This is a genomic window from Mycobacterium sp. NGS61, from assembly GCF_059812325.1.
Window position 1 is genome coordinate 1 of record NZ_JCALCL010000013.1, and the last position, 54177, is coordinate 54177.

Annotated in this window: 60 protein-coding genes and 1 pseudogene (1 of these 61 only partly in view); 39 read left to right on the forward strand and 22 right to left on the reverse strand. The window is 67.5% G+C overall.

The window, feature by feature from the left end; genetic code table 11:
• Positions 1-171: 171 nt before the first annotated feature.
• The 4 genes from AC5Y3Z_RS21860 (at position 172) to AC5Y3Z_RS21875 (ending at position 3534) form a co-directional block, all read left to right on the forward strand.
• Complete coding sequence (locus tag AC5Y3Z_RS21860; RefSeq protein ID WP_463826936.1) at positions 172-972, forward strand: thymidylate synthase; 801 nt, start codon at positions 172-174, stop codon at positions 970-972.
• The gene (locus AC5Y3Z_RS21865; protein WP_463826935.1) at positions 969-1448 is read left to right on the forward strand and encodes a dihydrofolate reductase; all 480 of its coding nucleotides are present in this window, start codon (positions 969-971) and stop codon (positions 1446-1448) included. Before AC5Y3Z_RS21860 ends, AC5Y3Z_RS21865 begins: the two co-directional genes overlap by 4 nt.
• A 66-nt stretch (positions 1449-1514) precedes the next feature.
• Positions 1515-2261 (forward strand): ATP synthase subunit B family protein, encoded by a 747-nt coding sequence (locus AC5Y3Z_RS21870; protein ID WP_473140078.1) that lies wholly within the window; start codon positions 1515-1517, stop codon positions 2259-2261.
• A gap of 61 nt (positions 2262-2322) precedes the next feature.
• Positions 2323-3534, forward strand: a complete 1212-nt coding sequence (locus AC5Y3Z_RS21875) for a winged helix-turn-helix domain-containing protein (protein WP_473140089.1) — start codon at positions 2323-2325, stop codon at positions 3532-3534.
• A 184-nt stretch (positions 3535-3718) separates the two neighbouring features.
• Here AC5Y3Z_RS21875 and AC5Y3Z_RS21880 read toward each other — a convergent pair whose 3' ends face one another.
• Entirely contained in the window at positions 3719-3895 is a 177-nt protein-coding gene (locus AC5Y3Z_RS21880) for a hypothetical protein (RefSeq protein ID WP_473140077.1), read from the reverse strand.
• Positions 3896-3966: 71 nt separating this feature from the next.
• On the opposite strand from AC5Y3Z_RS21880, the gene thyX reads away from it, so the two are divergent.
• The 3 genes from thyX to AC5Y3Z_RS21895 all read left to right on the forward strand — a co-directional run bounded on the left by thyX (position 3967) and on the right by AC5Y3Z_RS21895 (position 7580).
• Entirely contained in the window at positions 3967-4719 is a 753-nt protein-coding gene (gene thyX, locus AC5Y3Z_RS21885) for an FAD-dependent thymidylate synthase (RefSeq protein ID WP_473140076.1), read from the forward strand.
• A 274-nt stretch (positions 4720-4993) separates the two neighbouring features.
• Positions 4994-5896: a 4-hydroxy-tetrahydrodipicolinate synthase gene (gene dapA, locus AC5Y3Z_RS21890; RefSeq protein ID WP_473140075.1), complete on the forward strand. Its 903-nt coding sequence runs from the start codon at positions 4994-4996 to the stop codon at positions 5894-5896.
• A 7-nt stretch (positions 5897-5903) separates the two neighbouring features.
• Entirely contained in the window at positions 5904-7580 is a 1677-nt protein-coding gene (locus tag AC5Y3Z_RS21895; protein WP_473140074.1) for a ribonuclease J, read from the forward strand.
• A gap of 43 nt (positions 7581-7623) precedes the next feature.
• Here the strand turns inward: AC5Y3Z_RS21895 and AC5Y3Z_RS21900 are convergent, their stop codons facing one another.
• From AC5Y3Z_RS21900 to AC5Y3Z_RS21910, 3 genes are read right to left on the reverse strand one after another with little or no spacing between them, the layout of a single operon-like run.
• Positions 7624-8496: an SAM-dependent methyltransferase gene (locus AC5Y3Z_RS21900; RefSeq protein ID WP_473140073.1), complete on the reverse strand. Its 873-nt coding sequence runs from the start codon at positions 8494-8496 to the stop codon at positions 7624-7626.
• A 4-nt stretch (positions 8497-8500) separates the two neighbouring features.
• Positions 8501-9322, reverse strand: a complete 822-nt coding sequence (locus AC5Y3Z_RS21905) for a mycofactocin-coupled SDR family oxidoreductase (RefSeq protein WP_473140088.1) — start codon at positions 9320-9322, stop codon at positions 8501-8503.
• Positions 9319-9633 carry a putative quinol monooxygenase gene (locus tag AC5Y3Z_RS21910; RefSeq protein WP_463826928.1) on the reverse strand — a complete coding sequence of 105 codons (315 nt, stop codon included), beginning with the start codon at positions 9631-9633 and terminating at the stop codon, positions 9319-9321. Before AC5Y3Z_RS21910 ends, AC5Y3Z_RS21905 begins: the two co-directional genes overlap by 4 nt.
• A 178-nt stretch (positions 9634-9811) precedes the next feature.
• Between AC5Y3Z_RS21910 and AC5Y3Z_RS21915 the strand changes: the two genes are divergently transcribed.
• The gene (locus tag AC5Y3Z_RS21915) at positions 9812-12340 is read left to right on the forward strand and encodes an FtsK/SpoIIIE family DNA translocase (protein ID WP_473140072.1); all 2529 of its coding nucleotides are present in this window, start codon (positions 9812-9814) and stop codon (positions 12338-12340) included.
• A gap of 13 nt (positions 12341-12353) precedes the next feature.
• Here the strand turns inward: AC5Y3Z_RS21915 and AC5Y3Z_RS21920 are convergent, their stop codons facing one another.
• Positions 12354-12878 (reverse strand): amino-acid N-acetyltransferase, encoded by a 525-nt coding sequence (locus tag AC5Y3Z_RS21920; protein WP_463826926.1) that lies wholly within the window; start codon positions 12876-12878, stop codon positions 12354-12356.
• A 58-nt stretch (positions 12879-12936) separates the two neighbouring features.
• Here AC5Y3Z_RS21920 and pgsA point away from each other — a divergent pair, with 58 nt between their 5' ends.
• From pgsA to pspM, 4 genes are all read left to right on the forward strand, one after another.
• On the forward strand, positions 12937-13533 hold the full coding sequence (pgsA, locus tag AC5Y3Z_RS21925) for a CDP-diacylglycerol--glycerol-3-phosphate 3-phosphatidyltransferase (protein WP_463826925.1): 597 nt from the start codon (positions 12937-12939) through the stop codon (positions 13531-13533).
• A gap of 95 nt (positions 13534-13628) precedes the next feature.
• On the forward strand, positions 13629-13949 hold the full coding sequence (gene clgR, locus AC5Y3Z_RS21930; RefSeq protein WP_463827168.1) for a transcriptional regulator ClgR: 321 nt from the start codon (positions 13629-13631) through the stop codon (positions 13947-13949).
• Between the two features lie 111 nt (positions 13950-14060).
• Positions 14061-14882 (forward strand): phage shock protein PspA, encoded by an 822-nt coding sequence (gene pspA / locus AC5Y3Z_RS21935; protein ID WP_463826924.1) that lies wholly within the window; start codon positions 14061-14063, stop codon positions 14880-14882.
• A 12-nt stretch (positions 14883-14894) separates the two neighbouring features.
• Positions 14895-15719, forward strand: coding sequence for a phage shock envelope stress response protein PspM (gene pspM, locus AC5Y3Z_RS21940; protein ID WP_463826923.1), 825 nt, complete (start codon positions 14895-14897; stop codon positions 15717-15719).
• A 7-nt stretch (positions 15720-15726) separates the two neighbouring features.
• Here pspM and AC5Y3Z_RS21945 read toward each other — a convergent pair whose 3' ends face one another.
• Positions 15727-16173, reverse strand: a complete 447-nt coding sequence (locus tag AC5Y3Z_RS21945) for a limonene-1,2-epoxide hydrolase family protein (protein WP_463826922.1) — start codon at positions 16171-16173, stop codon at positions 15727-15729.
• Between the two features lie 43 nt (positions 16174-16216).
• Here AC5Y3Z_RS21945 and AC5Y3Z_RS21950 point away from each other — a divergent pair, with 43 nt between their 5' ends.
• Positions 16217-17377, forward strand: coding sequence for a glycosyltransferase (locus AC5Y3Z_RS21950; protein WP_463826921.1), 1161 nt, complete (start codon positions 16217-16219; stop codon positions 17375-17377).
• Between the two features lie 21 nt (positions 17378-17398).
• Positions 17399-17593 (forward strand): DUF3046 domain-containing protein, encoded by a 195-nt coding sequence (locus tag AC5Y3Z_RS21955; protein ID WP_473140071.1) that lies wholly within the window; start codon positions 17399-17401, stop codon positions 17591-17593.
• 139 nt (positions 17594-17732) lie between these two features.
• Here the strand turns inward: AC5Y3Z_RS21955 and AC5Y3Z_RS21960 are convergent, their stop codons facing one another.
• Positions 17733-18377: a (2Fe-2S)-binding protein gene (locus tag AC5Y3Z_RS21960; protein ID WP_473140070.1), complete on the reverse strand. Its 645-nt coding sequence runs from the start codon at positions 18375-18377 to the stop codon at positions 17733-17735.
• 179 nt (positions 18378-18556) lie between these two features.
• Here AC5Y3Z_RS21960 and recA point away from each other — a divergent pair, with 179 nt between their 5' ends.
• The 4 genes from recA to AC5Y3Z_RS21980 are packed head-to-tail and all read left to right on the forward strand — an operon-like array spanning position 18557 to position 22270.
• Positions 18557-19597 carry a recombinase RecA gene (gene recA, locus AC5Y3Z_RS21965; RefSeq protein ID WP_463826918.1) on the forward strand — a complete coding sequence of 347 codons (1041 nt, stop codon included), beginning with the start codon at positions 18557-18559 and terminating at the stop codon, positions 19595-19597.
• Positions 19563-20081, forward strand: a complete 519-nt coding sequence (gene recX / locus AC5Y3Z_RS21970) for a recombination regulator RecX (protein WP_473140069.1) — start codon at positions 19563-19565, stop codon at positions 20079-20081. Before recA ends, recX begins: the two co-directional genes overlap by 35 nt.
• A gap of 54 nt (positions 20082-20135) precedes the next feature.
• On the forward strand, positions 20136-21659 hold the full coding sequence (miaB, locus tag AC5Y3Z_RS21975; protein ID WP_473140068.1) for a tRNA (N6-isopentenyl adenosine(37)-C2)-methylthiotransferase MiaB: 1524 nt from the start codon (positions 20136-20138) through the stop codon (positions 21657-21659).
• An 11-nt stretch (positions 21660-21670) separates the two neighbouring features.
• The gene (locus AC5Y3Z_RS21980) at positions 21671-22270 is read left to right on the forward strand and encodes an Rv2732c family membrane protein (protein ID WP_463826915.1); all 600 of its coding nucleotides are present in this window, start codon (positions 21671-21673) and stop codon (positions 22268-22270) included.
• On the opposite strand, the gene AC5Y3Z_RS21985 is transcribed toward AC5Y3Z_RS21980, so the two are convergent.
• Positions 22267-23643: a DUF349 domain-containing protein gene (locus AC5Y3Z_RS21985; RefSeq protein ID WP_473140087.1), complete on the reverse strand. Its 1377-nt coding sequence runs from the start codon at positions 23641-23643 to the stop codon at positions 22267-22269. The genes AC5Y3Z_RS21980 and AC5Y3Z_RS21985 overlap by 4 nt on opposite strands.
• 505 nt (positions 23644-24148) lie before the next feature.
• Here AC5Y3Z_RS21985 and AC5Y3Z_RS21990 point away from each other — a divergent pair.
• The 7 genes from AC5Y3Z_RS21990 to AC5Y3Z_RS22020 all read left to right on the forward strand — a co-directional run bounded on the left by AC5Y3Z_RS21990 (position 24149) and on the right by AC5Y3Z_RS22020 (position 33010).
• Positions 24149-25114, forward strand: a complete 966-nt coding sequence (locus AC5Y3Z_RS21990; RefSeq protein ID WP_463826914.1) for a DMT family transporter — start codon at positions 24149-24151, stop codon at positions 25112-25114.
• A gap of 37 nt (positions 25115-25151) precedes the next feature.
• Positions 25152-25835: a class III extradiol ring-cleavage dioxygenase family protein gene (locus AC5Y3Z_RS21995; RefSeq protein ID WP_473140067.1), complete on the forward strand. Its 684-nt coding sequence runs from the start codon at positions 25152-25154 to the stop codon at positions 25833-25835.
• Positions 25832-26752 carry a tRNA (adenosine(37)-N6)-dimethylallyltransferase MiaA gene (gene miaA / locus AC5Y3Z_RS22000; protein WP_473140066.1) on the forward strand — a complete coding sequence of 307 codons (921 nt, stop codon included), beginning with the start codon at positions 25832-25834 and terminating at the stop codon, positions 26750-26752. Before AC5Y3Z_RS21995 ends, miaA begins: the two co-directional genes overlap by 4 nt.
• A gap of 4 nt (positions 26753-26756) precedes the next feature.
• Positions 26757-27626, forward strand: a complete 870-nt coding sequence (gene dapF, locus AC5Y3Z_RS22005; RefSeq protein ID WP_473140065.1) for a diaminopimelate epimerase — start codon at positions 26757-26759, stop codon at positions 27624-27626.
• A 47-nt stretch (positions 27627-27673) separates the two neighbouring features.
• Positions 27674-29098: a GTPase HflX gene (hflX, locus tag AC5Y3Z_RS22010; protein WP_463826910.1), complete on the forward strand. Its 1425-nt coding sequence runs from the start codon at positions 27674-27676 to the stop codon at positions 29096-29098.
• An 84-nt stretch (positions 29099-29182) separates the two neighbouring features.
• Positions 29183-30343: an acyl-CoA dehydrogenase family protein gene (locus AC5Y3Z_RS22015; protein WP_463826909.1), complete on the forward strand. Its 1161-nt coding sequence runs from the start codon at positions 29183-29185 to the stop codon at positions 30341-30343.
• 333 nt (positions 30344-30676) lie between these two features.
• A complete protein-coding gene (locus AC5Y3Z_RS22020) occupies positions 30677-33010 on the forward strand; it encodes an LGFP repeat-containing protein (RefSeq protein WP_473140064.1) in 2334 nt (777 codons plus the stop codon).
• A gap of 9 nt (positions 33011-33019) precedes the next feature.
• Here the strand turns inward: AC5Y3Z_RS22020 and lexA are convergent, their stop codons facing one another.
• Entirely contained in the window at positions 33020-33736 is a 717-nt protein-coding gene (gene lexA / locus AC5Y3Z_RS22025; protein WP_463826907.1) for a transcriptional repressor LexA, read from the reverse strand.
• A 293-nt stretch (positions 33737-34029) separates the two neighbouring features.
• On the opposite strand from lexA, the gene AC5Y3Z_RS22030 reads away from it, so the two are divergent.
• The 3 genes from AC5Y3Z_RS22030 to AC5Y3Z_RS22040 all read left to right on the forward strand — a co-directional run bounded on the left by AC5Y3Z_RS22030 (position 34030) and on the right by AC5Y3Z_RS22040 (position 35612).
• Positions 34030-34536: a LysM peptidoglycan-binding domain-containing protein gene (locus tag AC5Y3Z_RS22030; RefSeq protein WP_463826906.1), complete on the forward strand. Its 507-nt coding sequence runs from the start codon at positions 34030-34032 to the stop codon at positions 34534-34536.
• A gap of 118 nt (positions 34537-34654) precedes the next feature.
• The gene (nrdR, locus tag AC5Y3Z_RS22035) at positions 34655-35116 is read left to right on the forward strand and encodes a transcriptional regulator NrdR (RefSeq protein WP_463826905.1); all 462 of its coding nucleotides are present in this window, start codon (positions 34655-34657) and stop codon (positions 35114-35116) included.
• Positions 35117-35126: 10 nt separating this feature from the next.
• The gene (locus AC5Y3Z_RS22040; RefSeq protein WP_473140063.1) at positions 35127-35612 is read left to right on the forward strand and encodes a peroxynitrite isomerase; all 486 of its coding nucleotides are present in this window, start codon (positions 35127-35129) and stop codon (positions 35610-35612) included.
• A gap of 27 nt (positions 35613-35639) precedes the next feature.
• Here the strand turns inward: AC5Y3Z_RS22040 and AC5Y3Z_RS22045 are convergent, their stop codons facing one another.
• Complete coding sequence (locus AC5Y3Z_RS22045) at positions 35640-36665, reverse strand: alpha/beta fold hydrolase (protein WP_463826903.1); 1026 nt, start codon at positions 36663-36665, stop codon at positions 35640-35642.
• Positions 36666-36704: 39 nt separating this feature from the next.
• The gene (locus AC5Y3Z_RS22050) at positions 36705-37682 is read right to left on the reverse strand and encodes a proteasome assembly chaperone family protein (RefSeq protein WP_463826902.1); all 978 of its coding nucleotides are present in this window, start codon (positions 37680-37682) and stop codon (positions 36705-36707) included.
• A gap of 147 nt (positions 37683-37829) precedes the next feature.
• Here AC5Y3Z_RS22050 and AC5Y3Z_RS22055 point away from each other — a divergent pair, with 147 nt between their 5' ends.
• A complete protein-coding gene (locus tag AC5Y3Z_RS22055; RefSeq protein ID WP_473140062.1) occupies positions 37830-38549 on the forward strand; it encodes a trypsin-like serine peptidase in 720 nt (239 codons plus the stop codon).
• A gap of 3 nt (positions 38550-38552) precedes the next feature.
• Here the strand turns inward: AC5Y3Z_RS22055 and sthA are convergent, their stop codons facing one another.
• Positions 38553-39959, reverse strand: coding sequence for a Si-specific NAD(P)(+) transhydrogenase (sthA, locus tag AC5Y3Z_RS22060; protein ID WP_463827166.1), 1407 nt, complete (start codon positions 39957-39959; stop codon positions 38553-38555).
• A 113-nt stretch (positions 39960-40072) separates the two neighbouring features.
• Between sthA and AC5Y3Z_RS22065 the strand changes: the two genes are divergently transcribed.
• Positions 40073-41122, forward strand: a complete 1050-nt coding sequence (locus AC5Y3Z_RS22065) for a DUF4192 domain-containing protein (protein WP_473140061.1) — start codon at positions 40073-40075, stop codon at positions 41120-41122.
• Positions 41123-41141: 19 nt separating this feature from the next.
• On the opposite strand, the gene AC5Y3Z_RS22070 is transcribed toward AC5Y3Z_RS22065, so the two are convergent.
• From AC5Y3Z_RS22070 to AC5Y3Z_RS22080, 3 genes and pseudogenes are all read right to left on the reverse strand, one after another.
• The gene (locus AC5Y3Z_RS22070; protein WP_463826899.1) at positions 41142-41834 is read right to left on the reverse strand and encodes an iron-dependent transcriptional repressor DtxR; all 693 of its coding nucleotides are present in this window, start codon (positions 41832-41834) and stop codon (positions 41142-41144) included.
• Between the two features lie 145 nt (positions 41835-41979).
• Positions 41980-42942, reverse strand: a pseudogene (locus AC5Y3Z_RS22075) (sigma-70 family RNA polymerase sigma factor); the annotation flags it as partial.
• 145 nt (positions 42943-43087) lie between these two features.
• Positions 43088-43501, reverse strand: coding sequence for a DUF3099 domain-containing protein (locus tag AC5Y3Z_RS22080; RefSeq protein ID WP_463826898.1), 414 nt, complete (start codon positions 43499-43501; stop codon positions 43088-43090).
• Positions 43502-43577: 76 nt separating this feature from the next.
• Here AC5Y3Z_RS22080 and AC5Y3Z_RS22085 point away from each other — a divergent pair, with 76 nt between their 5' ends.
• Positions 43578-43817 (forward strand): DUF3039 domain-containing protein, encoded by a 240-nt coding sequence (locus AC5Y3Z_RS22085; protein ID WP_463826897.1) that lies wholly within the window; start codon positions 43578-43580, stop codon positions 43815-43817.
• Here the strand turns inward: AC5Y3Z_RS22085 and AC5Y3Z_RS22090 are convergent.
• Entirely contained in the window at positions 43804-44781 is a 978-nt protein-coding gene (locus tag AC5Y3Z_RS22090) for a YihY/virulence factor BrkB family protein (RefSeq protein ID WP_473140060.1), read from the reverse strand. The genes AC5Y3Z_RS22085 and AC5Y3Z_RS22090 overlap by 14 nt on opposite strands.
• Positions 44782-44847: 66 nt before the next feature.
• Positions 44848-45033 (reverse strand): DUF7455 domain-containing protein, encoded by a 186-nt coding sequence (locus tag AC5Y3Z_RS22095; protein WP_055578419.1) that lies wholly within the window; start codon positions 45031-45033, stop codon positions 44848-44850.
• A 126-nt stretch (positions 45034-45159) separates the two neighbouring features.
• On the opposite strand from AC5Y3Z_RS22095, the gene AC5Y3Z_RS22100 reads away from it, so the two are divergent.
• The gene (locus AC5Y3Z_RS22100; RefSeq protein WP_473140059.1) at positions 45160-45543 is read left to right on the forward strand and encodes a DUF952 domain-containing protein; all 384 of its coding nucleotides are present in this window, start codon (positions 45160-45162) and stop codon (positions 45541-45543) included.
• A gap of 122 nt (positions 45544-45665) precedes the next feature.
• The gene (locus AC5Y3Z_RS22105; protein WP_473140058.1) at positions 45666-45905 is read left to right on the forward strand and encodes a hypothetical protein; all 240 of its coding nucleotides are present in this window, start codon (positions 45666-45668) and stop codon (positions 45903-45905) included.
• Between the two features lie 237 nt (positions 45906-46142).
• Here the strand turns inward: AC5Y3Z_RS22105 and AC5Y3Z_RS22110 are convergent, their stop codons facing one another.
• Both AC5Y3Z_RS22110 and ppgK read right to left on the reverse strand, forming a co-directional pair.
• Entirely contained in the window at positions 46143-47633 is a 1491-nt protein-coding gene (locus AC5Y3Z_RS22110; protein WP_463826893.1) for an RNA polymerase sigma factor, read from the reverse strand.
• A 177-nt stretch (positions 47634-47810) separates the two neighbouring features.
• Positions 47811-48599, reverse strand: coding sequence for a polyphosphate--glucose phosphotransferase (gene ppgK, locus AC5Y3Z_RS22115; protein WP_463826892.1), 789 nt, complete (start codon positions 48597-48599; stop codon positions 47811-47813).
• Between the two features lie 147 nt (positions 48600-48746).
• Here ppgK and AC5Y3Z_RS22120 point away from each other — a divergent pair, with 147 nt between their 5' ends.
• The gene (locus tag AC5Y3Z_RS22120) at positions 48747-49604 is read left to right on the forward strand and encodes an inositol monophosphatase family protein (protein WP_473140086.1); all 858 of its coding nucleotides are present in this window, start codon (positions 48747-48749) and stop codon (positions 49602-49604) included.
• Positions 49605-49608: 4 nt separating this feature from the next.
• Here AC5Y3Z_RS22120 and cei read toward each other — a convergent pair whose 3' ends face one another.
• Positions 49609-50271: an envelope integrity protein Cei gene (gene cei / locus AC5Y3Z_RS22125; RefSeq protein ID WP_463826890.1), complete on the reverse strand. Its 663-nt coding sequence runs from the start codon at positions 50269-50271 to the stop codon at positions 49609-49611.
• Positions 50272-50465: 194 nt separating this feature from the next.
• Here cei and AC5Y3Z_RS22130 point away from each other — a divergent pair, with 194 nt between their 5' ends.
• Positions 50466-50768: a DUF4193 domain-containing protein gene (locus AC5Y3Z_RS22130; protein WP_003899437.1), complete on the forward strand. Its 303-nt coding sequence runs from the start codon at positions 50466-50468 to the stop codon at positions 50766-50768.
• 4 nt (positions 50769-50772) lie between these two features.
• Here the strand turns inward: AC5Y3Z_RS22130 and AC5Y3Z_RS22135 are convergent, their stop codons facing one another.
• Positions 50773-51252: a DUF3093 domain-containing protein gene (locus tag AC5Y3Z_RS22135; RefSeq protein ID WP_463826889.1), complete on the reverse strand. Its 480-nt coding sequence runs from the start codon at positions 51250-51252 to the stop codon at positions 50773-50775.
• Positions 51253-51277: 25 nt separating this feature from the next.
• Between AC5Y3Z_RS22135 and dut the strand changes: the two genes are divergently transcribed.
• Both dut and AC5Y3Z_RS22145 read left to right on the forward strand, forming a co-directional pair.
• A complete protein-coding gene (dut, locus tag AC5Y3Z_RS22140) occupies positions 51278-51742 on the forward strand; it encodes a dUTP diphosphatase (RefSeq protein ID WP_463826888.1) in 465 nt (154 codons plus the stop codon).
• A 35-nt stretch (positions 51743-51777) separates the two neighbouring features.
• A complete protein-coding gene (locus AC5Y3Z_RS22145) occupies positions 51778-52539 on the forward strand; it encodes a DUF3710 domain-containing protein (RefSeq protein ID WP_463826887.1) in 762 nt (253 codons plus the stop codon).
• Here AC5Y3Z_RS22145 and AC5Y3Z_RS22150 read toward each other — a convergent pair.
• The gene (locus AC5Y3Z_RS22150) at positions 52536-53243 is read right to left on the reverse strand and encodes an alpha/beta hydrolase (RefSeq protein WP_473140085.1); all 708 of its coding nucleotides are present in this window, start codon (positions 53241-53243) and stop codon (positions 52536-52538) included. The genes AC5Y3Z_RS22145 and AC5Y3Z_RS22150 overlap by 4 nt on opposite strands.
• A 153-nt stretch (positions 53244-53396) precedes the next feature.
• On the opposite strand from AC5Y3Z_RS22150, the gene AC5Y3Z_RS22155 reads away from it, so the two are divergent.
• Positions 53397-53765: an OB-fold nucleic acid binding domain-containing protein gene (locus AC5Y3Z_RS22155; RefSeq protein ID WP_180918088.1), complete on the forward strand. Its 369-nt coding sequence runs from the start codon at positions 53397-53399 to the stop codon at positions 53763-53765.
• A gap of 35 nt (positions 53766-53800) precedes the next feature.
• Positions 53801-54177, forward strand: partial view of a DUF3159 domain-containing protein gene (locus tag AC5Y3Z_RS22160; RefSeq protein WP_473140057.1) — the 5' portion only. 286 nt of this gene lie beyond the right edge of the window; only the first 377 of its 663 coding nucleotides appear in the window; it begins with the start codon at positions 53801-53803; its stop codon lies off the right edge, out of view.

Genomic DNA, 54177 nt, shown 5'->3' on the forward strand with positions numbered 1-54177 from the left:
TATGGCGTTGACCCGCGGCGCCCGGCTTCGCCGCGCTTGCGATCGCCGCGTCATCTATGGCGTCGACCCGCGGCGCCCGGCTTCGCCGCGCTTGCGATCGCCGCGTCATCTATGGCGTCGACCCGCGGCGCCCGGCTTCGCCGCGCTTGCGATCGCCGCTATCCTGACCGCGTGCCTGTTGCGACGCCCTACGAGGATCTGTTGCGCCTAGTCCTCGAGACCGGGACGGCCAAATCCGACCGCACCGGTACCGGGACCCGCAGCCTGTTCGGCCAGCAGCTGCGATACGACCTGTCGGCCGGGTTTCCGCTGCTCACCACCAAGAAGGTGCACTTCAAGTCGGTGGTGTATGAGTTGCTGTGGTTCCTACGCGGTGAGTCCAACATCGGCTGGCTGCACCAGCACGGCGTCACCATTTGGGACGAATGGGCAAGCGACACAGGAGAACTCGGCCCGATCTACGGTGTCCAGTGGCGGTCCTGGCCGACGCCGGATGGTGCGTACATCGACCAGATCAGTGCCGCGCTGGAGTTGCTGCGTACCGATCCGGACTCGCGGCGCATCATCGTCTCGGCCTGGAACGTCGGCGACATCCCGCAGATGGCGCTGCCGCCATGCCACGCGTTCTTCCAGTTCTATGTGGCCGACGGCCGGCTGAGCTGCCAGCTCTACCAGCGCAGCGCCGACCTGTTTCTCGGGGTGCCGTTCAACATCGCCAGCTACGCCCTGCTCACCCACATGATGGCCGCTCAGGCCGGACTGGCGGTCGGTGAGTTCGTCTGGACCGGTGGAGACTGCCACATCTACGACAATCACGTCGAACAGGTGGCGCTGCAGCTGCGTCGCGAACCTCGTCCCTATCCGAAACTTGTTCTGAAGCAACGGAATTCGATCTTCGATTACACCTATGACGACGTCGTCGTGGAGAACTACGACCCGCACCCCGCAATCAAAGCACCTGTAGCTGTATGACGGCCCTGGTCTGGGCGCAATCCACGTCCGGTGTGATCGGCCGCGGTGGCGACATCCCGTGGCGCCTGCCCGAGGACCTGGCCCGGTTCAAGCAGCTGACGATGGGGCACACGGTGGTGATGGGTCGGCATACCTGGGACTCGCTGCCCGCCCGGGTGCGGCCGTTGCCGGGGCGCCGCAACATCGTGCTGTCCCGCCAGGCCGGCTTCACCGCGGACGGTGCCCAAGTGATGGGATCGTTGGACCAGGCGTTGACCGCAGACGACACGTGGATAATTGGCGGCGGGCAGATCTATGCGCTGGCGTTGCCGCTGGCCACCCGGTGTGAAGTCACCGAGGTCGATATTGAACTGCCGCGCGACGACGAAGACGCGCTGGCCCCCCTGCTCGACGAGGCGTGGGTGGGTACAACGGGGGAATGGCTGGTCAGCCGCGAAGGACTGCGGTACCGGTTCCACAGCTATATACGGCCGTAACTGCCGGCCCGCCGCGTCTGACGTGGTCGCCACGGTAGGCCGGGAAGTGAAGAAGGGGGAATGCAAATGGTGACCGAACCCGTCAAGACATTCGCCCGCAGGTTCCGGGGCTACGACCCGGCCGCGGTCGATGCGCACATCGAGGCGCTGACCACCAGGCAGCAGCTGTTGCGCGACGACGTCGAGAGTCTCCGGACCCGGTTGACGGAATCCGGCGAGCAGGCGGCGGCGCTGCGCAACGAGGTCGACCTGCTCATCGAAACGTCGGATTCGCCGCACGCGGTGCAGCAGCGGATGGCGAAGATGCTGCGCCGTGCCGTCGACGAGGTGTCCCAGATGCAGGCCGAGGCGCAAGCCGAAGCCGACGCGCTCCTTGCCGAGGCTCGGGCCGAGGCTGAAGCGGAGCGGCGCAAGCACGAAGAGCTGGTGGCGGGCCTGGTCGCGCGGCAGCAGGAAATGGAAGCCGAGTACGCCGAGACCAAGCAGCGCCTCGAGGCCGAACTGGCCGCCATGCGCGCCGAGACGCGATCGGCCATCGACGACGCCTGGCAGGAAAGTCAACGCGAGCGCGACCAACTCCTGGCCGACACCAAACAGGAAGCCGATCATTACCGTGAGCAGGCCCGGCGCGCTGTGGTCGAGGCGGCCCGGCAGCGGATCAAGGTGCTGGAGCAGCTGATGGGCGTCTACCGCGACCTGGAATCGATTCCGGCTGCTCTGCAGGCGGCACACGACGCCGAGGTGGCATTCGGGGAACAGGGCAACTCGGCCGACACCAACGGCGCAGCAGGCCGGAAAGTCGCCGCGGGATAGCCGGCGGCAATACGGCCGTTGACTGCAACGAACCGGTAGTCTCGGCGCGGTGTCGGTCCGCATTCCCAGGCTGACCACCGCGCAGGCCAGGCGGATAGCCGTGGCGGCGCAGGGATTCGGCACACCGCGGCCCCAGGCTCCCATCACCCGTGCGCAGCTGCGGCGGCTGATTTCGCGGATCCAGGTGCTACAGCTGGATTCCGTGTCGGTGGCGGTGCGCGCGCATTACGCCCCGGTGTTCAGCCGGCTCGGACCTTATGACCGCGATGTGCTGGATCGCGCCGCGTGGGGGCCACGAAGCGCACGGCTGTTCGCCGAATACTGGGCGCACGAAGCTGCGCTGATGGCGGTGGACGATTGGCCGTTGATGCGCTGGCGGATGCGGCAATACCGGCACGGCCGGTGGGGGGTCCATATCGTCAAAGCCAACCCACAACTCGCCGACGACGTCCTGGCCGCTGTTGCCGAACTCGGGCCCAGCACCGCCGGTGAGATCGAAACGCATCTCGAAGCGGAACCCCGCGGCGCGCGGGGACCCTGGTGGGGGCGTAGCGACACCAAGTGGGTTGCCGAGGCGCTGTTCGCCGCCGGGGTGTTGACGACGGCCACCCGGGTCGGATTCGCACGGCACTACGACCTGGTGGAACGCGTGTTGCCGGCCGACGTGCTGGCCCGCAACGTCGACGACGACGAGGCCATCCGCGAACTCGTGCTGCGGGCGGCCACCGCGCTGGGGGTGGGTACCGAAGCCGACATCCGCGACTACTTCCGGCTGTCCGCGCAGCAGGTCAAACCGGCGGTAGCCGAGTTGGTCGCCCACGGTGAGATCGAGCCGGTGGAGGTTGACGGCTGGACGGCACCGGCATACCTACGGGCGCGTTCGGTGCCTCGCTACGACCGCGGCACCGCGTTGCTGTGCCCGTTCGACCCGCTGATCTTCTTCCGGCCGCGGGTGGAGCGGCTGTTCGGCTTTCACTACCGCATCGAGATCTACACGCCGGCGGCCAAACGGCAGTACGGCTACTACGTGTGGCCCTTGCTGTTGGACGGTCAATTGGTGGCGCGGGTGGACCTCAAGGCTGACCGCGGCGCCGATGCGCTGCGGGTGCTGGGTGCGTTTGGGGAGCCCGGGATCGATCGCCGGCGGGTAGCGGGGGCGCTGGCCGGGGAGCTGGCGTCGATGGCGAGGTGGTTGGGCTTGAGCGGGGTCTCGGTGGCCGATCGGGGTGATCTGGCGGCTGAACTGGAAACGGCCTGCGGGCAGTCGGGCTGATGAACAGGACCGACACGGTGAAACTGAGCGGTCAGCTGGAACTTTCGCAAGCCGAAGCGACGGCTACCCACATCGCGTCGACCGACGATGAGATCAGCCACCTGGGGTGGCCTATCGCTGGTGGCGCGGGACTGCCCCAGCTCTCGCCAACGGTATGTGTCTATCAACACATGCCGTTGTTTCTTCAGTCGGAGCCGTTGGCGGAGATCGAGACGGCCGGCCGTACGGCGGTACGCCGGTCGTCGAACAGGCTGTAGAAGCCGTCGACGAGAAGGTCGCGCGATTGACGAGGGAGTTGCTTGAGGCGTTCGGCGAATCGGCGTTGAGCTGACCACGCTGCCGACCAGGTCGAGCAACTCATCCCCGCGGTGGAGCAAAACCTGCCCAAACCGGCCGACGCCGGTACCGGTACCGCGGGTTAAGGTGAGCGCCGTGGCCCAGACCGCACCGCTCCGCGTGCAACTGATCGCCAAGACCGACTTCCTGGCGCCCCCGGACGTGCCCTGGACGACCGACGGCCCAGGCGGCTCGGCGCTGGTCGAGTTCGCCGGCCGGGCTTGCTATCAGAGCTGGTCCAAACCCAATCCGCGGACGGCGACCAACTCCGGCTACATCAAGCACATCATCGACGTCGGACATTTCTCGGTGCTCGAACACGCCAGTGTGTCGTTCTACATCACCGGGATCTCGCGGTCCTGCACCCATGAGCTGATCCGGCACCGGCATTTCTCCTACTCCCAGCTGTCCCAGCGCTACGTGCCCGAAACCGAGTCGCAGATCGTGGTCCCGCCCGGGATGGAGGACGACCCCGAACTGCGGGAGATCCTGCTCGCGGCAGCCGACGCCAGCCGCGCCACCTACACCGAGCTGCTGGCCAAGCTGGAAGCCAAGTTCGCCGATCAACCCAACGCCGTGCTGCGGCGCAAGCAGGCCCGCCAGGCTGCCCGTGCGGTACTGCCGAACGCCACCGAGACGCGCATCGTGGTGACTGGTAACTATCGGGCCTGGCGGCACTTCATCGCCATGCGGGCCAGCGAACACGCCGACGTGGAGATCCGCCGACTGGCCATCGCGTGCCTGCGTCAACTCGCCGACGTCGCGCCCGCGGTGTTCGCCGACTTCGAGGTGACCAGCCTGGCGGACGGCTCCGAAGTTGCGACCAGTCCTTTCGCGACCGAAGCCTGAGCCCGCGCAGCGGGGGAAGGCGCAGGTCGCCATCGGACCGGGTGACCGAAGCCTGAGTCCGCGCAGCGGGGGAAGGCGCAGGTCGCCATCGGACTGGGCGACCGAAGCCTGAGTCCGCGCAGCGGGGGAAGGCGCAGGTCGCCATCGGACCGGGTGACTGAAGCCTGAGTCCGCGCAGCGGGGGAAGGCGCAGGTCGCCATCGGACCGGGTGACCGAAGCCCGAGTCCGCGGCAATGCCAAACGGCTTGCCGTAGCCAGGTAATCTGGGGAACCGTGAGCACCGTCGGATTTGACGCCCCGGCACGTCTGGGGACCCTGCTGACCGCGATGGTGACACCGTTTGACGCCGAGGGCGCGCTGGACACCAAGGCTGCGGCCCGGGTGGCAACCCACCTGGTTGATCAGGGCTGTGACGGTCTGGTGGTCTCAGGCACCACCGGCGAGTCGCCGACCACCACTGACGACGAGAAGCGTGAGCTGCTGCGAGTGGTTCTGGACGCGGTGGGCGACCGGGCACGGATCGTGGCCGGCGCGGGCACCTATGACACCGCGCACAGCATCAAGCTGGCCAAAGCCGCGGCGGCCGAAGGTGCGCACGGACTGCTGGTGGTCACCCCGTATTACTCCAGGCCGCCGCAGAGCGGGCTCAAGGCGCATTTCACCGCCGTCGCGGACGCGACCGACCTGCCGATCGTGCTCTACGACATTCCGCCGCGCTCAATCGTGCCGATCGACCCCGATACATTGCGGGCGCTGGCGTCGCACCCGAACATCGTCGGGGTCAAGGACGCCAAGGCCGACCTGCACAGCGGGGGACAGGTCATCGCCGAGACCGGGTTGGCTTACTACTCCGGGGACGACGCCCTCAATCTGCCCTGGCTGGCCGTGGGCGCGACGGGTTTCATCAGCGTGATCTCGCATCTGGCCGCTGGTCAACTCCGAGAGTTGTTGTCCGCGTTTAACTCTGGAGATCTCGCCACCGCCCGCAAAATCAACGTCTCGGTCGCACCCCTGTGCAACGCGATGGCCCGGCTGGGTGGGGTGACGTTGTCCAAAGCGGGTCTGCGTCTGCAGGGCATCGACGCCGGTGACCCCCGGTTGCCGCAGGTCGCCGCCACCCCGGAACAACTCGACGCACTCGCCGCCGATATGCGTGCGGCATCCGTGCTCCGGTGAGCCGCGCGTGAACTCCGAACTCGCTCCACCCGGTCCGCTGACCGCGGGCGGACTGCGGGTCACCGCGCTCGGCGGGATCAGCGAAATCGGCCGCAACATGACGGTTTTCGAGCATTTGGGTCGACTGCTGATCATCGACTGCGGGGTCATGTTCCCCACCCATGATGAGCCGGGTGTCGACCTGATCCTGCCCGATCTGCGTCACATCGAAGACCGCCTGGACGACATCGAGGCGTTGGTGCTCACCCACGCCCACGAGGACCACATCGGGGCGATTCCGTTCCTACTCAAGCTGCGCCCGGACATCCCGGTCGTCGGCTCCAGGTTCACCCTGGCGCTGGTGTCTGCCAAGTGCCGCGAGCACCGCATCAAACCGGTGTTCGTCGAGGTCAAAGAGGGCCAGAGCAGCCGGCACGGCGTGTTCGAGTGCGAATACTTCGCCGTCAACCACTCCATTCCCGACGCGCTGGCCATCGCCGTGTACACCGGTGCGGGCGCCGTGCTGCACACCGGTGACATCAAGCTCGACCAGTTGCCGCTCGACGGCCGCCCGACCGACCTGCCCGGTATGTCGCGACTGGGCGACGCCGGTGTGGATCTGTTCCTGTGCGATTCCACCAACGCCGAGCACCCCGGGGTCGGGCCGTCGGAAAGCGAAATCGGCCCCACCCTGCACCGGTTGATCCGCGGTGCAGACGGCCGGGTCATCGTGGCGTGTTTCGCCTCCAACGTTGACCGGGTGCAGCAGATCATCGATGCCGCAGTGGCATTGGGCCGCCGGGTGTCGTTCGTCGGCCGGTCCATGGTGCGTAACATGGCGATCGCGCGCGATCTCGGGTTCTTGAACGTCGCGGATTCCGACCTGGTCGACATCGCGGCAGCCGAGATGCTGCCGCCCGACCAGGTGGTGTTGGTCACCACCGGCACCCAGGGCGAGCCGATGGCGGCGCTGTCGCGGATGTCGCGCGGCGAGCACCGGAGCATCACGCTGACGGCGGGCGACCTCATCGTGCTGTCGTCCTCACTGATCCCGGGCAACGAGGAGGCGGTGTTCGGCGTCATCGACGCGCTGGCCAAGATCGGCGCCCGGGTTGTCACCAATGCTCAAGCGCGCGTGCATGTTTCGGGTCACGCCTACGCCGGGGAGTTGCTGTTCCTCTACAACGGGGTACGTCCGCGCCACGTCATGCCGGTGCACGGAACCTGGCGGCACCTGCGGGCCAACGCCAAGCTGGCCGCCAGCACCGGGGTGCCCGAGGAGTCGATTCTGGTGGCCGAGAACGGCGTCAGTGTCGACCTGGTGGCCGGCAAGGCCAGGATCGCGGGCGCGGTGCCGGTCGGGAAGATGTTCGTCGACGGCTTGATCACCGGCGACGTCGGTGACATCACGCTGGGCGAGCGGCTGATCTTGGCCCAGGGTTTCGTCGCGGTGACCGTCGTCGTCAAGCGCGGCACCGCGGTACCGGTGTTGCCGCCGCACCTGCAATCGCGCGGTTTCTCCGAAGATCCGAAGGCGCTGGAACCCGTGGTGCGCAAGGTCGAAGCTGAACTGGAAGCGTTGGCCGCCAACAACGTCGTCGACCCGATCCGGATCGCCCAGGGGGTGCGCCGCACCGTCGGCAAATGGGTGGGCGAGACCTACCGCCGCCAACCGATGATCGTGCCGACGGTCATCGAAGTCTGACGCTCGGGCCCACGCTCGGCGAGCAGGGGCGGAGGTCTGTCCGCTACATTTTCTCGGCGTATGCCGACCATTCGACCTGCGAGGTGTTCAGCTTGCGCCCGGTGGGCGCGACATAGCGCTGCATGAGTTCGTCGGGTCCGAGTTGCTCCCTGAGTCGCCAGCCGTACTCGGCCAGGAACGGCGCCACTTCCTCTGGTTCAAGACCGAAGTGCCACAATGGCTTTCGCCCGCGGACCGAGCGGTACAAGGTCCGGGTGCCGTATCGGTCGGTGCCGTCGATGAAGTCGCGACGGACATAGGTGAACACCAGGCGACTGCCCGGCGCCGTCGGCCGCAGGCCCTTCAGTGTGGTGCGCACCGCGTCCTCGGTGAGGTACTGGGTGACGCCTTCCCAAACGAAGAACACCCGGTAGTCGGGCAGGTAGCCGTGCTCGGCCAGCGCGGTCAGCAGATCGTCGCGTTCGAAGTTCAACGCCACCAACCGAACTGAGAGCGGCAGCTCGCCCAGCACCCGTCGTACCGTCTTGGCTTTGCGGGCGATGTTGACCGGCAGGTCCACCTCGAAGAAGAGTTTGCGAGTCTGCCGGTTCAGTCGGTAGGCACGAGTGTCCAAGCCCGCGCCGAGCACCACCACGGCGTCGATCTGGTCGCGCACCTCGTCCAGCTTCTCGTCGATGAATCGTTTGCGGCAGGCCAGATTGGCCCACAGGCCGCGACCGGTCCGTTCTGACGTGCGGATCAGCGCGCGACGGACGGCAGGCCACCGGGTGGTGGCGACGAGCAATCGCATCGGTATCGGTAAGAAGAGTTCGGCGAGGTCGTCGTCCACCAACCTGCGGTCGGCAGGCTCGTTCTGCTCGACAGCCGTCAGCACCATGGGGCCAAAGGCAGTGCGTGCAGCGGAGTTTCGGGACATGTGCCTACCTCTTATTGACGCAGCCCGCATCCACCGGCATGGCAATGCCGGTGATGTAGCGAGCCTGGTCAGATACCAGCCACGCCACGGCGTTGGCGATGTCTTCGGGCTGCATGATCTGCACGGGAAGCGCATTGCCGGCGCCCGCAGCAAATCCGGACGAAGCCATATCCGCCAGCCACTTCAGGGTGAACTCGTTGTTGATCATCGGCGTTTCTACCCCGCTCGGATGGATCGAATTCACTCGAATATTGTGCGGGGCAAGCAGATTGGCATACACCCGCATCAAACCGACCAGCCCGTGTTTGGCGGCCGCGTAGCCGATCGCGCCGGCGTCGGCGCTGGCCACGCCGATCAGACCCGCCGACGAACTGATCAACACGATCGACCCGCCGTCTTCCCGCATTTTCAGCGCCGGTATCGCGACCTCGATCGTGTAGTACACGCCGGTCAGGTTGACGTCGATGACGTCGCGCCACCCGTCGTCGCCGGACTGCATCGGGGCGATACCGGCGTTGGCGACGACGATGTCGAGCCGGCCGAAGCGGTCGATGCCGGCCTGCAATGCGGCCTGCAGCGCGGCTCGGTCCCGGACATCGGCCTGCTGTGCCACGATTCCGGCGCCGGTGTCTTCGACCAACTGGGCAGTGGTCGCCAATTCTTCGGCGGAACCCAGCGGATAGCGGACGCTGTCGATCTGATCGCACAGGTCGACAGCGATGATGTCTGCGCCGTCAGCGGCCAGTCGCACCGCATGGGCGCGGCCCTGGCCACGTGCGGCGCCGGTGATGAAGGCAACTCGGCCCTCCAGCGGGCGGGGCATCAGGCGCGGATTTGCCCTTTATCGGGGTCGCCGGCCGGAACGGGCTGCAACATCTTGATGTCGGGCGCTCCGGCCAGGTGCTCGCCCGCGGCGCTGAACATCTTGCCGATGGCGGGTGACGTGCTGTGCGTCTTGAGGGCTTCCTCATCGGCCCACTGCTCCACGAACACGAAGGTCTCGCCAGTCTGGTGCAGCGAGTACAACTGGCAGCCGGGTTCGTCGTGCACCTCGCCGACCGCGGTGGTGAGGATCTCGCGGACGGTGTCGACCGATTCGGGCTTGACGGTGAGGGTGGCGACGACGACGACGGGCATGCTTGGGGACTCCTGACGACTCTGGCGGGATGTGACGGGTGCAACTCGGCGACCGATTGTCACCCTACTCAGCCCGCCTGGTCACGAAACGGGGCACAGCTGCAGGGCAGCCAGAGATGCTTTTGTTACTAGTGTGGCGGTTGGTGCAGATGAGACTTTTGCGACTAGGCTTGCGGGCATGGCTAGTAAGACCGCGGCCCGCTCCGGAGCCCGAACGACCAGGTCAAAGGCGGCTTCCGGGGCTGGTGCGCGAAACGCCCGGTCGGGCGCACCGTCCCAAGCGCCCAGGAAGCGTCCGAACAAGCCGGTCAAGCGGGCGACCAGGCCGGCGCGGCGCCGTAACCGGCCGCTGCTGGTCTCGGCGGGGCTCACTTGCGGCCGGGCGGCACGCGCGTCCTGGATGATGGCCGCCAGGGGCACCGGGAGCGCGGCGCGTTCGATCGGCCAAGCGCGCCATATCGAGCCCGGACATCGTCGCGACGGCATCGCGCTCGCGCTGTTCGCGGTCGCCGTAATCGTCGCCGCCAGTTCGTGGTTCGGCGCCGCCCGGCCGGTTGGCGCGTGGGTGGACGCGGGGCTGCGGATGTTCATCGGTTCGGCGGTGCTGCTCCTGCCGCTGGTCGCCGCCGCCGTGGCGATCGTGCTGATGCGCACGGCGCCCGACCCCGATGCGCGGCCCCGCCTCATTCTCGGCTCGAGCATGATCACCCTGTCGTTCCTGGGATTGCGACACCTGTGGTCAGGATCGCCCGAGCTTCCCGAGATGCGCAGGCGGGCAGCGGGATTCGTCGGGTTCGCCATCGGTGGCCCGCTCTCCGATGGCCTGACGCCGTGGATCGCGGCGCCGCTGCTGTTCATCGGTGCCCTGTTCGGACTGTTGCTGCTGACCGGCATCACCATGCGTGAAGTACCCGATGCGCTCCGAAACATGTTCGGTACCCGGCTGTTTCACCGCGACTACGACGAGTACGACGACGAGGACGACCAGGACTTCGCCGGGGACGACGCCGACACCGAGGAAGTCACACCGGCCGAGGACTTCTCCGACGGCTATTACGACCAGTCGATCGATGACGTGCCGAGGGCGTGGCCGTCAGCCAAGGAACCGGTACCGGCCGAGCCGGTCGCCGACGACACGCCGACCGTTCCGGAACCCCGCCGGAAAAGTGCCAAGGCCGCGAAACGCGACACCGAGGTACTGGACCGGGTTGTCGAGGGCCCCTACACCCTGCCGTCGCTCGAGCTGCTCGTGGCCGGCGACCCGCCGAAAAAACGCAGTGCCGCCAACACGCACATGTCCGACGCCATCGGGGACGTGCTGACCCAGTTCAAGGTCGACGCAGCCGTCACCGGCTGCACCCGCGGTCCCACCGTCACCCGCTACGAGGTCGAACTGGGCCCCGGGGTCAAGGTGGAGAAGATCACCGCACTGCAGAAGAACATCGCCTACGCGGTGGCCACCGAAAGCGTCCGCATGCTGGCCCCGATCCCCGGCAAGTCCGCGGTCGGCATCGAGGTGCCCAACACCGACCGCGAAATGGTGCGCCTGTCCGACGTCCTGACCGCACCGTCGACCCGGCGTGACCACCACCCGCTGGTGATCGGGCTGGGCAAGGACATCGAAGGTGACTTCATCTCGGCCAACCTGGCCAAGATGCCGCACCTGCTGGTCGCCGGGTCCACCGGATCGGGCAAGTCCAGCTTCGTCAACTCGATGTTGGTCTCGCTGCTGACCCGGGCCACCCCGGAAGAAGTCAGGATGATCCTGATCGACCCGAAGATGGTGGAGCTGACGCCCTACGAAGGCATTCCGCACCTGATCACCCCGATCATCACCCAGCCGAAGAAGGCGGCGGCGGCGTTGGCGTGGCTGGTCGAGGAGATGGAGCAGCGCTACCAGGACATGCAGGCGTCCCGGGTGCGCCACATCGACGACTTCAACGCCAAGGTGCGTTCCGGTGCGATCACCACCCCACTGGGCAGCCAGCGGGAGTACCGGCCCTACCCCTACGTGCTGGCGATCGTCGACGAGCTGGCCGACCTGATGATGACCGCACCACGCGACGTGGAGGACGCGATCGTGCGGATCACCCAGAAGGCGCGCGCGGCCGGCATCCACCTGGTGCTGGCCACCCAGCGCCCGTCCGTCGACGTCGTCACGGGGCTGATCAAGACCAACGTGCCGTCGCGGCTGGCGTTCGCCACCTCCTCACTGACCGACAGCCGGGTGATCCTGGACCAGGCCGGCGCCGAGAAACTCATCGGCATGGGCGACGGGTTGTTCCTGCCCATGGGTGCGAGCAAACCGGTGCGCCTGCAGGGCGCCTACATCAGCGACGAAGAGATCCAAGCCGTCGTCGCAGCCTGCAAGGACCAGGCCGAACCCGAATACACCGAGGGCGTTACCGCCGCCAAGTCCACCGGCGAACGCACCGACGTGGACCCCGACATCGGCGACGACATGGACGTGTTCCTGCAGGCCGTGGAGCTGGTGGTATCCAGCCAGTTCGGCTCGACGTCCATGCTGCAGCGCAAGCTGCGGGTCGGCTTCGCCAAGGCCGGCCGGCTGATGGACCTGATGGAGACCCGCGGCATCGTCGGGCCGTCCGAGGGGTCCAAGGCGCGCGAGGTGCTGGTCAAGCCCGACGAGCTGGCCGGCACGCTGGCCTTGATCCGGGGCGGCAGCAACGCCGACGGATCCGAATAGGCCGCTCGCGCGCCTACAAGACCAGCAGCATGCGGGAGTTCCCCAGCGTGTTGGGTTTGACGTAGCTCAGGTCGAGGAACTCGGCGACACCGATGTCATAAGAGCGGCACATCTCCTCGAATACCTCGGCGGTGACCGGAGTGCCCTCGATCTCGGTAAATCCGTGCCGGCTGAAGAATTCGGTCTCGAAGGTCAGCACGAAGAGTCGCCGCAACTCCAGCTCGCGCGCGACTTCCAGAAGCTGCGCGACGATCGCGTGCCCGATGCCGTGGCCGGTCAGCGCGGGATCGACCGCCACGGTCCGGATTTCGCCGAGGTCGGACCACAGCACATGCAATGCTCCGCAGCCCACGACCTTGCCGGAACCGTCAGGGTGTTCGGCGACCCAGAATTCCTGGACGGCCTCATAGAGCGTGACGAGATTCTTTTCCAGCAGGATGCGTCCGGAATAAGTGTCGACGAGTTGTTTGATCGCGGGCACATCGGACGTGCGCGCGCGCCGCACCACCGGCCCAGAATCCGGTCGACTTTCGTTCACGCCGCCACAGTATCGACGTCGAGGTTCGCTTGAGCTGGTCAACAGCTATTCTGTTGCCGTGTCGGGGCAGCCGGAAACCGGTGAGATAGCTGGTCCTGCCAGCATTGCCAACCTGGCCAATGTGCTCACGCTGCTCCGCCTGGTATTGGTCCCGATCTTCTTGTACGCCTTGTTCTACGGCGACGGTCACCACACCTACGCGCGGATCGTCGCGTGGGCGATTTTCGCCGTCGCCTGCATCACCGATCGGTTTGACGGCCAGCTGGCCCGCAATTACGGGATGGCGACGGAATTCGGCGCCTTCATCGATCCGATCGCGGACAAGACCCTGATCGGCGCGGCGCTGATCGGTCTGTCGATGCTGGGCGAGCTGCCATGGTGGATCACCGTGCTGATCATGAGCCGTGAAATCGCGATCACCGTGTTGCGGCTGGCCGTCATCCGGCGTGGGGTCATTCCCGCCAGCTGGGGCGGCAAGGTGAAAACACTGGTCCAAGCGGTGGCGATCGGATTGTTCGTCCTGCCGTTGTCAGGTTTCCTGCACACGGCGGCGCAGGTGGTGATGGGACTGGCGATCCTGTTGACGGTGGTGACCGGCATCGACTACGTGGCTTCGACGGTCCGCGAAATCCGGCACACCAAACCCGCAGCCTAGATTTCAGCGCGTCGCCGGGAACCATCGCCGCCCGCAGCTGCGTTGACCTGAAGTCCCATGTTTTTTGGGGGATCCGGCGGATGAAGGAGAGCGCAATGGCGGCACTGGTGCGCGAGGTCATTGGCGACGTGCTGCGGGGAGCCCGGACGGCACAGGGCCGCACGCTGCGCGAGGTGTCCGATTCGGCGCGGGTCAGCCTCGGGTATCTCTCCGAAGTCGAACGCGGCCGCAAAGAGCCGTCCAGCGAACTGCTGACCGCGATCTGTGAAGCGCTGCAGGTCCCGCTGTCGCAAGTCCTCATCGACGCCGGCGAGCGGCTGGCTGGTGAGGACCGTGCCGCCCGCAGCGCGATTCCGGGCATCGACGCCGGCACCAAGGTGGTCATTCCGCCGGTTGCCCGGCTGGCCGTGGCCTGAGTGCTGCAGCGGCACTGAGGGTGGGGCTGAGCGCGCTCACCTACTAAGTTGAGCGGCAAGGGTAGCGTTGCGGCCCAACCGGCACACAAGAAGCGAAGGCGGAGCTCACCGATGGCCAATCCGTTCGTCAAAGCGTGGAAATACGTCATGGCGTTGTTCAACTCCAAGATCGACGAGCACGCCGACCCCAAGGTGCAGATTCAGCAGGCCATCGAGGAGGCCCAGCGCACCCACCAGGCGCTGACCCAGCAGGCCGCGCAGGTGATCGGCAATCAGCGCCAGCTGGAGATGCGGTTGAACCGGCAGCTGGCGGACATCGAGAAGCTGCAGGTCAACGTGCGTCAGGCGCTGACCCTGGCGGACCAGGCCGTCGCCAGCGGAGATGCCGCCAAGGCGACCGAGTACAACAACGCGGCAGAGGCGTTCGCTGCCCAGCTGGTCACCGCCGAGCAGAGCGTCGAGGACCTCAAGACCCTGCACGACCAAGCCCTGCAGGCGGCCGGACAGGCCAAGAAGGCCGTCGAACGCAACGCGATGGTGCTGCAGCAGAAGATCGCCGAACGCACCAAGCTGCTCAGCCAGCTCGAGCAGGCCAAGATGCAGGAGCAGGTGAGCGCGTCGCTGCGCTCGATGAGCGATCTCGCCGCGCCGGGCAACACCCCGAGCCTCGACGAGGTCCGCGACAAGATCGAGCGGCGCTACGCCAACGCGGTCGGTTCGGCCGAACTGGCGCAGAGCTCGGTGCAGGGCCGGATGCTCGAGGTCGAGCAGGCGGGCGTCCAGATGGCCGGGCATTCCCGGCTGGAGCAGATCCGCGCCTCGATGCGCGGCGATGCGCTGCCGGCCGGCGGCGCGGCCGCGCCGGGGATCAACACCACCAAGCCGGTGACCGAGACCGGCGGCGCGGTTCCCGAGAAACCCTTCGGCCAGTAGGAGAGTGGACTGATGGTGGCGAGGTCGAATCAGCGCGGGTTGTGGCGGGGATTGCTGCAGCGTGGATTCGACACCCTCGCCGACGCGACCGACCTGCTGGCCAGAAAGGTCACCGCCATCTCCGACCCCCGCGCGCGCCAGCTGCGGCGGCGTCGACGCGCGCTGCGCTGGGCCTGGATCTTCACCGCCGGAGTGGCGTTCTGGGGGCTGGTGACCGCGGTGCTGGCGGCGTGGGGCTGGTTTGCGCTGCTGCTGCAGATCACCGGCGCCGTGGCGGTGCTGATGGTGATTCCGGCGACGCTGCTGTTCTTCCGCTACCGATGGTTGAAAGCCGAGCCCCTTCCCGCGCAGCGACCGGCCGGCGTGCGACGACTGCCGCCGTCCGGTTCGGCGGCGCGCCCGGCGATGTATGCGCTGGGTGCCTCCGAACGGGGATTCTTCTCGCTGCTCGGGGTGATCGAGCGCGGCGCAATGCTGCCGGCCGAGGAAATCGGGGACCTGACCGACGCGGCGAAACGTAGCTCGGCGGCAATGGCGGCCACCGCGGCCGAGGTGGTGTCGATGGAACGCGCCGCGCATTCGTCGGCGTCCTCGCGCTCATACCTGGTGCCGACCATCAACGCCTATACCGCACAGCTGGGCGCCGGTGTCCGCCAATACAACGAGATGGTGACCGCGGCGGCGCATCTGGTCTCGTCGGCCAACGGCGACAACGGCGGCGGCGTGGTGATGCTCACCCAGCAGCGATACCGCGACGAGCTCGTCGGCGCCACCGACCGGTTACTCGGGTGGGCGCAGGCTTTCGACGAACTCGGCGGTCTCAGAAAGGCCCAGTAGGGACCTCTTACAGCGTTTTGCGCAGGGACGGGATGACGACTCCGACCAGCCCGCGCACGATCGCCTTGAGGAAGTCGAAGCTGTCGAAATAGTCCCGCCACAGCGTGATCCGGCCGTCGTGCACCTCGAAGATCCCGCACACCCAGAATTGCAGCCGCAGCGGACCGAAGATCAGCGCGTCGGTGCGCTCGGTGAGTACCGCGTTTCCGTCTGCCGCCACCCGGTGGAACTTCACCTCGAAGCCGATCCGGCCTTGCATCTTGCGGAACATCTTGCCCACTGTGCGTCCGCCGCGGATCTTTGAGTAGCCGACGTTCTCGTAGAGCAGGTCGTCGGCCAGGGCGGCCTCCGCAGTGTCGAAATCCTCATCCTGCAGGGCGTACAGAAATCCCTCCACTGTGCGGATGTTGTCGTCTGTCCGGGTCTTGTCGTCCGTCTGAGTCAGCTCAGTCATGGTTGCCAGCCTAGGCGAGTGCCGCTGTGGCAGGGTAGGGCCGATGCGCGTCGCCGTGGTCGCCGGGCCGGACCCCGGACACTCGTTTCCCGCGATCGCGCTGTGCCAACGCTTCCTGGCCGCCGGTGACACACCCACGTTGTTCACCGGGGTGGAATGGCTGGAAGCGGCCCGCAACGTCGGCGTCGACGCTGTCGAGTTGGACGGGTTGACGGCCACCGACGAGGATGTCGACGCCGGAGCCAGAATTCATCGCCGAGCTGCGCGGATGGCGGTGCTGATCGCGCCGACGTTGCGTCAGCTGGGGCCGGATCTAGTGGTTTCCGACGTCATCACCTCCGGAGGCGGGCTGGCCGCCGAACTGCTCGGGATTCCCTGGGTCGAGCTGTGTCCGCATCCGCTGTACCTGCCGTCCAGAGGACTGCCGCCGATCGGCAGCGGACTGGCGCCTGGGGTGGGGCTGCGCGGCCGCCTGCGCGACACCGTGATGCGGCAGCTGACGGCCCGTTCCGTGCGGGCGGGTCTGCGTCAACGCGCCGCGGTTCGGGTCGACATCGGGTTGCCGGCGCGCGATCCCGGCCCGGTGCGGCGGCTCATCGCCACGCTGCCCGCCCTGGAAGTACCGCGCCCGGACTGGCCGGCCGAGGCCGTCGTGGTGGGGCCGTTGCACTTCGAGCCGACCGACCAGGTGCTAGACGTCCCGCCGGGGCCGGGACCGGTGGTGATGATCGCGCCGTCGACCGCGGCCACCGGCACCGTCGGGCTGGCGGAGCTGGCGCTGGAATGCCTGAAACCGGGGGAGACGCTGCCGTCCGGTGCCCGGCTGGCGGTGTCGCGGCTCGGCGGCGACGAGCTGACGGTGCCACCGTGGGCGGTGGTGGGGTTGGGGCGCCAGGACGAACTGCTGACGCATGCCGATGTGGTGATCGGCGGCGGTGGTCACGGATTGGTGGCCAAGACGCTGTTGGCCGGGGTGCCGCTGGTGGTGGTGCCGGGCGGTGGCGATCAGTGGGAGATGGCCAATCGGGTGGTGCGCCAGGGCAGTGGTGAACTGATTCGTCCCCTGACCGCCGAATCGCTGGTGGCCGCGGTGGGCAAGGTGCTGTCCTCGCCCGGGTATCGCGCGGCAGCCCAGCGGGCCGCCGGCAGCGTTGCCGGGGTGGCCGATCCGGTGCGGGTGTGCCGGGAAGCTTTGGCCGGGTGACTGGCTGGGTATTTTGGCTGCGTGCGGCTGACGGAGTTCAACGAGCGGGTGGTGCTGCGCTTCGGTGCGGCTTATGGGTCGTCGGTGCTGGCTGATCACGTGCTGAGTGGTTTCGGTGGCCGGACCGCCGGGCAGGCGATCGAGGACGGCGTCGAGCCGCGCGACGTGTGGCGGGCGTTGTGCGCCGACTTCGACGTGCCCCGCGACCAGTGGTGATCGTCTCGCCCTTGGCGTCGAGGCTGTGGTGGCGCCGAGCCTGTACTGGTGGCGTCGAGCCTGTACTGAGGACGCCGGTTGGCCGAAAATCCCGCCGCCAGTACAGGCTCGTTGCGCTGCGCACCGCAGTCCCGATGGACTAGATGCCGCAGTCGCCGCACTTCCCGCCGCCGGGCAGGCGGTAGTAGAGGCAACAGCTGTTGCGCCGGAAGCCCAGGTTGTCGCTGATCTGGCCTGCTCCGACCAGTGCGCCAGTGTCCAACAGCTCACCAGTGGTACGCGCGATCGTGTCGCGCAGGTCTGGCCGCGCCGCGAGCAGCATGCGGGCGGTGCCGGTGAGCGCGGATGCGATGTTGCCGTAGAGCAGGCCGGGCGCCAGGTTGATGTCCAGTCCGGCCGCGAACCGCTCCATGTGGTCCTGCACGACGACGCGATACAGGAGTTCCGGGGACGGCGCGACGGGTTCGCCGGCGGGGGCGGGCAGCCGTAACTGTGCGCCGTCGTCGGCTCGCTGCAGGTCGCTCAGGTCGGGCAGGACGCCGTGGGCGAGTACGCAGGCCAGCACCGGGGACCACAGCCGGGCGGCGTGGCCGAGCTGCACCAGGGAAGCACCGATGCGCGGCTCGGAGCTGGCCAGGCGGGCGTTGGTGGCGTCGATCAGGTCGGCGAAGCCGTCGGCATAGGACGCGGTCACCGGATGCCATCCCGCCGGGTCGCCGCCCACTGTGACTGCGAAAAAACCGCCATACGCGGAGATTTCGACGAGCGGTGCGGAGATGTCCATGTGTCTTTGCGGGTGTCTTTCCGGCGATATTGCCATACACCGCGTGTCGAACTTGAGTCGAACAGGTGTTCGGCTACTGTGGGTGACATTCGGTGATCTCGACTTGTCGGTGGCCTTCTCTAGTGTCACAGCCAACCGACCGATCCCGGTCACCGAACACCGACTACAGGAGAGGCACCATGGCACAAGCCCCTGACCGCGAGAAGGCTCTCGAACTGGCGATGGCCCAGATCGAGAAGAGTTACGGCAAAGGCTCGGTGATGCGCCTCGGTGACGAGGTGCGCCAGCCGATATCGGTGATTCCCACCGGATCCATCGCGCTGGACGTCGCACTGGGCATCGGCGGGTTGCCGCGTGGCCGGGTCATCGAGATCTATGGCCCGGAATCCTCGGGTAAGACCACTGTGGCGCTGCACGCGGTGGCCAACGCCCAGGCCGCCGGGGGTGTCGCGGCGTTCATCGACGCCGAACACGCGCTGGATCCGGATTACGCCAAGAAACTCGGCGTCGACACCGATTCCCTGCTGGTCAGCCAGCCGGACACCGGTGAGCAGGCCCTCGAGATCGCCGACATGCTGATCCGTTCGGGCGCGCTGGACATCGTGGTCATCGACTCGGTGGCGGCCCTGGTTCCACGCGCCGAGCTCGAGGGCGAGATGGGCGACAGTCACGTCGGACTGCAGGCCCGGCTGATGAGCCAAGCGCTGCGGAAAATGACTGGCGCACTGAATAATTCGGGCACTACCGCGATCTTCATCAACCAGTTGCGGGAAAAGATCGGAGTGATGTTCGGCAGTCCAGAGACCACCACCGGCGGTAAGGCGCTGAAGTTCTACGCGTCGGTGCGGATGGACGTGCGTCGGATCGAGACGCTCAAGGACGGGACCAACGCGGTCGGCAACCGCACCCGGGTCAAGGTCGTCAAGAACAAGGTGTCGCCGCCGTTCAAGCAGGCCGAGTTCGACATTCTCTACGGCCGGGGAATCAGCCGGGAAGGCTCGCTGATCGACATGGGTGTTGATCAGGGCTTCATCCGCAAGTCCGGCTCCTGGTTCACCTACGAGGGCGAACAGCTTGGCCAGGGCAAGGAAAACGCCCGCACCTTCTTGTTGGAGAACGCCGAAGTGGCCAACGAGATCGAGAAGAAGATCAAGGAAAAACTCGGCATTGGCGCAGTGGTGACTGATGACGGCGTCCTGCCCGCCCCCGTCGACTTCTGAGCGTCGCGATGAGCAGGCGCGGGCGCTGTGCCTGCGCCTGCTCACCGCACGGGCGCGCACCCGGGCCGAATTGGCCGGGAAGCTGGCCCAAAAGGGCTATCCCGACGATGTCAGCAAACGGGTTCTGGATCGGTTGGCTGCCGTCGGGCTAGTGGACGACGAGGATTTCGCCGAGCAGTGGGTGCGGTCGCGGCGGGCGAACGCGGGCAAGAGCAAGCGCGCGCTGGCTGCCGAGTTGCACACCCGAGGGGTGGACAACGAGGTGATCAGCACCGTGCTGGCCGGGATCGATGCCAGCTCTGAGCGGGCCCGAGCCGAGCAACTGGTGCGCACTCGCCTGCGCCGGGAGGAGCTGGGCGAAGACGACACCAAGGTGACGCGCAGGTTGATCGCGATCCTGGCCCGGCGCGGGTACAGCCAGGCGGTGGCGTGCGAGGTGGTGTTGGGCGAGATGGCTGCGGAACGGGAGCGGCGCCAGGTGTAGGGGTGAAGACGGCCGACACGGCACCGGCGTGCCGACCGCCAGTACCATGGCCCAGTGACTTCGACGGTGGCTCCGGACGTGGCGGGCGACGCTGCGCCGCTGTCGGCGCGCACTTACCAGGTCCGCACCTACGGCTGCCAGATGAACGTCCACGACTCCGAACGCCTGGCGGGCCTGCTGGAGGCGGCCGGCTACCGGCGCGCAGCAGACGGGACCGATGCCGACATCGTCGTGTTCAACACCTGCGCCGTCCGGGAGAACGCCGACAACAAGCTCTACGGCAACCTCAGCCACCTCGCCCCGCGCAAGCGCAGCAACCCCGACATGCAGATCGCGGTCGGCGGCTGTCTGGCCCAGAAGGACCGCGACCTGGTGCTTCGCCGGGCACCGTGGGTCGATGTCGTCTTCGGCACCCACAACATCGGCTCGCTGCCCACGTTGCTGGAACGGGCCCGGCACAACAACGCCGCCCAGGTGGAGATCGCCGAGGCCCTGCAGGAGTTTCCGTCGTCGCTGCCCAGCGCCCGCGAATCCGCTTATGCCGCTTGGGTTTCCATCTCCGTCGGGTGCAACAACAGTTGCACGTTCTGCATCGTCCCGTCGTTGCGGGGCAAGGAAGTCGACCGCAGCCCGGCCGACATCCTGGCCGAGGTGCGGTCGCTGGTGGACACCGGCGTGCTCGAAATCACGCTGCTGGGCCAGAACGTGAATGCCTACGGCGTTTCGTTCGCCGATCCCGCACTACCCCGCAACCGCGGCGCTTTCGCCGACCTGTTGCGGGCCTGCGGCCACATCGACGGTCTGGAACGCGTCCGGTTCACCTCGCCGCACCCGGCCGAGTTCACCGACGACGTGATCGAGGCGATGGCGCAGACGCCGAACGTCTGCCCGGCGCTGCACATGCCGCTGCAGTCCGGGTCGGACCGCGTCCTGCGGGCGATGCGTCGGTCCTACCGCGCCGAGCGCTACCTGGGCATCATCGAACGCGTCCGAGCGGCCATGCCGCACGCGGCCATCACCACCGACCTGATCGTGGGTTTTCCCGGTGAGACCGAGGAGGACTTCGCGGCCACCCTCGACGTGGTGCGGCAGGCGCGCTTTGCGGCCGCGTTCACTTTTCAGTACTCCCAGCGCCCCGGCACGCCGGCCGCGGCGCTCGCCGACCAGCTGCCCAAAGCCGTGGTGCAGGAGCGGTACGAGCGGCTCGTCGAACTGCAGGAACGCATCTCTCTCGAGCACAACCGGGCGCTGGTCGGCCAGCCGGTCGAGTTGCTGGTCGCCACCGGTGAGGGGCGCAAGGACGCCAGCACTGCGCGCATGAGTGGCCGCGCCCGCGACGGGCGACTGGTGCATTTCGCCGCCGGTGACGCGCGGATCCGTCCCGGCGACATCATCATCGTGCAAGTCACCGACGCCGCACCGCATCACCTCATCGCCGACGCCGGCATCTTGACCCACCGCCGTACCCGGGCCGGCGACGCGCACGCCGCCGGCCAGGGCCGTCGCGGCGTCGGTCTGGGGATGCCCGCCGTCGGGCAGCCCGCCGCCGCAACCCAGCCAATCGGGTGCGGCGGATAGGCTCGGAAGGCATGAGCAGAAAAGCGGACGGCGCGGATTTCGACGCCTACCGGTCCGAGATCGAGGCGGCTGAACGGCGCGTCGCCCGTGAAATCGACCCCGGCGCGCGAGCTTTGGCCGTGGCGATCCTGGTTTTCGTGCTGTTGGGGTCGTTCGTGCTGCCGCACACCGGCAGCGTGCGCGGCTGGGACATGCTGTTCAACACCCACGACGCACCGGGGGCCGCCGTGGCGCTGCCATTGCGGGTTTTCGTCTGGTTGACGCTGGTGTTCGGCGTCGGGTTTTCCATGCTGGCGTTGCTGACCCGGCGCTGGGCGGTGGCGTGGGTGGCGCTGGCCGGATCTGCACTGGCCAGCGGCACCGGATTGCTGGCCGTCTGGTCGCGGCAGACCGTGCCGGCCGGCCACCCCGGTCCGGGCGTCGGGTTGTTCGTCTCGTGGCTGACGGTGATCGTGCTGACGTTCCACTGGGCCCGGGTGGTGTGGCAGCGCACCGTGGTGCAGTTGGCCGCCGAGGAAGAACGTCGCCGCGTTGTGGCCCAACATCAATCCAAGACCCTGCTGGACGGCCTGCAGCCCGACGAGCCACCGGCCGACCCCGGCGACCGCTAGGACCGCCGGGTCAGCGCCTTCGCAGCCGCGTCCGCCCACTGCCGCCATTGTTCGGCGTTCGCTTTGGCTTCCTCGGCTTCCTTGGTCTTTCCGGCCGCCGCAGCCTTGGCGACCTGCTGTTCGTACTGCTCGGCGCGCGACCGGAACTGCTCGGCGCGCGCCTGAGCCTGCGGATCGGCGCGATTGGACTCACCGGCGTCGCGAACCTTCTTCTCCACCGCGCGCAGCCGTCGCTCCAAATCGGCGGACCGCTCCCGGGGCACCTTGCCGATCGCGTCCCACTTGTCTCCGATCGTGCGCAGCGCGGCCCGGGCGGCGTCCTGGTTGCTCGGGTCGATCTTCTCGGCTTCAGCCAGCAGCGCCTCTTTGGCCGCGGCGTTGGCGCGGAACTCCGCGTCCTTTTCCGCGGTGGCGGCATTGCGCGCTGTGAAGAACGAGTCCTGCGCGGCCTTGAAGCGGCGCCACAGGGCGTCGTCGACGTCTTTGCTGGCCCGGCCGGCCGTCTTCCATTCGGTCAGCAGCTTGCGGAACTCCGCGCTGGTGGTGCCCCAGTCCGTCGAATCCGACAACGCCTCGGCGCGTTCGCACAGCCGCTCCTTGGCCTGGCGCACCCCCGAACGCTCCCGGTCCAGTTCGGCGAAATGGGACCCGCGCCGCCGGTTGAACGTCTCGCGGGCCGCGGAGTAGCGCTTCCACAGCGCGTCGTCGACCTTGCGGTCGAGTCCGCTGATGGTCTTCCACTCGTCGAGGATGGCCCGCAGCCGGTCGCCGGCCACCTTCCAATGCGTGGAGTTCGCAGCCAGATCCTCGGCCTCGGCGGCCAGCGCCTCCTTGCGGGCGGTCTGCGCGGCCCGGTGCTCCTCGCGTCGGGAACGGTGCGCGGTGACATAGACGTCGATACGGGCCTGGATGTCGGACAACCGGCGTTCCAGCGCGTCGATGTCGCCCAGCACCGCCGCGGTCGGCAAGGTCGCGGCCAGCGCCGCGGCGTTGGCGTTGATCTTGCGCGGATCTCCCGTGCCCGACACCAACCGCTCTTCCATCAGGGTGACTTCGGTGCTGAGGTCGTCGAACCGCCGGCCGAAGTGGGCAAACGCCGCCTCGCGGTCGCCGGCCTGCCAGGATCCCACGACGCGCTCACCGGAGCCGGTGACCAGCCACACGGTGCCGTCGTCGTCGACGCGGCCGAATTTGTGCGGGTCACTGTGCGGGGCCTTGACCAGGTGAGCCGCCGACGGGCGGGGCCCGGGGCCGGGTACGCCGGGACGGGGGCCCGGTCCGGGGCGAGGCCCCGGACGAGGTGCGGGCACCGGCTTCGCGGTCGGATTGATCGACTCCGCGGAGTCATTGCTACCGGGCTGGTCACCCGTCATTGTGCTCGTCACCTGTCCTTCTCCGATCGCGCGGTCGACTTCCCGCGCAGCGGCCGCGCGCAGCGGCACCTCGACGGTCGGCAGTTCTGGTGCGGTGCCGACCGGTTTCCCACAAGTATTGAAGCAGTTCGGCGAGCGGTGTGCCGCCACCTTCGGCTATCGCTGCTTTTCAGCGCCGCCGCCCGGGTAACGAATCGGTTCCCGTTCGATTGCGCCGGATAGGCCCTATCCGCAGGCGGGTACCGTGACTTTGGGCATTGCGACAACACGCAGGGCAGGTGTTTTTCACAGCTTCTGCATAGCCGGCCCTGGGTGGCGCTCAGCTTGATGAGCGAGGCTTTGGGGTCGCACCAGCGGGTATCGAAGGCGTCGCGAACGTGCTGGATCACTGTTCACAGCGCCTTGCAGAGCCATAGAGTGTTCGGTTAACTGCCAGCGACAATCAGGTGTACGTGCACCTGACGGGGGGAAACTGGCGGCGGAGTTCGGGAATTGAGGGTCGCCCATGTCAATGGTTGGGATCGCCGGGATCATCGCTTTGTTCGCGGCGCTGGCATCGGCAACCGGTGATGTGATCCGGCAGCGCTCGGCTCACGAGATCACCGACAAGGAGGTCGGCCACCTCCAGCTGTTCGGCATGTCCTTGCGCGACGCCCGGTGGTGGACGGGCGGTCTGTGCGCGATCCTGAACTACAGCCTGCAGGCTGTGGCGTTGATCTGGGCATCGGTCATGCTGGTGACCACGCTTCAGGTGACGGCTCTGCTGTTCGCGTTGCCCATCTATTCGCGCCTCACCCATCACAAGATCACCCGATCGGAATGGATGTGGGCCGTCACCCTCGCCGCGGCCCTCGCCGTGGTGATCAAGGTCGGCGACCCGTTGGCCGGCCACGACCGCGCGCCCCTGCTGACCTGGATCATCGTCGCCGCGGTAATGGGCCCCCTGCTGGTGTCGTGTCTGGTGGCGGCCAGGATCTGGCACGGACGTCCGCAGGCTGCGGTGTTGCTGGCGGTCGTGGCAGGCTCGTCGCTGGCGTTGTTCGCGGTGCTGACCAAGGGCGTGGTGGAAGTCGTGCACAAAGACGGACTCGGCGGCGCGGTCACCTCGCCGGAGTTCATTCCCTGGTTGGTCACGATGTTGTGCGGGATGATCTTCCAGCAGTCCGCGTTCCGGGCCGGTGCGTTGACCGCCTCTTTGCCGACGATGACAGTCGCTAAACCCGTGGTGGCTGCGACACTGGGCACCCTGGTGCTCGGCGAGACGATCTCGGCCAACGGCCCGGAGGCATTCGTGCTGATCGCGGCGGTCGCGATGGTGATCGTCGCGACCGTGGCGCTGGCCCGCGGCGAAGCTGCGCAGATCGTCGCCGACGCCGGCGGCGACGCCCCGCACGTCGACGAATCAGCCCCGCCTCCGACGGGCACCGTCAGCGCGGCCGACGGCTCGGCGCTGGGGTCGACCTCCGGGTAGACCGGTCGGGGCCGCCTGGAGAAGTTAGTTTTAGGGCGTGCTGAGCGCAATCGCGATTGTTCCGTCCGCGCCGGTGCTGGTCCCCGAACTGGCCGGCGCGGCCGCCGTAGAAATTGCCGACCTGAGCGCTGCGGTGAGCGCGGCCGCGGCAGTCCTGCCCGACAGCTGGGTCGCCCTGGGCATCGGCAGCGCCGACGCGGTGCTGGGTCCGGAATGCACCGGCAGCTTCGCAGGATTCGGGGTCGACGTGCGGGCTCAGTTGGGGCCGGACGGCACGATGCCGGTGACGATGCCGCTGTGCGGGCTGATCGCGGCCTGGCTTCGCGGCCAAATCCGGCCCGACGGCAGCGCCTCGGTCTGGGTGTGCGCGGCGGGCCAGGACTCCGGCGCCGCGGTGGCCCGCGGCCGCCGGCTGCGTGCTGAGATCGACCGCGCGACCGAACCGACCGGCGTGCTGCTGGTCGCCGACGGCGTCAACACCCTGACGCCGCGCGCGCCCGGCGGGTACGACCCCGCCAGCACCGACATACAGCTGGCCCTCGACGACGCACTGGCCGGCGGCGACGTCGGCGCCCTGACCCGGCTGCCGGATCAGGTCCTGGGCCGGGCGGCGTTCGCGACATTGGCCGGCCTGATGCTCACCGCACCGCGGACGGTCAAGGAGCTCTACCGGGGGGCACCCTACGGGGTGGGCTATTTCGCCGGTGTCTGGCAGCCGTGAGACCGCTGGCCATCATCGGACCGACCGGCACCGGCAAATCGCAACTGGCACTCGACGTCGTCGAACGGCTCGGCGGTCCGGCCGAGATCGTCAACGCCGACGCGATGCAGCTTTACCGCGGCATGGATATCGGGACCGCCAAGCTGCCCGTCGCGCAGCGCCGCGGTATCCCGCACCACCAGCTCGACGTCCTCGACGTCACCGAGACAGCGACTGTGGCGAACTATCAGCAGGCCGCGGCCATCGACGTCGAGGCGATCCGGCGCCGGTCAGCGGTGCCGGTGGTGGTCGGCGGGTCGATGCTCTATCTCCAGTCGTTGCTCGACGACTGGTCTTTTCCCGCAACCGATCCCGTGGTGCGCGCCCGATGGGAGCAAAGGCTCGTCGAACTCGGGGTCGGCGGCTTGCACGCCGAACTGGCGCAGCGTGATCCGGCCGCTGCCGCGACAATTCTGCCCACCGACGGCCGGCGCATCGTGCGTGCGTTGGAAGTCGTCGAGCTCACCGGCCAGCCGTTCGCCGCGTCCGCGCCGCGCATCGGTGCCCCCCGCTGGGACACGGTGATCATCGGATTAGATTGTGAGACAACGATTCTCGATCAGCGCCTGGCGAAGCGCACCGAGGCGATGTTTACCGACGGGCTGGTCGAAGAAGTGCGCGGGCTGCTGGATCGCGGCCTGCGCGACGGTGTCACCGCGTCCCGTGCGCTGGGGTATGCCCAAGTGCTTGCGGCGCTGGATGCCGGCGGGACGCCCGCGTTGCTCGACGACGCCCGCGAGCAGACATTCGTCGGTACCCGCCGCTATGTACGACGACAGCGGTCCTGGTTCCGTCGCGACCACCGGGTGCAGTGGATCGACGGGACCGCCGAGGGTGCCGTCGATGAGGCGTTGCGGGCCTGGCGGCACGTAACCTGATCTGGTGCGTTTCGCCAAAGGTCACGGCACCCAGAATGACTTCGTGCTGCTGCACGACGTGCAGAGCCGAGCGGACCTGTCCGCCTTCCGGGTTGCTGCGTTGTGCGACCGGCGCCGGGGCCTGGGCGCCGACGGGGTCCTGCGGGTCACCACCGGTGGCGCCGCTGTGGCGGCCGGCGCGCTGGCACGCCTGCCCGACGGAGTGGGCGCCGACGACTGGTACATGGACTACCGCAACGCCGACGGCTCGACCGCGCAGATGTGCGGCAACGGCGTGCGGGTCTTCGCCCACTATCTGCGGGCCAGCGGGCTGGAATCGCGCGACGAGTTCGTCGTCGGGTCACTGGCCGGCCCCCGGCAGGTGAGCCTGCACAGTGTCGATGCCACCAACGCCGACATCACCGTTGACATGGGCAAGGCCAACCGGACCGGCGCGGGGGAGGCGCTCGTCGGGGAGCGACGTTTCACCGGGGTAGCTGTCGACGTCGGCAACCCGCACCTGGCCTGCGTCGACCCGCAGCTGACGCCGGCGACCCTGGCGGCGCTGGACGTGGCGGCCCCGGTCGGCTTCGACGCCGAACAATTCCCCGACGGCGTGAACGTCGAGATCCTGACCGCTCCCGCGGACGGGGTGGTCTGCATGCGGGTGCACGAACGGGGTGTCGGCGAAACCCGTTCCTGCGGAACCGGAACGGTGGCCGCGGTGGTCGCCGCGCTGGCAGCCGAGGGCCTCGACACCGGGACGTTGACGGTCCGGGTGCCCGGCGGCGACGTCGTCGTCACCCTCACCGAGGCCACCAGCTTCCTGCGGGGCCCTTCGGTACTGGTGGCCCACGGCGAGCTCGACGACGGCTGGTGGGACTCGCCGGTCTGATATTCGGGTGCGTCAGCCGCCGCGACGTGCCACCATCGAAAGCGCCTATGACATATCCAGATTCGCCCGAGACGGGCATTCCAGAACCCAGCCTCGGTGAGCTGGCGCTCGAAGACCGATCGGCGCTGCGCCGTGTCGCCGGGTTGTCGACCGAACTCACCGATATCTCCGAGGTCGAGTACCGCCAGCTGCGGCTGGAACGAGTAGTGCTGGTCGGTGTGTGGACCGAGGGCAGCGCGTCGGACAACCAGGCCAGTCTGGCCGAACTGGCCGCCCTGGCCGAGACCGCCGGATCCGAGGTGCTCGAGGGTCTGATCCAGCGCCGCGACCGTCCCGACCCGTCCACCTACATCGGGTCGGGCAAAGCGCAGGAGTTGCGCGAAGTGGTGGTCGCAACCGGCGCCGACACGGTGATCTGTGACGGCGAGCTGTCGCCCGCCCAGCTAACCGCGCTGGAGAAGGCCGTCAAGGTCAAGGTCATCGACCGCACCGCGCTGATCCTGGACATCTTCGCCCAGCACGCGACCAGCCGGGAGGGCAAGGCGCAGGTGGCGCTGGCCCAGATGGAATACATGCTGCCGCGACTGCGCGGGTGGGGTGAGTCGATGTCACGGCAGGCCGGTGGCCGGGCCGGTGGCAGTGGCGGCGGCGTGGGGTTGCGTGGCCCCGGCGAGACCAAGATCGAGACCGACCGGCGGCGCATCCGTGAGCGCATGTCCAAGCTGCGCCGCGACATCAGGGCGATGAAGCAGGTCCGCGACACCCAACGCAGCCGTCGGTTGCAGGCCGACATGCCTTCGATCGCCATCGTCGGCTACACCAACGCCGGGAAATCCAGTGTGCTCAACGCCTTGACCGGCGCCGGCGTCCTGGTCCAGGACGCGCTGTTCGCCACCCTGGAACCCACCACCCGCCGCGCCGAATGGGACGACGGTCGCCCGTTCGTGCTCACCGACACGGTCGGGTTCGTCCGTCACCTGCCCACCCAGTTGGTCGAGGCGTTTCGCTCCACCTTGGAGGAGGTGGTCGACGCCGACCTGCTGGTGCACGTGGTCGACGGCTCCGATGTCAATCCGTTTGCCCAGATCAGTGCGGTGCGACAGGTCATCTCGGACGTGGTCGCGGATCATCACGGCGATGCGCCGCCAGAACTGCTGGTAGTGAACAAGATTGACGCGGCCGGCGACCTGATGCTGGCCAGGTTGCGGCACGAACTGCCCGGCGCGATGTTCGTCTCGGCCCGCACCGGCGACGGGATCGACGCTTTGCGGAGCCGGATGGCCGAACTCGCGGTGCCGACCGACACCGCGGTGGACGTGGTGATCCCCTACAGCCGCGGCGATCTGGTGGCGCGGGTGCACTCCGACGGGCGGGTGCAGCAGGCCGAGCACCAGACCGACGGCACCCGTATCCAGGCCAGGGTCCCGGTGGCGCTGGCCGCCGCCCTTGCGGAGTTCGCGGCACGCGGCTGACGACCTCCGGCACCGACCAACCACCCGGTTGGTATATGTTGGGGAAAGAGACACACATCTTTCCGACATCCGGAGGCCATACGCATGGGTAGCGCCGTCAAATACCAGCGCACGCTTTTCGAACCCGAGCACGACTTGTTCCGGGAGTCTTACCGGGCCTTCCTGGACCGCCACGTCGCTCCCTACCACGAGGAATGGGAGAAGGCCAAGATCGTCGACCGCGGCGTCTGGCTGGAGGCCGGCAAGCAGGGCTTCCTGGGTATGGCGGTGCCGGAGGAGTACGGCGGCGGTGGCAACCCCGACTACCGCTACAACACGATCGTTACCGAGGAGACCGTGGCCGGGCGCTACAGCGGTCTCGGATTCGGCCTGCACAACGACGTGGTGGCGCCCTATCTGCTGAAACTGACCAACGAAGAGCAGAAGCAGCGGTGGCTGCCCAAGTTCTGCACCGGCGAGCTGATCACCGCGATCGCGATGACCGAGCCGGGCACCGGCAGCGACCTGCAGGGCATCAAGACCCGCGCCGTCAAAGAGGGTGACCACTACATCCTGAACGGGTCGAAGACGTTCATCACCAATGGAATCAACTCCGACCTGGTGATCGTGGTCGCCCAGACCGACCCGGAGAAGGGCGCCCAGGGATTCAGCCTGCTGGTCGTCGAGCGCGGCATGGAGGGCTTCGAGCGGGGCCGCCACCTGGACAAGATCGGTCTGGACGCGCAGGACACCGCCGAACTGTCCTTCACCGACGTCAAGGTGCCGGTGGAGAATCTGCTGGGCGAAGAGGGTCTGGGCTTCATCTATCTGATGCAGAACCTGCCGCAGGAGCGGATCAACATCGCCATCATGGCCGCTGCGGCGATGGAGGCGGTGCTGGAGGACACCGTGCAGTACGCCAAGGAGCGCAAAGCATTCGGCAAGCCGATCGGCAGCTTCCAGAACACGCGGTTCCTGCTGGCCGAACTGGCCACCGAGGCCACCGTGGTGCGCATGATGGTGGACAACTTCCTGGCCCTGCACCTGGAGGAGAAGCTGACGGTCGAGCAGGCCGCGATGGCCAAGTGGTATTCCACCGAGAAGCAGGTTCACCTGATCGACCGGTGCCTGCAGCTGCACGGCGGATACGGTTACATGCGCGAATACCCGGTTGCCCGCGCGTATCTCGATGCTCGCGTGCAGACCATTTACGGTGGCACGACCGAGATCATGAAAGAGATCATCGGCCGCAGCCTCGGCGTCTGACGGTCGGCGGCCGCAGGCCGCGATTTCGATGTGGAACGTTGACCGGATCGAGCCCTAACGTAGCGTCGGTCCGTGCGAAATGCGTATCCGCTGCGCTCGGTCGAGACGCAGGTGCCGCTCTCCCATCTCTCGCGACACGGGCGCGGCCCGGCATCATTTCGACGTCGGGTCGATAACCGTTTCCGTAATATCTACAATTTGACTTCGCATTTCTCGTTCGCTAGAGCAAAGTTATGCGAGCCCGGCAACGATGCAGGTCGTAGCTGGGGAATGGCCCACGGCGGGCGATCCGCCGGCTCGCCAGGTGGGCAGGGGCATCGGCTGGGAGGCTTGGTGGACGGGCGGAGAGGGCAATTGAGCAAGCTGGTCGGTCGGGCGCTGCTCGGCTTGGCGGCTACCGCGCTGGCTGTGACGCTGCTGGCGCCGACCGCTGCGGCGTCCCCGATCGGCGACGCCGAGGCGGCCATGATGGCCGCGTGGGAGAAAGCCGGTGGCGACACCTCGACGCTGGGCGCCCGCAAGGGCGACGTCTATCCGATCGGGGACGGCTTCGGGCTGGACTTCGACGGCGGCAAGATGTACTTCACGCCTGCCTCCGGCGCGAAGTTCATGTTCGGCCCGATCCTGGAGAAATACGAATCGCTGGGTGGTCCCGCGGGTAGTGACCTGGGTTTTCCCACCATCAATGAAGTGCCCGGCCTCGCCGGACCGGACAGCCGGGTCAGTACCTTCGCCGCCAGCGACAACCCGGTGATCTTCTGGACGCCCGACCACGGTGCGTTCGTGGTGCGCGGCGCCCTGAACGCGGCGTGGGACAAGCTGGGCAGCTCCGGCGGCGTGCTGGGCGCCCCGATCAGCGATGAGACCTACGAGGGCGAGGTGACCTCGCAGAAGTTCACCGGCGGTGAGGTGTCCTGGAACCGCAAGACCAAGGAGTTCACCACCAATCCGGCGAACCTGGCCGAACAGCTCAAGGGTCTGCAGGTGGCGATCGACCCCACTGCCGCCATCAACATGGCGTGGCGCGCCGCAGGTGGCGCTGCCGGACCGCTGGGCGCCAAGAAGGGTAGTCAGTCGCCGATCGGCGGGGACGGCATCGCCCAGGAGTTCGACGGCGGCAAGATCTTCTTCAGCCCGGCCACCGGCGCCAACGCGGTCGAGGGGCCGATCCTGCAGAAGTACGAAGCAGTCGGTGGTCCGGTGAGCAGCGACCTGGGCTTTCCGGTCGCCAACGAGGCCGACGGCGGCATCACGCCCGCCAGCCGTGTCGCTGTGTTCTCCGCAGCTGACAAGCCGGTGATCTTCTGGACGCCCGAACACGGCGCTTTCGTCGTGCGCGGAGCCATGAAAGCCGCCTGGGACAAGCTCAAGGGGGCCACCGGCAAGCTCGGCGCCCCGGTCGCTGACCAGACGGTGGACGGCGACGTGGTGTCGCAGAAGTTCACCGGCGGCAAGATCTCGTGGAACCGCGCCAAGAACACGTTCACTACCGACCCGGCCAACCTCGCGCCGCTGCTGTCCGGCCTGCAGGTGTCGGGGCAGAACACCCCAAGTAATTCGGCGTCGGCGCCCGCGGGCAAGAAGTTCACCTTCCACTGGTGGTGGCTGATCGCGGCCATTCCTTTGCTGCTGCTGGTGCTGATGACGGTGTTGGTGGTGTCGGGTTTGCGTCGGCGCCGCGCCGCAGTACCGGATGCGCCGGTGTACGACCGCGACCGGGACCTCGGTGTGGAATACGACCCCGGTGCCGATGACCGCTGGCCGCATGAGGAAATCGATTACGGTTCCGAGCGTTTCCCGCCCGTCGACCAGCATGTCGAGGCAGAGGCGGACGCAGACCCCACCGCCGGCCGGGTCAGCTGGTCCAGAGCGGGGGCCGTCCCGCAGGCCGGCTCCGAGCAGGGTGTTGACGACGACGAATACGGCCACGTTGCCGAAGAGCATTTCGATCCGGACGGGTCGGCGGAGTTCGAGGAGGAAGACCCCGACGCGGTGGGCACCACGCCCATCCCCGTCGTGTCGCGCGGCGCTCTTGGTGAACTCGCCGAGGAGGAGCCGGTCGTGCCGGAGACAGTCGCGCCGGACGATTTCGCGCCGGAGGTGTCGGTGCCGCAGACGAATGCGCCGTACCTGCCGGTCCCGGACGTGCCGGAGTTCGAGGAAGTGCCCGAACCCCTGGACGTTCAGGAGAGCCCGGAACCCCCGGAGTTCGTGGAGTACCCGGAAACGGAGCCGGCCCGGCCGTCCAGCGAGGATTATGCGGACGCGTTTTACCCGGTGACCGAGCCGGGGCGCAATGCGGACGACGAGTCACCCGATCTCGCCTCACCGCCGGATGCCGTCGCGGTTCCCGAGCTGCGAAAGGGTCGACATGCCGCAGCGGACCCGGCCGGGTATGCCGTGGAACCTGACACGCCGTTCGGGGCCGCCCCGCAGGTCCAAGCGCCGACCGCCGCGCCAGCAGGCAGCGCCGCGGTGCGCCCGACCATCCATCTGCCGCTCGACGACGACCCGTACCGGGCGCCGGACGGCTATCCCATCAAGGCCAGTGCCCGGTTCGGGCTGTACTACACGCCCACCAGCGCGCTGTACCACGACACCCTGGCCGAGATCTGGTTCGCCAACGAAGACGCCGCGCGCGCCAACGGTTTCGTCAGAGCCGATTGAGGATGCGCGCTACACCTTGCGAATCACGGTGACGACCTTGCCGAGCACGATCGCATCGTTGCCGGGAATCGGATCGAACGCGGGGTTGTGCGGCATCAGCCACACTTGACCGCCCGCTCGCTTGAACGTCTTCACAGTGGCCTCGCCGTCGATCATCGCCGCGACGATGTCGCCGTTGTCAGCGACATTCTGCTGGCGGACGACGACCCAGTCGCCGTCGCAGATGGCGGCCTCGACCATCGACTCACCCACCACCTTGAGCAGGAACAGCGTCCCTTCGCCCACCAGCTCGCGGGGCAACGGGAACACGTCTTCGACGGCTTCCTCAGCCAGGATCGGGCCGCCGGCGGCAATGCGCCCCAAGACCGGGACGAAAGTGGGTTCCGGCAGGGCGTCCGAGCCGATGACATCGGTACGGGGCACTGCCGCATCGTCGGCACCGCGCACGTCGACGGCGCGCGGGCGATTCGGGTCGCGCCGCAGATAGCCTTTGCGCTCCAGGGTGCGTAACTGGTGGGCGACCGACGAGGTGGACGTCAGGCCCACCGCGTCGCCGATCTCGCGGATACTCGGCGGATAGCCCCGCGTTGTCACCGAGGTACGGATGACCTCGAGGATGGTGCGCTGCCGCTCGGTCAGCGTTACATCGGCCGCAGGTGGCCGGCCTTGTGTCGCTTTCGCACTACCCGGGCCGAAACCGGCCGCGGTGTCGTTGCTGTCGCTCATGGATCTGAATGTAACCGCACCAGGCTCAAAATTCAAACATGTGTTCGACCGGGCGTGTCATCGCCCAGACCACAGCCGAAATCTGCGGAAATAAAGTGAATCACAAGTGTGTAACTTCCGCGTGGTCGGGGTATCTGATAGTCACCCAGCTGGTTGCACCGACAAATCCTTGTCGGTGGTGAGGTCTACCGTTTTGCTCGTGCGACACGCGTCGCTCAAATGTTCGGGTTTCGAACACGTGAGCGACTATGGTCGAACACACGAGCGATAAGTAGTCGACCGGAGGGAACGGCATGACACTCATCTACGCGGGTCCGCACCGCAGCGGGAACACGCAGGGCCACCTGAACAGGCCTGTTGGGCGGCCGGTGCGCCAATATCCCTCGTACCGCGCCGGCCAGGGTGGATCCAGCAGACCGGGGCCCGCACGCCCGGGTGTGGCGCCCGTTCGCTACTACGGCACCGGCGTCACGCGCTCGACGGTCGCACATCGCAGACGCCCGGTGAGCGTGGCCACCACGATCGGACTGGCCCTGCTTGCGGGCGTCATCACCGTGTGGCTGGGGCTGATGGCGAACTTCGGCAGCATGGTCAACGACGGCGCGGCCGAGTCGGCGCCGCAGGTGCCCGCCGCCCTGGCGGTCGTGCGGGTGGAACCGGGGGAGTCGTTGCAAGACCTCGCTGCCCGGGTGGCGCCCGGCGCGCCGGTGCGCGACGTCGTGGAACGGATTCGCGACCTGAACGCACTGGATTCCAGTGCGGTCTCGGCGGGTCAGACCCTGATCGCCCCGATCGGCTGAGCGAGCACCCGCCCGATCGGTGGTTGCCCGGGTCAGCGTTGGCCCGCTACGGAGCACGCAGGTACTGTCGGGGTGTTCTTCTACCCGGATACCAGTCGGTACGGCAAAGGAGCGGCTCTTGCACTGCCCGTTCTGCCGGCATCCCGATTCGCGGGTGATCGACTCGCGAGAAACCGATGAGGGCCAGGCGATTCGCCGTCGTCGCTCGTGCCCGGAATGCGGACGCCGGTTCACGACGGTGGAGACCGCGGTGTTGGCCGTGGTCAAGCGCAGCGGCGTCACCGAGCCCTTCAGTCGCGAGAAGGTGATCAGTGGCGTCCGCCGGGCCTGTCAGGGGCGCCAGGTTGACGACGATGCGCTGAATTTACTTGCCCAGCAGGTGGAGGACGCGGTGCGTGCCGCCGGCCCCGAGGTCCCCAGCAACGAGGTCGGCCTGGCCATTCTGGGACCGCTGCGCGACCTCGACGAGGTGGCCTACCTGCGGTTCGCCTCCGTCTACCGGTCCTTCTCGTCGGCCGACGATTTCGAGCGCGAGATCGAGGCGCTGCGCGCGCACCGCAACGTTTCGACGTCCGGCTGACCGCACCCCGATGGGCGCCGAACTACATCCTGATCTGCATGCGCTGGCGCCGTTGTTAGGTACCTGGGTGGGCCGGGGCGCGGGGGAGTATCCGACGATCCAGCCTTTCGAATACCTCGAAGAGGTTGTCTTCGCCCACGTCGGCAAGCCCTTCCTGAGCTATGGACAGAAGACCAAGGCCCCCGCCGACGGCAAGCCGTTGCATGCCGAGACGGGCTATCTTCGGGTACCGCAGCCCGGTCACGTGGAGCTGGTGCTGGCCCATCCCAGCGGCATCACCGAAATAGCGGTCGGCACCTACTCGGTGACCGGTGACGTCATCGAAATCGATGTGGCGACAACCAGTATCGGACTGACGCCGACGGCCAAAGAGGTCAGCGCCCTGGGGCGGTCGTTGCGGATCGCGGGGGACGAGCTGTCGTACTCGCTGCAGATGGGTGCGGTCGGGCAACCCCTGCAACACCATCTGTCCGCCACGCTGCGCCGACAGCTGTGACAGCCGCGCCGGCTCGCGGACGCGAACTCAGGTGGCGCTGCGCTCGTCGGCACCCATCGCGTTGAGCACGGCCACCCGGGTGTCAGTCGGACCGCTCACGGTTCCCTCGCCGCCGCCGGTGCGAAGCAACTCGCGCAGCGCGGCCTGGTCGTAGTCGGGGGGCGCGGTGGTGTCGATGAAGCGCTGGACGAGGTCGAGGAAGCGGGCCGGGTCGTCGTGAAACGGAAAGTGCGCGGCGTTCTCGAAGATTTCGAGTTGGGACCCCGGCATTGCGGCGTGCGCCATGTACGCGTGCTGGACCGGGATGACCGAGTCCTTGCGGCCCCAGATGATCTGCACCGGAATCGCCTGGGTCAAATAACATCGGTCCAGCATGGTGACGATCTGGCCGCGCCAGTCGACGACCGCCCGCAGGGTGCGGGTGAACGCCGCCGAAGCGGTCGGCTCCGGGAGATCGTCCAATATCCGCAGCATGTTCGGCAGATCCTGGCCGATAGCCGTCGACCCGAGCGCCAGACCCGCCAACCGGCCCAGCAACTGCACCGCCGGCAGCACCAGCGGCAGGCGCAGCAGCGCCAGCGCCTCGGCGCCCATCGGCAGCGACGCGAACCGCAACGCGATGTTGACGTCCTTGGTGACGCCCCCGGCGCCCACCAGGATCAGGCGCTCGACCAGATGGGGGAACTGGTAGGCGAACTGCATGGCCACCCCACCGCCCAGCGAGTGGCCGATGATGGTGACCCGCTCGATGTCCAGCACGCTGAGCAGGTCGCGCATGCCGTTGGCGTACGCCGCGGCTGAGTAGTCGGCGCGCGGTTTGTCAGATTTGCCGTGGCCCAACAGATCTGGGGCGATGACGGTGAACCGCTGGGCCAGTTTGGCGTGGATACCGGTCCACGTCGTGGAGTTGTCGCCGATGCCGTGGATCAGCAGGATCGCCGGGCCGGATCCGGCGATCCGGAACGCCCGCTTGTAGCCGTGGATGGTGCGGAACTGCAGCGACGGGGTGGTCACTTCCCGCACCGGGCGAAGATTGCGTTTTCGCTCGGTCATGTCGCCAACCTCGTCGTCGGGCCGTTAAGGCGTTCGGGACTAACTCGAATCGTCGTCGTCGTGCTTCTTCTCCGCCTGCTGAGCCAGAAAGCGCTCGAACTCGGCGCCCAGCTCGTCGCCGCTGGGCAGTTCCTCGTCACGTGCCAGCAAGGATCTGTTTTCCTGAGCGTCGATGAACGCATCGTACTGGCGCTCGAGCGCGGTCACCACTTGAGCGACTTCCGCGCTCGCCTGGACCTGTTCGTCGATCTTGGTCCGGATCTCAGCGGCCGCCTCGGCCAGCGCCTCCACCGGCAGATCCAGCGATCCCGTCTTCGCCACCTGCTCGAGCAGAGCCTGCGCGGCGGCCGGGTAATCAGTCTGGGTGAGGTAGTGCGGGACGTGCACGGTGAAGCCGACCACCTCGTGGCCGTGTTGCGCCATCCGGTATTCCAGCAGGTTGGACGCGCTACCCGGGACCTGGATCTCGGAAATCCACGGCTGGAAGTCGGCGATCAGCTCGGCGTTGTTCGAGTGTGCGGTCATCGTGACGGGCCGGGTGTGGGGGACGGCCATCGGAACAGTGCCCAGGCCGATCGTCTGCCGCACGCCCAGGCGTTCGGCCAGCAGTCGCACCGCGGTGATGAACCGCTCCCACTTCAGGTCCGGTTCCATGCCGGCCAGCAGCAGAAACGGGGTCCCGACGCTGTCGCGCAGCGCGTACAGGCTTAATTCGGGATCGTCGTACTTGGTGAAGTGGTCGGTCTTGAAGGTCATCATCGGCCGCCGGGAGCGGTAGTCCAGCAGCTCGTCGATCGCGAATGATGCGACCAGTTCGGTGTCCAGCACCTCTTTGAGGTGGGCGGCGGCAAGCCGAATCGCGTGACCGGCGTCGGAGAACCCCTCCAGGGCGTGGACCAGCACCGGACCGCGGCCGTCGGATGCCGATAACTGAGGTGCCGGGAACTCCAGCTCGTACATGCCGGGTTGTCCGGGCTGGTATTCCTGCGCCTCGCCTGGGTCGTGATGGTCGGACATTGAGCGTGCCTCCTTCCGGGATTCGCGCGCGGGCCTCTCTAGGTTGCCCTAACCAGTCTTCCTCAATCGACGCCGCATCTCTCAGAACGCAGTCGGACCGGTTTCTATTCGCTTGCCGGTCCCCTCCGGTCGGGCAGGATGGGACCGATGCGCGCAGTGACGGCAACGATCAGCCTGGCGGTGATTCTTGCGTCCTGCGCCGCGCACGAGGGCGCTCATGTGGCGCCGGACCCGCGGGTGGGTGCGGTTTTCCGGGACGGCGGCAATCGGCACGGGTGCAGCGGTTCGGTACTGCACTCGGCGAGCGGTGACCTCGTGCTGACCGCTGCGCATTGCCTGCTGGGCCCGACGAAGACGACCTTCGTTCCGGGTTTCAGTGGTGCCCCCGGGCCCGCCGACGTCTGGACGGTCGACGCGGTGTACTTCGACCGACGCTGGACTGGCAGCCGGGACCCGCGCGCGGACTACGCGATCGCCCGGGTGAGCGGTGCGCGCGGGACGGTGGAGGGCCGTGCCGGCGCGGCCCTGAGCCTGGGGACCTCCCCGCTGCCGGGCACCCGGGTGAGTGTCACGGGCTATCCCGCGGGCGTGGGTGGCGGTCCCATCGGCTGCCAGGGCACCTCCGGCGTCACCGGGAGCGGATTCCCCTCGTTGCCGTGTGCCGGGCTGGTCGGCGGAACGAGCGGCGCGCCCTGGGTCGACGGGTCGAAGGTCGTCGGGGTGGTCGGCGGTCTGGAGGGTGGCGGATGCACCGAAAACCTCTCCTACAGCGCGCCTTTCGACGAGAACATCGCACAACTGCTCGCCCGCGCCGAAGCCCGCGGTCCCGGCGACGTCGCACCAACCGACTACGACGACCACTGCTGAGATTTACCGCAAGAACTGGCTGAGCGCGCGCATCTTGTTGGTCACGTCCAGCGCGGCGACCTTGTAGGCCTCGGAGAACGTCGGGTAGTTGAAGACGGCGTCGACCAGGTAGTCGACGGTTCCACCGCACCCCATGACCGCCTGCCCGATGTGCACCATCTCGGTGGCGCTGGTGCCGAAGATGTGCGCGCCGAGAATCTTGCGGTCGCGGGTGGACACCAGCAACTTGAGCATGCCGTAGGAGTCGCCGGCGATCTGGCCGCGAGCCAGTTCGCGGTACCGGCACACACCTACCTCGTAGGGGATGGATTCCTTGGTCAGGTCCACCTCGGTGGCGCCGACGTAGGAGATCTCCGGGATGGAATAGATCCCGATCGGCTGCAGCGCAGTGATGCCGTCGGTCGGTTCCCCGAACGCGTGGTAGGCGGCCAGCCGACCCTGGTCCATCGAGGTCGCCGCCAGCGCCGGGAAGCCGATTACATCGCCCACCGCATAGATGTGTTCGACCTTCGTCTGGAACTGGTCGTCGACGAAAATCCTTCCGCGATGGTCGGTTTCGAGTCCCGCGTTCTCCAGGCCGAGGCTGGCGGTCTGTCCTTCCCGGCCGGCGGAATACATCACGGTCTCGGCGGGTATCTGCTTGCCGCTGCCCAGGGTGGTGACGGTGCCCGAGGAGCCGACGTCGACGGCGGTGACCTCCTCGCCGAAGCGGAAGGTGACCGCCAGGTCGCGCAGATGGAACTTCAGCGCTTCGACGATCTCCGGGTCGCAGAAGTCCAGCATGGTGTCGCGCTTCTCCACCACCGTCACCTTGGTGCCCAGCGCCGCGAACATCGACGCGTACTCGATGCCGATCACGCCGGCGCCGACGACCACCATGGAGGCGGGCAGCGAACGCAGATCGAGGATGCCGTCGGAGTCCAGCACCCGGCTCTCGTCGAACTCGACCCCGGACGGGCGCACCGGTTTGGTGCCGGTGGCGATGACGATGTAGTCGCCGCTGACCGTGACCCGCTCGCCCTGCGCGTCTTCCTCCACCAGCACGGTGTGCGGGTCGATGAATCGGCCGTGGCCCAGGACCAGGTCGATACGGTTGCGCATCAGCTGCGAGCGGACCACGTCGACCTGCTTGGTGATCACGTGCTGGGTGCGCGCGAGCAGGTCGGCCGGGGTGATCTTGTCCTTGACCCGGTAGCTGGCGCCGTAGAGTTCGCGCTGGCTCATGCCGGTGAGGTAGACCACGGCCTCCCGCAAGGTTTTCGACGGGATGGTGCCGGTGTTGACGCAGACTCCGCCGACCATGCGCCCGCGTTCCACGATCGCCACGGACTTGCCCAGCTTGGCCGCCGCGATGGCGGCTTTCTGTCCGCCGGGTCCGGAGCCGATAACGACCAGGTCGTATTCGCGCATGGAGGTCATGGGATAGACGATAAGGCCCACAGTCCAGACTTTCTCCACAAGCGCGGCGCTGAATCACGTTGCGCGAGCGCGGACTGACGGTGTCAGTCGTCAGCGTTGTGGTCATGACGAAGCATCGAGAAGACTTTCAACTGAATCGGCCCGGCGCGTTGATCGCGGCCCTACCCGCCATCCTCGGTTTCGTGCCGGAGAACTCGTTGGTGTTGGTGTCGCTGGAGGACGGGGGACTGGGTGCGGTGATGCGTGCCGACCTGGCCGACGACCTGATCGAGCGGGTCGATCAGCTTGCGGAGGTTGCCGCCGCGGCGCGCCCGGACGCCGCGATCGCGGTGATCGTCGACGACGAGGGTGCGCATTGCGCGGTGTGCAACGAGGAGCATCAGCGGCTCTGTGCAGCGGTCGCCGCGGCCTTGGCCCGTTACGACATCGACCTGTACGCGGCGCACGTGGTCGACGAGATCGCGCGCGGCGGACGGTGGCACTGCGTCGATTCCTGCGGCAAAGGCGGCGAGATCGACGATCCCTCGGCGTCGCCGCTGGCGGTGGCGGCGGTGGTGGACGGCCGGCGGCTGTACCGGCGGCGTGCCGATCTGCAGGCGGTGATCGCCCCGGACGTAGCGCGCGGTGCGACGCTGCTCGCGGCCCTGAAAGACGCGGAGAGCGTGCGCGAGAAGGCGGTTCGAACCGATGCGGCCGCCTGTTGCCGAGCCGAGGTGGAGAAAGCGCTGGCGGCCGCGGCCCAGGTGCTCGACGGCGAACTGCTCTCGGATGCCCAGATCGCCGAGCTCGGTTGCGCCTTGAGCGATACCCGGGTGCGGGACACGCTGTATGCCCTCGCTGTTGCGGAGAGCGCCGACGCGGCCGAGTCGTTGTGGTCGGTGCTGGCACGGCTGCTGCCACCACCTTGGCGGGTGGAGGCCCTGGTGCTGCTGGCCTTCAGTGCCTACGTGCGCGGTGACGGGCCGCTGGCGGGTTTGTCGCTGGAGGCGGCACTGCGCTGCGACCCGGACCATCGGATGGCGGGCATGCTGGACACCGCCTTGCAATCGGGGTTGCGGCCCAACGACATTCGCAGATTGGCAGGCACCGGTTACCAGCTGGCCGAGCAACTCGGGGTACGGCTGCCGCCGCGCCAAGGCAGGCGCGCCGGGTGACGGCGCGGAACGAGGCGGGTCAGACCTTTTCGACCTTCACCGCGTGGGCCATCTCGTGCGGCAGGGTGACGTTCTCGTGTCCGGGGATGACGATGGTCACTCCACCACCCGGGCCGGTCTCGACCGTGACGCGGGCGTTGGGCACCACTCCGGCGTCCTTGAGTCGGCTGATCAGGTCGATGTCGCCCTGCACGTGCTCGGTGAGTTGACGCACGACGACGGCGACCGGCGATCCGCCCGGCAGCTCGGTCAGCCGGACCAGGTTGGCGTCGTCGGCGCCGGATTCGGCGGTCAGGCCCAGGTCCAGCAGGCCGGGGATCGGGTTGCCGAACGGCGAGGTCGTCGGGTTGTTGAGCACTTTGACCAACCGGCGTTCGACGTCCTCGCTCATCACGTGCTCCCACCGGCAGGCTTCGGCGTGCACTTCCTCCCACGGCAGGCCGATCACGTCGACCAGCAGACGTTCGGCCAGCCGGTGCTTGCGCATCACTGCCACGGCCAGCGTGCGGCCCTTGTCGGTGAGCTCAAGATGCCGGTCGCCGGCCACCCGCAACAGTCCGTCGCGTTCCATCCGGGAGACGGTCTGGCTGACGGTGGGGCCGCTCTGCTCGAGCCGTTCGGCGATCCGGGCGCGCAGCGGCGTCACGCCCTCTTCCTCGAGGTCGTAAATAGTCCGCAGGTACATCTCGGTGGTATCAACCAAGTCGTTCATTCAGCATCCTCCGTTGCCGCCGAGTCTACTTCGCCAGCCCTGCGGGTGTTCGCGCAAAACACCCCACCGCAGCAGTATGCCCGCCGCGTAACCGCGGCGGGCACACCGTCTCCAGTAAAGCTTGCCAAACGAGCGAATTCGTACCTCAGCTGGCGTACGACCGCAGCCGATCAGCTCGTTCGCCGTGACGCAGCTTGCACATCACATCCCGCTCGATTTGCCGGACCCGCTCGCGGGACAGGCCGAACAACTTGCCGATCTGGTCCAGCGTGCGGGGCTGGCCGTCATCGAGTCCGAAGCGCAACCTGATCACCTGGTGCTCGCGCTCGTCGAGAGTGGCCAGCACACTGCGGATGTCGGTGTGCAGCAATTCGGCGATCACCGCGTTCTCGGCGGACATAGCCTCGGCGTCCTCGATGAAATCACCAAGCGGGGCTTCCTCTTCCGACCCGACCGGCATGTCCAGGCTCACCGGGTCGCGGCTGTGCTCGAGCAGGTCGTTGATCTTTTCAACGGCAATGCCGGACTCGGCGGCCAGTTCCTCGTCGGTCGCCTCACGACCCAGATTCTGGTGCATCTCCCGCTTGATCCGCGCCAACTTGTTGACCTGCTCCACCAGGTGAACCGGCAGCCTGATGGTGCGGCTCTGGTCGGCCATGCCGCGGGTGATCGCCTGACGGATCCACCAGGTGGCGTACGTCGAGAACTTGAAACCCTTTGTGTAGTCGAACTTTTCCATCGCGCGGATCAGGCCGAGGTTGCCTTCCTGGATGAGGTCCAGCAGCGGCATTCCCCGACCGGTGTAGCGCTTGGCCAGCGAAACCACCAGCCGCAGGTTCGCTTCCAACAGGTGGCGCCGAGCCGCCTGCCCGTCCCGCACCACCGCAGCCAGATCGCGTTTTCGGTTCTCGCCCAGGCGCTTCCGAGTTGCCAGCAGGTGCTCGGCGTACAGTCCGGCCTCGATGCGCTTGGCCAACTCGACTTCGTCGGCGGCGTTGAGCAACGCCGTCTTGCCGATGCCGTTCAGATATACACGCACCAGGTCCGCAGCTGGGCTCTGAGCATCCAAATCGCCGTCAAATCGGCCTGTGGTGGCATGTGCCATTGCGCCCTCCCGGTTGGCTTGTCTTGTTCATGTGGTTAACGAGAAGCCCGCATCGAGAGTTCCCACGAGGTCGTCATCTCACACCCCGTGACGTGCGGGAATGCGCTTGTGACCTGAGAATGTCCTGAGAAGTGGCGCGAGTGGACGGTTACTCGGAACCGTCGGGCTCGACCGTCCGCCAGTCCGGTTCCGGCGTCGGGTGCGGCCGTGGCGCCAGAGCCGGCCGCTCGGCAGTCGGGAACAACGGCGTACGGCGCCTCGTCTGTTCGAAGCGGCGGGGTTCGTCCGGGCTGCGCGGCGGCCGGTCGTTGGCGATTAGGACTGCCATCCACGGCAGCGGTATGGAAGCGGCGACGATCAGCAGCGAGATCAGACCGTTGTGCCAGGCGCCGTAGGCAAGGGCGGCCAGGATCAGCGCCGGAATCCGAAACGACATGATCGTCAGGTATTTCCGCACACGCGCCCGGTGCTGCACCTCGTAGGAGGGTGCAGCAGCGGTGATAAGTACCGGGCGACCGTGTTCATCGAAGTCGTCGAAACTCAGCTCGGGGCCGCGCTTCATTCCTCCACTGTGGCACACCTGAGCCGATCGCGGTTTCCCGGTGTCCCGCTGCGGGTCAGGATGCACAATGTAGGTCATGGAGACCCAGACGATTGAGCGCACTGACGCCGACGAACGCGCCGATGACGGGACCGGCAGCGATACGCCGAAGTTCTTCCACTACGTCAAGAAGGACAAGATCGCTGAGAGCGCGGTTATGGGCAATCATGTTGTGGCGTTGTGCGGCGAGGTGTTTCCGGTGACCAAGGCGGCCAAGCCGGGTTCGCCGGTGTGCCCCGACTGCAAGCAGATCTACGAGCGGCTCAAGAAGGGCTGACCCCTGCGTCGTCCGCGGACTGTGGCGGCGCCGCATCGGTGGTGCCGGTCATGGACGAAGTGCGATGGACCAGCCACTTGCGCAGCCGGTGGGCGTGCGTCGCAGGCGCCGGCCATTCCTCCTGCAGCGCGGCATTGAGTTCGGCCCCGATCATGATCGAGAAGCCCCCGAAGAACGCGAACAGCAGGAACGCGATCGGTGTGGCGAGTGCGCCGTAGGTGTAGCCGGTGCTGCCGATCCAACTGAGATACAGCCGTAGGCCCAGGGTGGCGACCGCGAAAACCACTGTCGCCAGCACTGTTCCGGGTATCAGCCGGTGTGTCGGCAGCGGGACCGGCAGTGCCACCCGATACAGCACCGTCACCCCGGCCATCAGGCCCAGAATCAGGGCCGGGTAGTAGCCGTAGTGCAATAGATTCTGGGTGCCTTCCGGAATATGTTCACTGACTTTGCGGGGGCCGACGACCGCGACCGGCGCGGTCACCACCACGAACAGCAACATCATCAGGTACAGAAACAGCGCGAAGAACCGCTGTCGGACGGGATGACGCAGCGGGGTCTGGTCGTGCGCCTCCACGATGGCGTCGACGAACGACGAGATCGCCGACGATCCCGCCCACAACGAGATCAGAAATCCGACGGAGGCCACCTCGCCGCCGGCGATACCCGTGATATCGCGGATGGTCGGTTCGATGATCTGGTCTACGACGTTGGGGGAGAAGAAGTTCCGGGCCGTGGACAGAATGCTCTTGATGATCGAGGACAAGGTGTCCTCCCCGAAGAGGGGAGCCACCCAGGCCAAGGTGCCCAAGATGCCCAGCAGCAGTGGCGGCGTCGAGAGACAGGTCCAGAAGCCGGCTTCGGCGGATTCCGAGAAAATCGAGTCATCCCAAGCCTTGGACAGTGTCCTACGGCTTATTTGCCAGACGTGATGGCGGGCGTGCGTGGAACCCTGCTCACTCATATCCGTCCAGCATTACCGATGACCCCTCGCCCGGTCGGCATTAGGCCGGGCGAGTTCGACGGCAAATTACTGGCCGCTGACCTCGAGCACCGCGGCAAGCTCAGCCAACTTGGCTTCGTGCTTGTTGGCGTGGTGCTGGCAAAAGAGGAGCTCAGCCCCCGAAGGAAGCTTGGCGCGCACCCGAGCCGCGGCACCGCAGCGATCGCAGCGGTCTGCCCGAGTGAGCTCGGGACTGGTCAGAGTTGCGTTCATGGCTCCTCCGTTCTGGCGATAAATTCACTCTGTCAGACGTTCGGAGTTTTTGCCTTGTTCCCCGACCGTTATTGGGTGTGTCGTTTCTCACGCATATTTGCCCCAAAATCGGGCACCGTAATCAACGTGTTTCACCAGGCCAACGAACGGCTGGTGCGGTTGTGTTCCGCAGCGGAGTGGACGGCCGCCCGCGAGCAGGGGGCGATCCTTCCGGATCCCGCCGACGGCTTCGTCCACCTGTCCAGAATCGACCAAGTGCACCTGCCGGCGACCCGCCTCTATCGCGGTCGTCGCGACCTCGTCCTGCTCCACCTCGATGCCGCGTCGCTGGACGCGCCGGTGCGGTGGGAGCCGGGGGTCCCGACCGATCCAGAGGCGATGCTTTTTCCACATCTGTACGGCCCGCTGCCGGTGCAATCCGTGCTTCGGGTCGTGCCGTACCCGCCCGGAGAAGACGGCGCGTTCGCGGCCCTACCGAGTCAAGTAGACCGCACTCGACGGTGCAATTGAGATAAGCGCCGATACGCCAACGCGTAACAACGCTCGAGAATGTCAACCAGCTGTGATTGTTTTGGCGATTTCGAGGGCTTGAGCTCCACGAGGCGGATAACTTCACTGCATCTACGAATCGCATGAGTCTCCTGCCTGCCTCGTGTGCCGCCACCGCAAGCGGTGGCGCGGGCGGCGCGGGCGGCACCGCTTCGATCAACGCGACCGACGCTTCAGCGAAGATCACCGGCGGCACTGCTCACGGCGGTAACGGCGGAGCGGGGAACACTAACACCGCGCAGGGTGGCAATGGCGGAAATGCGTTGATGCAAGCCAGCGGCGGCAGAATTGCGGCGGCCCAGGGCAGAGCGTTTCCATTATGAATCAGGACGGCCGAACAACTATCGGCCACGACGGCCTCGATCGCCCCTAGACCTCCAGGCGATACCACCTTCGGGCTGCATACCGTCCGGGCATTGTTGGCCGGGAGTCAATGATCAGCGCGGGCGCCAGTGCCTCGCCGGCACTCGACCGCCCGCATTCCTGGCGGCGCCTTCGGCAAGCCGGACTCTTGAGGCGCGACGATGATGCTGATAACCCGGATTGCGCCGGTAGGTCGCTCAGTCCAGGTAGTCGCGCAGGACCTGCGAGCGACTCGGGTGGCGCAGCTTGGACATCGTCTTGGACTCGATCTGGCGGATCCGCTCGCGGGTGACGCCGTAGACCTGCCCGATCTCGTCCAACGTGCGCGGCTGGCCGTCGGTGAGACCGAACCGCAGCCGCACCACGCCTGCCTCGCGCTCGGACAGCGTGTCCAGCACCGACTGCAGCTGATCTTGCAGGAGGGTGAAGGAAACGGCATCGACCGCGACGACGGCTTCGCTGTCCTCGATGAAGTCCCCGAGTTGGCTGTCGCCCTCGTCGCCGATGGTCTGGTCCAGCGAGATCGGCTCCCGGGCGTACTGCTGGATCTCCAGCACCTTCTCCGGCGTGATGTCCATTTCCTTGGCCAGCTCTTCAGGGGTGGGCTCGCGGCCCAGGTCCTGCAGCAGCTCGCGCTGGATACGGCCCAGCTTGTTGATCACCTCGACCATGTGCACCGGGATACGGATGGTGCGGGCCTGGTCGGCCATGGCGCGGGTGATGGCCTGGCGGATCCACCACGTCGCGTAGGTGGAGAACTTGTAGCCCTTGGTGTAGTCGAACTTCTCCACCGCGCGGATCAAGCCCAGGTTGCCTTCCTGGATGAGGTCCAGGAAAGCCATGCCGCGGCCGGTGTAACGCTTGGCCAGCGACACCACCAGACGGAGGTTGGCTTCCAGCAGATGGTTTTTCGCGCGGTCGCCGTCGCGACAGATCCACATCATGTCGCGGCGCTGGGCGGCGGGCAGCTTTTCGCCGCGGTCGGTCAACTCCACCATCAACTGGGTGGCGTACAGACCGGCCTCGATGCGCTTGGCCAGCTCGACTTCTTCCTCAGCGTTCAGCAGCGCTACTTTGCCGATCTGCTTGAGGTAGGCGCGGACCGAGTCGGCGGACGCGGTGAGCTCGGCATCTTTGCGCGCCTGCCGCAGCGCCTCGGACTCGTCTTCGTCCCAGACGAAATCCCCCGACGCCTTGTCCTTCTCGGTGGGTTCGGCGATGTCTTCTTCGTCCTCGGCGGCCGCCGCGGTGGACTCGACCACGACTACGGGCTCGCCGTCCTCGGCCTCGGCGTCGGCCGGGTCGATCACGGCGTCCTCTTCTTCGGGCGTCTCGTCGACTTCCAGCTCGTCGAGAACGAGGTCGGCGGCATCGAGTTCGAGGTCTTCGCCGGGTTCGACGTCGATGTCGGTGTCGAGTTCCTCAGCGGCCTCGGAGCCGACGGTGTCGGTCGAGACGTCGTCGGCGTCTTTCGCCTTCGCCGCACCGCGGGCCGGGGCTTTCGCAGCGGCCTTGGCCCGGGCCTTCTTGGGGGCCTCACCGTCTGTTTCGTGCGCGCCGGCCTTGGTGGCCCGCTTGGCGGGCGCGGTTCCGTTGGCGGCCTTGGCCGCGGTGCGCTTGGCGGGAGCCTTCGTGGCGGTGCGTTTCACCGGCTCATCAGTCGCCGGAGTAGCCTTCGTCGCTGCCACATACACCCCTTCGGTCGGACGCACTTCCGGTGGGTCTGGGCATGGTTGACCGAAAGTGTCTGCTATGTCGAATGTCGGCGTTTGATATCAGCGTGAGTATCGCGCGCTATCGGTTTGGGCGGCCGCCGACGACCATTGTAACTTCACCGGGACCTGCTACTTGCCCGGCAGCGAAAATCAGTGTGTCACGTCCCTGGTCGCTGCCATGGCCGCGCCGACGATCCCGGCGGTGTTCTGCAGGGTGGCGGGCACCACCGGGGTGCGGTTCTCCAGCAGATGCACCCATTTGTCGGCCTTACGGCTGATCCCACCGCCGGCGATGAACAGGTCGGGCCAGATGGCGTTCTCGATGGCGACCAAGACTCTGGTCACCTGTTTGGTCCACTTCTCGTAGGTCCACCCGTTCTTTTCCTTGACCGACGACGCAGCCCGCTGTTCGGCCTCTTTCCCACCGACCTCGAGGTGACCGAATTCGGTATTCGGGATCAGTTTCCCGTTGTGGATCACCGCTGAACCGATACCTGTTCCGAAGGTGAGCAACACGACCAGGCCCTCGTGGCCCCGACCGGCGCCGTAGCGTTCCTCGGCCAGACCTGCCGCATCGGCGTCGTTGAGGATGGTGACGTCCTGGCCGTCGAGCGCGGCGCTGATCACGTCGCGCGCGTTGGTCCCGATCCAGGCTTTGTCCACATTGGCCGCGGTCTGCACGATCCCGTGCGTGACCACTCCGGGGTAGGTCACCCCGAGCGGGCCGGTCCACCCGAATCCGTTGACGACCTCCGCGATGGTCTTGGCGACCGCCGCGGGGGTGGCCGGTTGCGGGGTGAGCAATTTGATCCGGTCGCCGATCAACGCGCCGGTGTCCAGATCGACCACCGCACCCTTGATGCCACTGCCACCGACGTCGACACCGAACCCTCGACGTTGTCCGGTGGCGGTGTCGGTCCCAGGGACGGTGCTGGTCATCGGATCTCCTCGGCGAGACTGGGTGGTTCGCTCACCTTAGCGACCATCCGGGGCCGGCGCGGTGAGGCGGGTTGGGGCAGTTGGGAAGTCGCCTCAGAGCGGCGAGAAGTCGCTGTGTGATGCGATAGAGCGGTGACTCCGCCCGATTTGGCCCTCGATGAGATCGCAGAGCTGCGCTCGGTGGCCGCAGCGCTGGCGGCCGAGGCGGCCGCGTTCGTGCGCCGTCGACGGGTCGAGGTGTTCGGCGGCGGATCGGGCGCCGGCCGTGGCACCGTACGCGCCAAGACCACTCCGACCGACCCGGTCACCGTCGCCGACACCGACACCGAACGGCTGCTGCGGGAACGGCTGGCACAGCTGCGGCCCGGTGACCCGATTCTCGGGGAGGAGGGCGGCGGGCCGGCGGATCTGAGCGCTGCCCCGGCCGACGCGGTCACCTGGGTGCTGGACCCGATCGACGGGACGGTGAATTTCGTCTACGGCATCCCGGCTTACGCCGTCTCGGTCGCCGCTCAGGTGGGCGGCGTGTCGGTGGCCGGTGCGGTCGCCGATGTCGTTGCGAAACAAGTGTATTCGGCGGGCCGGGGCCTCGGGGCGCACGTCACCGGCGAGGGCGGGGCGCGCGCACTGCGATGCACCGATGTCGGCGACCTGTCGATGGCGCTGCTGGGGACCGGGTTCGGGTACTCGCCCCGGCGACGGGTCCGACAAGCCGCGTTGCTCGCCCAGATACTGCCGGTGGTGCGCGACGTGCGTCGGGTCGGTTCGGCGGCGCTGGACCTGTGCATGGTCGCCTCAGGCCGGTTGGACGCCTACTACGAACACGGGCTGCAGGTGTGGGACCAGGCCGCGGGTGCGTTGATCGCCGCGGAGGCCGGCGCGCGGGTGGTGTTGCCGGCGCCCGACGTCAGCGGTGCCGGCGTGGTGGTCGCGGCTGCGCCCGGGATCGCCGAGGCCCTGCTGGGGGCGCTGGGACAGGCGGGCGGACTGGAACCGCTGGACTGAGGGCTCAGCAGCTGTTGGAGTGAATCTTGGCCAGCAGCGTGTGATCCGCCGGTTCGGTGGCCCCGGGGCGCAAGGTCGCCAGCACGGCGTCGATGTCGTCGTTGTGGGCCAGCGAGTTGAAGTCGGTGCCCAGGGCGAGGTCGACGGAGTCGTCGCCGCGGCTGTCGCGGAACAACTCGGTGCAGGGCGCGACCAGCCAGAGCGCAGCTGCGGTGGCCTGCCCGGCGGTGCCGAATCGAATCTGACCCTGACAGGTCAGGCGGGTGCCCGCGTAGATCGGATCGTTGCTCGCGGCTGGTTGCGCGAAGCCGAGATCCTGCAGGGCCCCCGCGATGTCGCCGGCCTGACCGCCACGTCCACTCGCGTTGAGCACGCGCACCTTGGTTTCGGCGAGTTTGGCCGGTGCCACATCGATCATGTCGGTCCGGGACACCTGCTCACCGAGCTTGGTCGGACCGGCGGTGGCTGCCGTGCCCGTCGGCTCCGGGGGCGGGTTGCACACGGTCGCCTCACGGACGTCGGTCGGGCGGGTCAGCGCGACCGTCCACACCACGCCCGTCACCACTACCAGGAAGATCACCGCGATGATGGCAGGGCGGGGGTTGCGGCGCCGGAACGGCCGGCCGTGCTTATCGAAGGCGGTGCCTTCGGTAATGTGTGCAACCACACATGCACTCTAATCGCACCGGGAACGCACCCGTTTAAGGCCGACTACCCGGGTTAATCCCTCGGTGTGACGCATATCACACTCTATTCCGCCGCAATACGGGCACGAATCATTTGGTGCACGCGTTCGACGCTGGTACAAAGCGTTGCTTGAACTTTGTGAGAGCTCCGAGGGGACAGGACGGGGAGAAGACCATGCCTACCGACTACGACGCTCCACGACGCACCGAGACCGACGACGTCTCTGAGGACTCGCTGGAGGAACTCAAAGCGCGACGGAACGAGGCCGCGTCGGCGGTGGTCGACGTCGACGAATCCGAGTCCGCCGAGTCCTTCGAACTGCCTGGCGCCGATTTGTCCGGCGAAGAGTTGTCGGTGCGCGTGGTACCCAAGCAGGCCGACGAGTTCACTTGCTCGAGTTGCTTTTTGGTGCAGCACCGCAGCCGTCTCGCCAGCGAGAAGAACGGCGTGATGATCTGTACCGACTGCGCGGCCTGACGGTTCAGCTCCGCAGGGCCGAGAGGACCCGCTCGGGGTGACGACAACTCACCAACCAATACGGCGTCGGGTCGTCGGGATCGTCGAGAACCAACAGGACCATGGGGCCGATCCAGGCCCGGTGCACCACGTAAGCCGCCGGATCGAGTTGGCGGCCCAATGCCGCTGACTTGGCGCTACGCGCAATCGCCGCGGATCGGCAGATCACGGTGACCGGCAGGTGGGCGTCGCCGGCCCACAGCTCGACCCCGTCGGCCCCGGCGACGATGCGCACCTCGACGCGGCCCAGCCACAGCAGCGTTCCGACGGCCACCGCGAACAGCGTGACGAAGGGCAGCCAGTCGGGCAGGGACCGCACACCGACGTTGACTTCGGCTGCGATGAGCGCCGCCAGCGCGAAACCCGGTGGCCACCACCACCACGGCACCCACAGCCGCTCGCGATACCGCACGCTCTGCGGCGCGACGTGGCGGGTATCGGACACGCGGTCAAGGGTAATCTGTGCCCCCGTGTCGAACACTCTGGCCATCGTCCGTCTCGACCGGGGGCTCCCGTTGCCCAGCCGCGCCCACGAGGGCGACGCCGGCGTGGATTTGTTCAGCGCCGAGGACGTCGAGCTGGCCCCCGGACACCGGGCGCTGGTACCGACGGGCGTGGCGGTCGCGATCCCGCTCGGCATGGTCGGGTTGGTGCACCCGCGGTCCGGGCTGGCCTCGCGGGTGGGACTTTCCATCGTGAACAGTCCCGGGACCATCGACGCGGGCTATCGTGGCGAAATCAAGGTCGCGCTGATCAACCTGGACCCCACCACGCCGATCGTGGTGCACCGAGGCGACCGCATCGCGCAGTTGTTGGTGCAGCGGGTCGAGCTGGTCGAGTTGGTCGAGGTGTCGTCGTTCGACGAGGCCGGGCTGGCCGCCACCTCACGTGGCGAAGGCGGCCACGGTTCGTCGGGCGGACATGCGAGTCTGTGACAGCGGGGACGTGGCGATGAGAAGGGGCGGCGCAGATGGCTGCATTCGGTAGACGCAAGGGCGCCACGGCGGGCGGGCCGGCCGACGAGGACACCGTCGCGGTCGACGATCTCGTCGCCGACGACGAGTCCGGCGAGGAACTCGAGGGTCCGTTCGACATCGAGGACTTCGACGACCCGGCCGCGGCCGAGGTGGCCCGGTTGGACCTGGGCTCGGTGCTGATCCCGATGCCGGCGGCGGGCCAGGTGCAGGTCGAGCTCACCGAGACCGGGGTGCCCAGCGCCGTGTGGGTCGTCACGCCCAACGGGCGTTTCACCATCGCGGCCTACGCGGCGCCGAAAAGCCCCGGGCTGTGGCGTGAAGTGGCCGCCGAACTCGCCGAATCCCTCCGCAAAGACTCGGCGAAGGTCTCCATCAAGGACGGCCCGTGGGGCCGCGAGGTGGTCGGCACCGCCTCCGGGGTGGTCCGTTTCATCGGCGTGGACGGATACCGCTGGATGATCCGGTGCGTGGTCAACGGACCGCACGAAACCATCGATGCGCTGACCGACGAGGCACGTGCGGCGTTGACCGACACCGTGGTTCGCCGCGGGGACACGCCGCTGCCGGTGCGCACGCCGCTGCCGGTGCAACTACCCGAACCGATGGTGGAGCAGCTGCGGGAGGCCGCCGCCGCGGCCCAGCAGCCGGCGCCCGACCCGGCGCCGGATGACACGCCGTCCGACGAGCCGGTGGCGCGTCGTAGCGCTGAAGGGTCCGCGATGCAGCAGCTGCGCAGCACGATCACCGGCGGCTAGCGCCCCACCGCGACGAGCGCGGCCAGGCAGGCCGTACCCAGCGCGGCCGTGTCGGCCCCCATCTCCTGCAGGGTCACTGTGCGCAGCGCCGCGCGCGGGGCCGCGCTGACCCAGTCGGCGGCCACCTGCAGCGGGTGGATCGGGTCGTCGACTGCGGCCGCCACACCCAGCGGCGGGACCAGGCGGGCCAACTCCGCGGTGCTGGGCGCTGTGTAGCCGGCCGCCTCCTCCATCGCGTCGGGCAGCGCCGGCCACTGCGCCCGCCAGGACCGGGCCAGTTCATCGGCCAACCACGCCGGGCTGGACGCGCGCATCTGCGCCGTCGTCGCCGCCAGACCGTCGCGGCGCAACTGCGCGGCGGTGTAGCGCGCGGCGTGTGCGGCCGGTGCCGAGCTGGAGTCCCCGTTCCACGGCGGCAACGCGGCCAGCACCGCCACCGTGCGCTGCGGGTGGGCCAGCGCCCAGGCGGCCGCCACCGCAGCGCCGATGGACACGCCGCCGACCCCTATCGCCCGGCCGCCGTCAGCCGCGGAGTCCAGGGCGGCCAGGTAACCCTCGACCAGCCGGTGCGGCTGCGGCTCAGGTGTGACCAACACCGCACCGGCGCGTCGCAGCGGACCGGAAAAGGCCCGGTCGACGTAGTTATCGTCGGACCCGGTGCCAGGCAGCAACACGGTGGTGACACCGCGCAGATCGACAGCCACCTCCTCATAGTGCCCGGTGCCGACTGGTGACCGGATATCGGTGGTTTCAGCCATGTGGCGTGCGGGAACCAACAGGTCTACGGTGACCGTTGGCATAGTGGAATGTTGTCGGCAAGAGGCATCCCTAACGACGTCGAATTGTCAGGAGTGGCCATGGGGGCCCAAGGGTATCTACGCCGGCTCACCCGTCGGTTGACGGAGGACCCGGAGCAGCGCGACGTCGAAGAACTTTCCGACGAAGTCCTCAATACCGGCGCGCAGCGCGCCATCGACTGCCAGCGCGGCCAGGAGGTCACCATGGTGGGCACGCTGCGCAGCGTCGAGACCAACGGCAAGGGCTGCTCGGGCGGAGTCCGCGCGGAACTGTTCGACGGCAGCGACACGGTGACGCTGGTGTGGCTGGGTCAGCGACGCATCCCCGGCATCGACTCCGGACGCACCCTGCGGGTACGTGGTCGCCTGGGCAAGCTGGAGAACGGAACGAAAGCTATTTACAACCCGCACTACGAAATTCAGCGGTGACGCGGCCGCCCCACGCCGCGACGCCCCGATCTCCCGTGAGCGACAACAAGGCCGCGCGCCTGCTGGTACAGGCCGGTGGCATCAGCGGTCTGATCTACTCGTCCATGCCGGTGCTGACGTTCGTGATCGTATCCAGCATCGCCGGGCTGCTGCCCGCGATCTGCGCCGCGCTGGGAGCCGCTGTTCTGATCCTGGGTTGGCGGCTGCTTCGCCGGGATTCGGTGCAACCGGCCCTGTCCGGCTTTTTCGGGGTCGCCATCTGCGCGCTGATCGCCTATCTGGTCGGCCAGTCCAAGGGCTATTTCCTGCTCGGCATCTGGATGTCGTTGGCGTGGGCGGTGGTGTTCGCGGTGTCGATCCTGATCCGGCGGCCCGTGGTGGGTTATCTGTGGAGCTGGGCCAGCGGTCGCGA

Bases quoted from the DNA above. Each gene is read 5' to 3' on its own strand.
- AC5Y3Z_RS21865 (WP_463826935.1), top strand. From the start codon at position 969: ATGACGGCCCTGGTCTGGGCGCAATCCACGTCCGGTGTGATCGGCCGC.
- AC5Y3Z_RS21870 (WP_473140078.1), top strand. From the start codon at position 1,515: ATGGTGACCGAACCCGTCAAGACATTCGCCCGCAGGTTCCGGGGCTAC.
- AC5Y3Z_RS21880 (WP_473140077.1), bottom strand. From the start codon at position 3,895: ATGAGTTGCTCGACCTGGTCGGCAGCGTGGTCAGCTCAACGCCGATTC.
- AC5Y3Z_RS21900 (WP_473140073.1), bottom strand. From the start codon at position 8,496: ATGTCCCGAAACTCCGCTGCACGCACTGCCTTTGGCCCCATGGTGCTG.
- AC5Y3Z_RS21910 (WP_463826928.1), bottom strand. From the start codon at position 9,633: ATGCCCGTCGTCGTCGTCGCCACCCTCACCGTCAAGCCCGAATCGGTC.
- AC5Y3Z_RS21915 (WP_473140072.1), top strand. From the start codon at position 9,812: ATGGCTAGTAAGACCGCGGCCCGCTCCGGAGCCCGAACGACCAGGTCA.
- clgR (WP_463827168.1), top strand. From the start codon at position 13,629: ATGGCGGCACTGGTGCGCGAGGTCATTGGCGACGTGCTGCGGGGAGCC.
- pspA (WP_463826924.1), top strand. From the start codon at position 14,061: ATGGCCAATCCGTTCGTCAAAGCGTGGAAATACGTCATGGCGTTGTTC.
- pspM (WP_463826923.1), top strand. From the start codon at position 14,895: ATGGTGGCGAGGTCGAATCAGCGCGGGTTGTGGCGGGGATTGCTGCAG.
- AC5Y3Z_RS21945 (WP_463826922.1), bottom strand. From the start codon at position 16,173: ATGACTGAGCTGACTCAGACGGACGACAAGACCCGGACAGACGACAAC.
- AC5Y3Z_RS21950 (WP_463826921.1), top strand. From the start codon at position 16,217: ATGCGCGTCGCCGTGGTCGCCGGGCCGGACCCCGGACACTCGTTTCCC.
- AC5Y3Z_RS21960 (WP_473140070.1), bottom strand. From the start codon at position 18,377: ATGGACATCTCCGCACCGCTCGTCGAAATCTCCGCGTATGGCGGTTTT.
- recA (WP_463826918.1), top strand. From the start codon at position 18,557: ATGGCACAAGCCCCTGACCGCGAGAAGGCTCTCGAACTGGCGATGGCC.
- recX (WP_473140069.1), top strand. From the start codon at position 19,563: ATGACGGCGTCCTGCCCGCCCCCGTCGACTTCTGAGCGTCGCGATGAG.
- AC5Y3Z_RS21980 (WP_463826915.1), top strand. From the start codon at position 21,671: ATGAGCAGAAAAGCGGACGGCGCGGATTTCGACGCCTACCGGTCCGAG.
- AC5Y3Z_RS21985 (WP_473140087.1), bottom strand. From the start codon at position 23,643: ATGACGGGTGACCAGCCCGGTAGCAATGACTCCGCGGAGTCGATCAAT.
- AC5Y3Z_RS21990 (WP_463826914.1), top strand. From the start codon at position 24,149: ATGTCAATGGTTGGGATCGCCGGGATCATCGCTTTGTTCGCGGCGCTG.
- hflX (WP_463826910.1), top strand. From the start codon at position 27,674: ATGACATATCCAGATTCGCCCGAGACGGGCATTCCAGAACCCAGCCTC.
- AC5Y3Z_RS22015 (WP_463826909.1), top strand. From the start codon at position 29,183: ATGGGTAGCGCCGTCAAATACCAGCGCACGCTTTTCGAACCCGAGCAC.
- lexA (WP_463826907.1), bottom strand. From the start codon at position 33,736: ATGAGCGACAGCAACGACACCGCGGCCGGTTTCGGCCCGGGTAGTGCG.
- AC5Y3Z_RS22030 (WP_463826906.1), top strand. From the start codon at position 34,030: ATGACACTCATCTACGCGGGTCCGCACCGCAGCGGGAACACGCAGGGC.
- AC5Y3Z_RS22040 (WP_473140063.1), top strand. From the start codon at position 35,127: ATGGGCGCCGAACTACATCCTGATCTGCATGCGCTGGCGCCGTTGTTA.
- AC5Y3Z_RS22045 (WP_463826903.1), bottom strand. From the start codon at position 36,665: ATGACCGAGCGAAAACGCAATCTTCGCCCGGTGCGGGAAGTGACCACC.
- AC5Y3Z_RS22050 (WP_463826902.1), bottom strand. From the start codon at position 37,682: ATGTCCGACCATCACGACCCAGGCGAGGCGCAGGAATACCAGCCCGGA.
- AC5Y3Z_RS22055 (WP_473140062.1), top strand. From the start codon at position 37,830: ATGCGCGCAGTGACGGCAACGATCAGCCTGGCGGTGATTCTTGCGTCC.
- sthA (WP_463827166.1), bottom strand. From the start codon at position 39,959: ATGCGCGAATACGACCTGGTCGTTATCGGCTCCGGACCCGGCGGACAG.
- AC5Y3Z_RS22065 (WP_473140061.1), top strand. From the start codon at position 40,073: ATGACGAAGCATCGAGAAGACTTTCAACTGAATCGGCCCGGCGCGTTG.
- AC5Y3Z_RS22070 (WP_463826899.1), bottom strand. From the start codon at position 41,834: ATGAACGACTTGGTTGATACCACCGAGATGTACCTGCGGACTATTTAC.
- AC5Y3Z_RS22080 (WP_463826898.1), bottom strand. From the start codon at position 43,501: ATGAAGCGCGGCCCCGAGCTGAGTTTCGACGACTTCGATGAACACGGT.
- AC5Y3Z_RS22085 (WP_463826897.1), top strand. From the start codon at position 43,578: ATGGAGACCCAGACGATTGAGCGCACTGACGCCGACGAACGCGCCGAT.
- AC5Y3Z_RS22090 (WP_473140060.1), bottom strand. From the start codon at position 44,781: ATGAGTGAGCAGGGTTCCACGCACGCCCGCCATCACGTCTGGCAAATA.
- AC5Y3Z_RS22095 (WP_055578419.1), bottom strand. From the start codon at position 45,033: ATGAACGCAACTCTGACCAGTCCCGAGCTCACTCGGGCAGACCGCTGC.
- AC5Y3Z_RS22105 (WP_473140058.1), top strand. From the start codon at position 45,666: ATGAGTCTCCTGCCTGCCTCGTGTGCCGCCACCGCAAGCGGTGGCGCG.
- ppgK (WP_463826892.1), bottom strand. From the start codon at position 48,599: ATGACCAGCACCGTCCCTGGGACCGACACCGCCACCGGACAACGTCGA.
- AC5Y3Z_RS22130 (WP_003899437.1), top strand. From the start codon at position 50,466: ATGCCTACCGACTACGACGCTCCACGACGCACCGAGACCGACGACGTC.
- AC5Y3Z_RS22145 (WP_463826887.1), top strand. From the start codon at position 51,778: ATGGCTGCATTCGGTAGACGCAAGGGCGCCACGGCGGGCGGGCCGGCC.
- AC5Y3Z_RS22155 (WP_180918088.1), top strand. From the start codon at position 53,397: ATGGGGGCCCAAGGGTATCTACGCCGGCTCACCCGTCGGTTGACGGAG.